This is a genomic window from Arthrobacter sp. 9V (assembly GCF_902506065.1).
Taxonomy (GTDB): domain Bacteria; phylum Actinomycetota; class Actinomycetes; order Actinomycetales; family Micrococcaceae; genus Arthrobacter.
This window is the reverse complement of record NZ_LR732912.1, coordinates 718,807-776,203: the sequence shown is the minus strand read 5'-3', so window position 1 is coordinate 776,203 and position 57,397 is coordinate 718,807. Positions and strand designations below refer to the sequence as shown.

General features: G+C 62.5%; 51 protein-coding genes, 1 tRNA gene and 2 pseudogenes (2 of these 54 running past the window's edge). 25 read left to right on the top strand and 29 right to left on the bottom strand.

Annotation, left to right across the window (positions count from 1 at the left end; all coding sequences use genetic code 11):
• Positions 1–798, bottom strand: the 5' portion of a protein-coding gene (locus BACI9J_RS03690) for an acetoin utilization protein AcuC (protein ID WP_236558384.1). Its footprint begins 351 nt before the window's first position; the window shows 798 of its 1,149 coding nt (coding positions 1–798); it begins with the start codon at positions 796–798; its stop codon lies off the left edge, out of view.
• Between BACI9J_RS03690 and BACI9J_RS24260 the strand changes: the two genes are divergently transcribed.
• The 3 genes from BACI9J_RS24260 to BACI9J_RS03680 are packed head-to-tail and all read left to right on the top strand — an operon-like array spanning position 797 to position 3,091.
• On the top strand, positions 797–934 hold the full coding sequence (locus tag BACI9J_RS24260) for a hypothetical protein (RefSeq protein WP_236558382.1): 138 nt from the start codon (positions 797–799) through the stop codon (positions 932–934). The genes BACI9J_RS03690 and BACI9J_RS24260 overlap by 2 nt on opposite strands.
• Positions 935–978: 44 nt before the next feature.
• Positions 979–2,412: a TrkH family potassium uptake protein gene (locus tag BACI9J_RS03685; protein ID WP_159733217.1), complete on the top strand. Its 1,434-nt coding sequence runs from the start codon at positions 979–981 to the stop codon at positions 2,410–2,412.
• 40 nt (positions 2,413–2,452) lie between these two features.
• Positions 2,453–3,091 (top strand): potassium channel family protein, encoded by a 639-nt coding sequence (locus tag BACI9J_RS03680; RefSeq protein WP_011775951.1) that lies wholly within the window; start codon positions 2,453–2,455, stop codon positions 3,089–3,091.
• A 74-nt stretch (positions 3,092–3,165) separates the two neighbouring features.
• Here BACI9J_RS03680 and proC read toward each other — a convergent pair whose 3' ends face one another.
• The 7 genes from proC to BACI9J_RS03645 form a co-directional block, all read right to left on the bottom strand.
• Positions 3,166–3,996, bottom strand: a complete 831-nt coding sequence (proC, locus tag BACI9J_RS03675) for a pyrroline-5-carboxylate reductase (RefSeq protein WP_159733216.1) — start codon at positions 3,994–3,996, stop codon at positions 3,166–3,168.
• 326 nt (positions 3,997–4,322) lie between these two features.
• On the bottom strand, positions 4,323–5,156 hold the full coding sequence (locus BACI9J_RS03670; protein WP_159733215.1) for a sugar phosphate isomerase/epimerase family protein: 834 nt from the start codon (positions 5,154–5,156) through the stop codon (positions 4,323–4,325).
• A 1-nt stretch (position 5,157) separates the two neighbouring features.
• Positions 5,158–6,318: a Ppx/GppA phosphatase family protein gene (locus BACI9J_RS03665; RefSeq protein ID WP_159733214.1), complete on the bottom strand. Its 1,161-nt coding sequence runs from the start codon at positions 6,316–6,318 to the stop codon at positions 5,158–5,160.
• A gap of 89 nt (positions 6,319–6,407) precedes the next feature.
• Entirely contained in the window at positions 6,408–6,842 is a 435-nt protein-coding gene (locus BACI9J_RS03660; protein ID WP_159733213.1) for an SseB family protein, read from the bottom strand.
• Between the two features lie 66 nt (positions 6,843–6,908).
• Positions 6,909–9,635: a type I DNA topoisomerase gene (gene topA / locus BACI9J_RS03655; protein WP_159733212.1), complete on the bottom strand. Its 2,727-nt coding sequence runs from the start codon at positions 9,633–9,635 to the stop codon at positions 6,909–6,911.
• Positions 9,636–9,760: 125 nt separating this feature from the next.
• Positions 9,761–10,468, bottom strand: a complete 708-nt coding sequence (locus BACI9J_RS03650) for an ArsR/SmtB family transcription factor (protein WP_159733211.1) — start codon at positions 10,466–10,468, stop codon at positions 9,761–9,763.
• Entirely contained in the window at positions 10,465–12,114 is a 1,650-nt protein-coding gene (locus BACI9J_RS03645; protein ID WP_159733210.1) for a DUF7059 domain-containing protein, read from the bottom strand. Before BACI9J_RS03645 ends, BACI9J_RS03650 begins: the two co-directional genes overlap by 4 nt.
• Before the next feature lie 94 nt (positions 12,115–12,208).
• Between BACI9J_RS03645 and BACI9J_RS03640 the strand changes: the two genes are divergently transcribed.
• The gene (locus BACI9J_RS03640) at positions 12,209–12,652 is read left to right on the top strand and encodes a hypothetical protein (protein ID WP_236558378.1); all 444 of its coding nucleotides are present in this window, start codon (positions 12,209–12,211) and stop codon (positions 12,650–12,652) included.
• Between the two features lie 64 nt (positions 12,653–12,716).
• Entirely contained in the window at positions 12,717–13,247 is a 531-nt protein-coding gene (locus BACI9J_RS03635; RefSeq protein WP_159733209.1) for a hypothetical protein, read from the top strand.
• 8 nt (positions 13,248–13,255) lie between these two features.
• Here the strand turns inward: BACI9J_RS03635 and trhO are convergent, their stop codons facing one another.
• Complete coding sequence (trhO, locus tag BACI9J_RS03630; protein WP_159733208.1) at positions 13,256–14,152, bottom strand: oxygen-dependent tRNA uridine(34) hydroxylase TrhO; 897 nt, start codon at positions 14,150–14,152, stop codon at positions 13,256–13,258.
• 161 nt (positions 14,153–14,313) lie between these two features.
• Here trhO and BACI9J_RS03625 point away from each other — a divergent pair, with 161 nt between their 5' ends.
• Positions 14,314–15,006, top strand: coding sequence for a GNAT family N-acetyltransferase (locus BACI9J_RS03625; RefSeq protein WP_201296498.1), 693 nt, complete (start codon positions 14,314–14,316; stop codon positions 15,004–15,006).
• An 83-nt stretch (positions 15,007–15,089) separates the two neighbouring features.
• Positions 15,090–17,432: a DEAD/DEAH box helicase gene (locus BACI9J_RS03620; protein WP_159733206.1), complete on the top strand. Its 2,343-nt coding sequence runs from the start codon at positions 15,090–15,092 to the stop codon at positions 17,430–17,432.
• A 48-nt stretch (positions 17,433–17,480) separates the two neighbouring features.
• Here BACI9J_RS03620 and BACI9J_RS03615 read toward each other — a convergent pair whose 3' ends face one another.
• The 7 genes from BACI9J_RS03615 to ssd form a co-directional block, all read right to left on the bottom strand.
• On the bottom strand, positions 17,481–17,843 hold the full coding sequence (locus tag BACI9J_RS03615; RefSeq protein ID WP_159733205.1) for an Rv3654c family TadE-like protein: 363 nt from the start codon (positions 17,841–17,843) through the stop codon (positions 17,481–17,483).
• A complete protein-coding gene (locus BACI9J_RS03610) occupies positions 17,840–18,226 on the bottom strand; it encodes a TadE family type IV pilus minor pilin (RefSeq protein WP_159733204.1) in 387 nt (128 codons plus the stop codon). Before BACI9J_RS03610 ends, BACI9J_RS03615 begins: the two co-directional genes overlap by 4 nt.
• Positions 18,223–18,666 carry a DUF4244 domain-containing protein gene (locus BACI9J_RS03605; RefSeq protein WP_159733203.1) on the bottom strand — a complete coding sequence of 148 codons (444 nt, stop codon included), beginning with the start codon at positions 18,664–18,666 and terminating at the stop codon, positions 18,223–18,225. The genes BACI9J_RS03610 and BACI9J_RS03605 overlap by 4 nt, the downstream gene beginning before the upstream one ends.
• 159 nt (positions 18,667–18,825) lie before the next feature.
• Positions 18,826–19,422 carry a type II secretion system F family protein gene (locus tag BACI9J_RS03600; protein ID WP_159733202.1) on the bottom strand — a complete coding sequence of 199 codons (597 nt, stop codon included), beginning with the start codon at positions 19,420–19,422 and terminating at the stop codon, positions 18,826–18,828.
• A complete protein-coding gene (locus tag BACI9J_RS03595; protein WP_201296497.1) occupies positions 19,422–20,219 on the bottom strand; it encodes a type II secretion system F family protein in 798 nt (265 codons plus the stop codon). The genes BACI9J_RS03600 and BACI9J_RS03595 overlap by 1 nt, the downstream gene beginning before the upstream one ends.
• A complete protein-coding gene (locus tag BACI9J_RS03590; protein ID WP_236558377.1) occupies positions 20,216–21,541 on the bottom strand; it encodes a TadA family conjugal transfer-associated ATPase in 1,326 nt (441 codons plus the stop codon). Before BACI9J_RS03590 ends, BACI9J_RS03595 begins: the two co-directional genes overlap by 4 nt.
• Positions 21,538–22,683 carry a septum site-determining protein Ssd gene (gene ssd, locus BACI9J_RS03585; RefSeq protein WP_201296496.1) on the bottom strand — a complete coding sequence of 382 codons (1,146 nt, stop codon included), beginning with the start codon at positions 22,681–22,683 and terminating at the stop codon, positions 21,538–21,540. Before ssd ends, BACI9J_RS03590 begins: the two co-directional genes overlap by 4 nt.
• A gap of 154 nt (positions 22,684–22,837) precedes the next feature.
• Here ssd and BACI9J_RS03580 point away from each other — a divergent pair, with 154 nt between their 5' ends.
• Both BACI9J_RS03580 and BACI9J_RS03575 read left to right on the top strand, forming a co-directional pair.
• Entirely contained in the window at positions 22,838–24,529 is a 1,692-nt protein-coding gene (locus tag BACI9J_RS03580; protein WP_159733201.1) for a bifunctional 3'-5' exonuclease/DNA polymerase, read from the top strand.
• Between the two features lie 185 nt (positions 24,530–24,714).
• Positions 24,715–24,915, top strand: coding sequence for a YegP family protein (locus BACI9J_RS03575; RefSeq protein WP_159733200.1), 201 nt, complete (start codon positions 24,715–24,717; stop codon positions 24,913–24,915).
• A 66-nt stretch (positions 24,916–24,981) separates the two neighbouring features.
• Here BACI9J_RS03575 and BACI9J_RS03570 read toward each other — a convergent pair whose 3' ends face one another.
• Genes BACI9J_RS03570 through BACI9J_RS03560 form a run of 3 tightly spaced genes read right to left on the bottom strand, consistent with a single transcriptional unit; the run spans position 24,982 to position 28,081 of the window.
• Positions 24,982–25,659 (bottom strand): NUDIX hydrolase, encoded by a 678-nt coding sequence (locus BACI9J_RS03570; protein WP_159733199.1) that lies wholly within the window; start codon positions 25,657–25,659, stop codon positions 24,982–24,984.
• Positions 25,656–26,450 (bottom strand): endonuclease III, encoded by a 795-nt coding sequence (gene nth / locus BACI9J_RS03565; protein WP_159733198.1) that lies wholly within the window; start codon positions 26,448–26,450, stop codon positions 25,656–25,658. Before nth ends, BACI9J_RS03570 begins: the two co-directional genes overlap by 4 nt.
• 11 nt (positions 26,451–26,461) lie before the next feature.
• On the bottom strand, positions 26,462–28,081 hold the full coding sequence (locus BACI9J_RS03560) for a hypothetical protein (RefSeq protein ID WP_159733197.1): 1,620 nt from the start codon (positions 28,079–28,081) through the stop codon (positions 26,462–26,464).
• Positions 28,082–28,803: 722 nt separating this feature from the next.
• Between BACI9J_RS03560 and acs the strand changes: the two are divergent.
• A pseudogene (gene acs, locus BACI9J_RS03550) lies at positions 28,804–30,537 on the top strand (acetate--CoA ligase); the annotation flags it as partial.
• Here the strand turns inward: acs and BACI9J_RS03545 are convergent.
• Positions 30,534–31,173, bottom strand: a pseudogene (locus BACI9J_RS03545) (gfo/Idh/MocA family oxidoreductase); the annotation flags it as partial. The pseudogenes acs and BACI9J_RS03545 sit on opposite strands and share 4 nt — an antisense overlap.
• Positions 31,174–31,538: 365 nt before the next feature.
• Here BACI9J_RS03545 and BACI9J_RS03540 point away from each other — a divergent pair.
• The 3 genes from BACI9J_RS03540 (at position 31,539) to BACI9J_RS03530 (ending at position 34,615) form a co-directional block, all read left to right on the top strand.
• Positions 31,539–32,327 carry a DeoR/GlpR family DNA-binding transcription regulator gene (locus BACI9J_RS03540; RefSeq protein WP_159733195.1) on the top strand — a complete coding sequence of 263 codons (789 nt, stop codon included), beginning with the start codon at positions 31,539–31,541 and terminating at the stop codon, positions 32,325–32,327.
• A 151-nt stretch (positions 32,328–32,478) separates the two neighbouring features.
• Entirely contained in the window at positions 32,479–33,252 is a 774-nt protein-coding gene (locus tag BACI9J_RS03535) for an ABC transporter ATP-binding protein (protein WP_159733194.1), read from the top strand.
• On the top strand, positions 33,245–34,615 hold the full coding sequence (locus tag BACI9J_RS03530) for an FtsX-like permease family protein (protein ID WP_236558375.1): 1,371 nt from the start codon (positions 33,245–33,247) through the stop codon (positions 34,613–34,615). The genes BACI9J_RS03535 and BACI9J_RS03530 overlap by 8 nt, the downstream gene beginning before the upstream one ends.
• 90 nt (positions 34,616–34,705) lie before the next feature.
• Here the strand turns inward: BACI9J_RS03530 and BACI9J_RS03525 are convergent, their stop codons facing one another.
• The gene (locus BACI9J_RS03525; protein ID WP_159733193.1) at positions 34,706–35,725 is read right to left on the bottom strand and encodes a LacI family DNA-binding transcriptional regulator; all 1,020 of its coding nucleotides are present in this window, start codon (positions 35,723–35,725) and stop codon (positions 34,706–34,708) included.
• Between the two features lie 14 nt (positions 35,726–35,739).
• Positions 35,740–36,939: a Gfo/Idh/MocA family protein gene (locus tag BACI9J_RS03520; protein WP_159733192.1), complete on the bottom strand. Its 1,200-nt coding sequence runs from the start codon at positions 36,937–36,939 to the stop codon at positions 35,740–35,742.
• A gap of 213 nt (positions 36,940–37,152) precedes the next feature.
• Between BACI9J_RS03520 and BACI9J_RS03515 the strand changes: the two genes are divergently transcribed.
• From BACI9J_RS03515 to BACI9J_RS03500, 4 genes are all read left to right on the top strand, one after another.
• Positions 37,153–38,115 (top strand): carbohydrate ABC transporter permease, encoded by a 963-nt coding sequence (locus tag BACI9J_RS03515; RefSeq protein WP_201296495.1) that lies wholly within the window; start codon positions 37,153–37,155, stop codon positions 38,113–38,115.
• Between the two features lie 9 nt (positions 38,116–38,124).
• Positions 38,125–39,051 (top strand): carbohydrate ABC transporter permease, encoded by a 927-nt coding sequence (locus BACI9J_RS03510; protein WP_159733191.1) that lies wholly within the window; start codon positions 38,125–38,127, stop codon positions 39,049–39,051.
• A 71-nt stretch (positions 39,052–39,122) separates the two neighbouring features.
• Positions 39,123–40,475: an ABC transporter substrate-binding protein gene (locus BACI9J_RS03505; RefSeq protein WP_159733190.1), complete on the top strand. Its 1,353-nt coding sequence runs from the start codon at positions 39,123–39,125 to the stop codon at positions 40,473–40,475.
• Positions 40,476–40,580: 105 nt separating this feature from the next.
• Positions 40,581–42,752, top strand: a complete 2,172-nt coding sequence (locus BACI9J_RS03500) for an alpha-galactosidase (protein WP_159736341.1) — start codon at positions 40,581–40,583, stop codon at positions 42,750–42,752.
• Positions 42,753–42,859: 107 nt separating this feature from the next.
• On the opposite strand, the gene BACI9J_RS03495 is transcribed toward BACI9J_RS03500, so the two are convergent.
• A complete protein-coding gene (locus tag BACI9J_RS03495) occupies positions 42,860–43,537 on the bottom strand; it encodes a Crp/Fnr family transcriptional regulator (RefSeq protein ID WP_011775987.1) in 678 nt (225 codons plus the stop codon).
• A 234-nt stretch (positions 43,538–43,771) separates the two neighbouring features.
• Between BACI9J_RS03495 and BACI9J_RS03490 the strand changes: the two genes are divergently transcribed.
• Positions 43,772–44,956 carry a MarP family serine protease gene (locus BACI9J_RS03490; protein WP_159733189.1) on the top strand — a complete coding sequence of 395 codons (1,185 nt, stop codon included), beginning with the start codon at positions 43,772–43,774 and terminating at the stop codon, positions 44,954–44,956.
• A 94-nt stretch (positions 44,957–45,050) separates the two neighbouring features.
• Positions 45,051–45,515 (top strand): type II 3-dehydroquinate dehydratase, encoded by a 465-nt coding sequence (gene aroQ / locus BACI9J_RS03485; protein ID WP_159733188.1) that lies wholly within the window; start codon positions 45,051–45,053, stop codon positions 45,513–45,515.
• Between the two features lie 120 nt (positions 45,516–45,635).
• Here the strand turns inward: aroQ and BACI9J_RS03480 are convergent, their stop codons facing one another.
• The 3 genes from BACI9J_RS03480 to BACI9J_RS03470 are packed head-to-tail and all read right to left on the bottom strand — an operon-like array spanning position 45,636 to position 47,259.
• Positions 45,636–46,547 (bottom strand): NUDIX hydrolase, encoded by a 912-nt coding sequence (locus tag BACI9J_RS03480; protein ID WP_159733187.1) that lies wholly within the window; start codon positions 46,545–46,547, stop codon positions 45,636–45,638.
• Between the two features lie 17 nt (positions 46,548–46,564).
• Entirely contained in the window at positions 46,565–47,101 is a 537-nt protein-coding gene (locus BACI9J_RS03475; RefSeq protein ID WP_159733186.1) for a RidA family protein, read from the bottom strand.
• 2 nt (positions 47,102–47,103) lie between these two features.
• Positions 47,104–47,259, bottom strand: coding sequence for a DUF4177 domain-containing protein (locus BACI9J_RS03470; protein WP_011775990.1), 156 nt, complete (start codon positions 47,257–47,259; stop codon positions 47,104–47,106).
• On the opposite strand from BACI9J_RS03470, the gene BACI9J_RS03465 reads away from it, so the two are divergent.
• The 5 genes from BACI9J_RS03465 to BACI9J_RS03445 all read left to right on the top strand — a co-directional run bounded on the left by BACI9J_RS03465 (position 47,258) and on the right by BACI9J_RS03445 (position 54,485).
• Entirely contained in the window at positions 47,258–49,579 is a 2,322-nt protein-coding gene (locus BACI9J_RS03465) for a transglycosylase domain-containing protein (RefSeq protein ID WP_159733185.1), read from the top strand. The genes BACI9J_RS03470 and BACI9J_RS03465 overlap by 2 nt on opposite strands.
• A gap of 2 nt (positions 49,580–49,581) precedes the next feature.
• On the top strand, positions 49,582–50,529 hold the full coding sequence (locus tag BACI9J_RS03460) for a metallophosphoesterase (RefSeq protein ID WP_159733184.1): 948 nt from the start codon (positions 49,582–49,584) through the stop codon (positions 50,527–50,529).
• 152 nt (positions 50,530–50,681) lie between these two features.
• Complete coding sequence (locus tag BACI9J_RS03455) at positions 50,682–52,481, top strand: ABC transporter ATP-binding protein (protein ID WP_159733183.1); 1,800 nt, start codon at positions 50,682–50,684, stop codon at positions 52,479–52,481.
• Entirely contained in the window at positions 52,478–54,310 is a 1,833-nt protein-coding gene (locus BACI9J_RS03450) for an ABC transporter ATP-binding protein (protein ID WP_159733182.1), read from the top strand. The genes BACI9J_RS03455 and BACI9J_RS03450 overlap by 4 nt, the downstream gene beginning before the upstream one ends.
• Before the next feature lie 98 nt (positions 54,311–54,408).
• Positions 54,409–54,485 (top strand) — tRNA-Pro (locus tag BACI9J_RS03445).
• Positions 54,486–54,686: 201 nt separating this feature from the next.
• Here BACI9J_RS03445 and BACI9J_RS03440 read toward each other — a convergent pair.
• A complete protein-coding gene (locus BACI9J_RS03440; RefSeq protein ID WP_159733181.1) occupies positions 54,687–54,911 on the bottom strand; it encodes a hypothetical protein in 225 nt (74 codons plus the stop codon).
• 127 nt (positions 54,912–55,038) lie between these two features.
• Here BACI9J_RS03440 and BACI9J_RS03435 point away from each other — a divergent pair, with 127 nt between their 5' ends.
• A complete protein-coding gene (locus BACI9J_RS03435; protein WP_159733180.1) occupies positions 55,039–56,304 on the top strand; it encodes a helix-turn-helix domain-containing protein in 1,266 nt (421 codons plus the stop codon).
• A 91-nt stretch (positions 56,305–56,395) separates the two neighbouring features.
• Here the strand turns inward: BACI9J_RS03435 and BACI9J_RS03430 are convergent, their stop codons facing one another.
• A complete protein-coding gene (locus tag BACI9J_RS03430; protein WP_159733179.1) occupies positions 56,396–57,334 on the bottom strand; it encodes a phosphoribosylaminoimidazolesuccinocarboxamide synthase in 939 nt (312 codons plus the stop codon).
• Positions 57,335–57,336: 2 nt separating this feature from the next.
• Positions 57,337–57,397, bottom strand: partial view of a phosphoribosylamine--glycine ligase gene (gene purD, locus BACI9J_RS03425; protein ID WP_201296494.1) — the 3' portion only. The gene runs 1,298 nt beyond the window's last position; 61 of the gene's 1,359 nt are visible here — the last part of the coding sequence; the start codon falls outside the window, past its right edge; the stop codon is at positions 57,337–57,339.

Here is a 57,397-nt window from a genome sequence, read left to right as displayed (position 1 = left end):
CTCACGCTGTCCGTCCACGCTGAGGTTCAGGTGCGTCAGGGGGTCATCCCGGTGGGAGTCGCATCCGTGCTGGCTAACAATGACTTCGGGTTGGAACGCCCCCACGAGCTGCGGGACCACTGCGTGGAAAGCCCGCAACCAGGCCGCATCCCCTGTGTAAGCAGGGAGCGCAACGTTGACCACCGTTCCAAGCGCACTGGGACCGCCGGTTTCATTGGCAAAACCGGTCCCGGGAAAGAGGGTGAGGCCGGTCTCGTGCAGGCTGATGGTCATGACGCGGGGGTCGTTCCAGAAAATGCTCTGCGTGCCATCGCCGTGATGGGCGTCGACGTCGATGCTCACCACACGTTTCACGCCGCCGTCGAGAAGCCGTTGGATGGCCAAGGCGACGTCGTTATAAACACAAAAACCGCTGGCACGCTCACGCGCTGCGTGGTGCATTCCGCCGCTGAAGTTCACAGCGCGGACTGCCTGGCCGCTCAGGATGGTCTCCGCAGCCAGCAGCGAACCGCCGGCCAGACGGGCACTGGCCTCGTGCATGCCGGCGAACGCAGGATCATCCTCGGTACCCAGCCCGCGGTCCGCCTCCGGTGCGGAAGGGTCAGCACTGACCCGGCGTACGGCCTGAACATATTCACGGCTGTGTACGGAAAAAAGTTCGACGTCGGTGGCTACCGTCGGCGCTTGGACCGCCACATGGTTGTGGTTGAAAAGGCCCAGGGATTCGGCAAGCCGCGCTGTCAGCTCAAGCCGCTGCGGCGCCATGGGATGTCCCGGGCCAAAGTTGTAAGCAGTCATGGCTGGATCCCACACCACCGTCGTTGGCAGTGCGGACCGCGTAATGCTGGAAGCTGTTGTTCCAAGCCGTGAGTTCATCCAGAACAGGCTACCTGAGCCCGGAGTACCCGTCCGCCCGGTTACGTCGCGGGAATAGTGGTTTACTACTCAGGAAAGCTTGTTCAACCGAGGAAGAGCGCCATGTCTCAAAGCCAGTCGCGGTCCACCAGCCCGACCAACTGGCAACCCAACCAGCAGGAGCGGGAAGGTCTATGGATCTTCACGCGCGTGCGTGACTTCGTCGACAACATCGCCAACACTTCACCCGCGCGTTTGGCGTTGACCGTCTTTGCCGTGGTGATCCTGGTTTTCACAGGGTTGCTATCCCTGCCCGCCGCTTCCACGGCCGGCACGGCCACTCCCCTGCACCAGTCCATGTTCACAGCGGTCTCCGCCGTCTGCGTCACGGGACTGACAGTAGTTTCCACCGCCACGCACTGGACCTTCTTTGGTCAGCTGGTCATCCTGATCGGCATCTTCGTTGGCGGCCTCGGCACGCTGACACTGGCTTCCCTGCTGGCACTCATGGTCAGCAAAAGGCTGGGCGTTCGCGGCAAACTCATCGCCCAGGAAGCCATGAACAACGCGGGCAGGCTTGGTGAAGTTGGTACCTTGCTCCGGATCGTGATCGTAACCTCAGTGGTCATCGAAGGGGCCTTGGCCATTGTGCTGATTCCCCGTTTCATGGTGCTCGGTGAGAGCTTCTGGCAGTCCGTGTGGCATGGCGTTTTCTATTCGATCTCCGCGTTCAACAACGCCGGATTCACCCCGCACTCGGATGGCATCGTCCCCTACGAGACCGATCTTTGGATCCTTATTCCGCTGATGCTGGGCGTCTTCCTCGGCAGCCTTGGATTCCCCGTGGTGATGGTGCTGCAGCAGAACGGGCTCAACTGGAAAAAGTGGAACCTGCACACCAAGCTCACCATTCAGGTCTCCTTCATCCTGCTCGCTGCGGGCACGGTCCTGTGGGCGTCCATGGAGTGGGACAACGTGCGGACAATCGCCCACATGAACCTTGGCGACAAGATCACCCATTCCCTGTTTGCTTCCGTCATGACCCGATCAGGCGGCTTCAACCTGGTGGACCAGAACCATATGGAATCCACCACCATGCTCCTCACCGATGCCCTGATGTTTGCCGGTGGCGGCTCTGCCTCCACCGCCGGCGGCATCAAAGTGACCACCATCGCCGTCATGTTCCTGGCCATCATGGCCGAGGCCCGCGGCGACGCCGATGTGAAGGTTTACGGACGCACCATTCCCCAAGGGACCATGCGGGTGGCCATCTCCGTGATCGTAGCCGGAGCCACCTTGGTGTCGGTGGCGGCATTCCTGTTGCTCTCCATCAGCGGCGCCTCACTGGACAGGGTGCTTTTCGAATCCATTTCTGCCTTCGCCACCGTTGGACTCAGCACCAACCTCAGTGCCGAGCTGCCGCCGTCGGGCGTTTACGTCCTGACAGCCCTGATGTTCGCCGGCCGCGTGGGCACCGTAACCCTGGCGGCCGGGTTGGCCTTGCGCCAACGCAGTCAGCTGTACCACTACCCGGAAGAGAGGCCAATCATTGGCTAGTAGCACAGGGGCCGCAAACCGCCCCGCCCACAACTCACCAGTGCTGGTCATTGGACTTGGCCGGTTTGGATCCGCCACCGCTGAGCAGCTGGTCAAGCAAGGCCGCGAGGTCCTGGCCATTGAGCGCGACCGCACCCTCGTCCAGAAGTGGGCACCTGTGCTCACCCACGTGGTGGAAGCCGATGCCACCAATATTGATGCGCTGCGCCAGCTGGGCGCCCAGGAATTCAGCTCAGCGGTGGTGGGTGTTGGTACCTCCATCGAGTCCTCCGTGCTCATTACCGTGAACCTGGTGGACTTGGGCATCCAACACCTCTGGGTCAAGGCAATCACCCCGTCCCACGGCAAGATCCTCACCCGGATCGGCGCCAACCACGTGATCTACCCGGAAGCCGACGCCGGGGTGCGGGCAGCCCACCTGGTGTCCGGACGAATGCTGGACTTCATTGAGTTCGACGACGACTACGCGATCGTCAAAATGTACCCGCCCAAGGAAACGGTGGGCTTCACGCTGGAGGAATCCAAGGTCCGCTCGAAGTATGGCGTGACGATCGTTGGCGTGAAGACGCCCGGCGAGGACTTCACCTACGCGCGGCCGGAAACCAAGGTGTCCGGCCACGACATGTTGATCGTGTCCGGACACGTGGACTTGCTGGAGCGCTTCGCAGCGCGGCCGTAGTCCAACTGGAGTTTTTGTACAGCCAACGCCCTTTAGATGCCCCCTTAAGGGCATTAGCTGTACAAAAACCCGGGTCAGCCGAGCTGCTTGGTGATTTCTGCTGCCCGGGCTGCCGCCGCGCGCGCGCCGTCGGCAATGATCTTGGGGATGCCGCCGTCGTCGAAGGCCATGATGGCCCGCTCCGTGGTGCCGTTGGGGCTTGTGACGGCGATGCGCAGGGCTGAGGGGTCCGCGCCTGGTTCGGCCAGCATGAAGCCGGCGCCTGCAACAGTTTCACGGGCAAGCATCACGGACAATTCCTGGTCCAGACCAAGCTCGACGCCGGCAGCCGCCATGGCCTCGGCAAGGTAGAACGCGTAGGCCGGACCGGAACCGCTGATGGCGGAGAGCGCATCAACCTGCTCTTCAGGAATCTCCACCACCGTGCCTGCCCCCGCCAACGCCTTCTTGGCCGTTTCGAGCTGCTCGGGCGTGCAATGGGTACCCGGGGAGACTGAAATGACGCCGCGGCCCAACCGCGCAGGGGTGTTGGGCATGGTGCGGATCACCGGCTGCCCGTCCGGCAGCGCCGCTTCGAGTTGGGCGATGGAGACTGCCGCCGCGACGCTGACAACAATGGTTTCCTTCGACAGCGCAGGGCTGATCTCGCGGGCCAAATCCAGGATGCCTACCGGCTTGACGCCCAGTATGACCATTCCCGAGCCTTTGGTGGCCAGCTTGTTGTTGTCCGGCTCTTCCTCGCCTGCAATGGCCATGACGCCGTGGCGCTGGGCCAGTTCGTCGGCGCGTTCTGCACGGCGGACGGTAGCGACAATGTCCGACGGGTCTGTCCCGGCCGCTACAAGTCCTCCCAGAATTGCCTCGTTCATGGATCCACAGCCAAGGAATGCGATTCGGTTGCTCATGGCTCCATCATTGCAGTTGGCCATGGACGGGGTCTAACAGGTTTCGGATTCCCAGCTTGCTCCCAAGGTTATTGCAGGCAGCACTCATTCTTGGTCCGTAGCTTGGTAGTTACCTCATTGAGGGTGCGAGTGATGAAGGCGGGCATGGGGATGTCCGCCAGCAGCACCGGTGGCCGGGCGGGTTTTCCCCCATTTCCCGATTCGGCCGCCGGTGCTTTCGCTTTTTAAGCCTTCCGATTGGCTTGGCCCGCCCGAATCCCGCACTTGTTGGCCCGACTCGCCCTTGCAGGGCGGGTCAGACGAACAAGCGCGGGAAAGAGTGGGCGCTAGTTATCTACAGAGCGCAGCGATGGGACGCTGAGGTGCTTTCGGGCAAAACGCAGGGTTTCAGCCAGCATTTCCTCACGCTCGCCTGCAACCTTGGCCTTGCGCGTTGAAATCTCAGCCACTACGACGCCGTCAAAACCAGTGGCGGCCAGGTGCTGCAGGGCGTCGGCGCACTGTTGCGTACCAGTGCCAGGCACCAAGTGCTCGTCCTTGCCGGAGCCCGAACCGTCGGTGAGGTGCACGTGACGGAGCTTGCTTCCGAGCGCCTTGATGGCTTCCAGACTGTTGGCCCCGGCTGTGGCGGCGTGCGAGAAGTCCCACGTGACGTCGTCGTAATCCTGGCCCAGCGGGTCCCAGTGCGGCAGGTACGCCACAGCCTCGCGCCCACGGACCCGCCACGGGTACATGTTCTCCACGGCGATCCGCACCCGGTAACGCGCCGCGATTTCGCGGACGCCTTCCACAAAGTTCTCCGCGTAATTGGACTGCCAGCGGAACGGCGGGTGAACCACCACGGTGTCGCATCCGACGTCCGCGGCCATTTGGCAGGACTTCTCAATCTTGTTCCACGCCGTGCCCCACACCTGCTGCGTCAACAACAAGGTGGGCGCGTGGATGGAGACAATCTCCTGGTGGTAGCGGTGGCTCAGCTGGATCAGGGCATCAGGGTTCTGGCTCACCGCGTTGTTGGTGACCATCACCTCAACGCCCTCATACCCCAGGTCCTGCGCCACAGCGAAGGCGTCATGGACGCTCAGGGGGTATACGGACGCGCTGGACAGCGCCACGGGAATCTGGCGGTCATTCACTTCAGGTTCGACGTCGTTGCTCATCTCAGGAGGCCATCCCGCCTGCCACAGGGGCCGGGATGGGTAAGGGGGACGGTGTGTTGACAGGGACCGGGAATTCTTTAAACCCGGGGCGGGCATCTTCGTCTTTTTCGGAAGCCGCGGCTTTTTCAGGAGCCGTGCCTTCTTCTTGAGCCTTGGCGGCTTCCTTGGCCGCCTTCTTCTTGGACTTGTCCTTCTTTCGCTTTCCGACGTGGGGTGCCGGATCCAGGGCTTCCTCGAAGACCAGCTGGTCCAGCCGGCGCAGGATCAGGCCTTCGCGGAGGGCCCAGGGACAAATCTCCATCTTGGGGAATTCGAAGAGTTCCAGTGCCGCTTCAGCAACCAGGGCCCCTGCCAGCAATTGGCGGGCGCGGGCGTCGGAGACGCCGGGAAGGTACAACCGGTCTTCCACGGTCATGGCCGAAATCCGCTGTGCCCACAGACCCAGGTCTGCTGCGTGGAGCTCGCGCTTCACGTACGGTCCTGCTGCGCTGGGGGCCGCACCGGCGATCCGGGCCAAGGACCGGAAGGTCTTGGACGTGCCGGCCACCAGGTTGGCCCGGCCCAAGTCGTGGAAGTCCCGGACCACGGGTTTCAGCGTGGACCGGATGTAGCGGCGCAGTTCCTTCACGCTCTTGGCGCTGGGCGGATCGTCGTGAAGCCAGTCCCGTGTCAACCGGCTTGCGCCCAAGGGAACCGAGGTGGCGTACTCAGGAAGTTCATCCGTTCCGTACGCCATTTCAAACGAGCCGCCCCCTATGTCCAGGTCAAGAATGGGCCCCGCGCCCCATCCGTACCAACGGCGTACAGCGAAGAACGTCATGGAGGCTTCTTCACTGCCCGTGAGTTCTTGGAGGGTCACAGTGGTCTCATGCTTGACCCGGGCCAAAACGTCCGCACCGTTGGTTGCCTCACGAATAGCCGAGGTACAGAACGCCAGCAAGTCCTCGGCCTTATGGCTGGCCGCGAACTCCCAGGCTTCCAGGACGAATTCGATCAGCTCGTGCTGGCCGGCATCGTTGATGTTTCCATCGCCGTCCAAGTACTGCACCAACGAAAGGGGGCGCTTATGGGAAGCAAAAGCTACCGGACGCGCGCCGGGGTGAGCGTCCACCAGCAGTAGGTGGACGGTGTTGGACCCGATGTCGAGAACGCCAAGACGCATTCTGCCATTATTCACCGATTCGAAGCCTGCGAAGCAACTTGGCCACGACGTTTCGCTGACGGAATGGTTGTCAACAGCTGGGGCAAGCCCTATTCGGCGGACTCCCCGGCCTGGTCGGCGCGTTTGAAGTCGCGGCGGATGTTCGCAATGCCCTCAGGGTCGATTTCGAATCCGAATTCACTTCCGGGGTTGATGACCATGCCCAGTTCGTCGCCGATGTTTCCCAGGATCGCTGACCCCATGGTGCCCAGGACGTGCGGGGCTGCTTCGAGGAAGCGCTCATCGACGCGGCTCGGGTGGCTGAAGACGGCCAGCACGGGCTGTCCATCAGCGTTGGAGAGCACCAAAGGCTCCACTGAGGAGTCCGGGCCGTCCACGGCTTCCGAGCTGACGAGGTAGACCTCGTTGTTCAGGAAAGCGAGGATGACGTCCACCGGGTTCGCGTCCGGCTGTTCGGCCGAGGCGAGCTTGGCCTCGAGGTCGTTCAAGGGTTCGTTGTCCGGTGAAACGGTCTGTTCAGTCATGGTTCTACTCGACCACGATGCCGGCCGGGACGCAATTCGCGAGTGCTGCCCCGGCCGTCATACCACCTACTTTTTGGCTGTGGCCTTCTTCTTGGCCGGTGCCTTGCGTGTGGCGGTCCGTTTGACCGGCCCCTTCGCACGCTTCTCCGCCAAGAGCTCCACAGCTTGTTCGCGGGTCAACTCCTCCAGGGAGGTTGACCGCGGGACGGTGATGTTGGTGATGCCATCGGTGATGTAAGGACCGAAGCGGCCTTCCTTCACCACAATGTTCTTCTCGGAAACCGGGTCAGGACCGAACTCAGCCAGCGGCGGCACGGCCGCGCGGGCGCCACGTTGCTTGGGCTGCGAGTAGATCTCCAGAGCCTGCTCCAGGGTGATCGTAAAGATTTCCTCTTCAGAACCGATGGAGCGGGAGTCCGTCCCCTTTTTCAGGTATGGACCGAATCGGCCGTTCTGCACCGTGATGGGGTTGCCGTCCGCGTCCTCGCCGAGTACCCGCGGCAAACTCATGAGCGCAAGGGCTTCATCCAAGGTGACCGAATCCACGGTCATGGACTTGAACAGTGAACCCGTACGCGGCTTGGCCTTCACCGGCTTCTTAGGCGGCTTGGGCTTGCCGTTCTTGTAATACTCCACCGGCTGGTTGGCCAGTTGTTCCTCGGTCATCTCGGGGATGATCTCGGTGACGTAGGCACCATAGCGGCCATTCTTGGCAACTATTGTGTGACCGGTGTGTGGGTCGGTTCCCAGAACGCGTTCCTCGGGGGCCGCGGTCTCCATGAGCTCTTTGGCCTTGTCCGCCGTCAGTTCATCCGGAGCAAGTTCCTCCGGCACGTTCGCACGTGCGGATTCGACAACCTCACCGGTCTTCGCATCAAGGGTAGGAATGGAGCTTTCCAAGTAGGGGCCAAACTTGCCCACTCGCAAGGTGATGCCTTCGGCGATCGGCACGGAATTGATCTCCCGCGCATCGATTTCGCCAAGGTTGTTGACGATGCTCAGAAGGCCGGGATCTGCGTCTTCACCGTAGTAGAAGTGCTTGAGCCAGGCAGCGCCCACGGCTTGGCCGTTGGCGATCTTGTCCAGATCGCCTTCCATGTCTGCCGTGAACTCGTAGTCCACGTAGTCCGTGAAGTGCTGTTCCAACAAGCGGATCACGGAGAACGCGATCCAGCTGGGAACCAAAGCGGAGCCCTGCTTACGGACGTAGCCGCGGTCCTGGATGGTGGAAATGGTGGAGGCGTAGGTGGACGGGCGGCCGATGCCCCTCTTTTCCAGCTCAGCGGTCAGCGAAGCTTCCGTATAACGCGGCGGCGGCGATGTCTCATGCCCTACAGCCACAATGTCCGAGGCCGTGAGGGAATCATCCTTGGCAACGTTCGGCAGGCGACGGGCTTCATCCGATTCGTCGTCCCCGCGGCTCTCGTCCTTGCCCTCTTCATAGGCTGCAAGGAAACCGGGGAAGGTGATGACGGTACCGGAGGCCGAGAATTCGGCGTCGCGTCCGTCAGCGGCCACTGCACCGAGGCGGATGGTGGCAGTAGAACCCTTGGCATCAGCCATCTGGGAGGCAACGGTGCGCTTCCAGATCAGCTCGTACAGCCGGAACTCATCACCGCTCAACTGCTTGGCAACCTGCGCCGGTGTGCGGAAGGAGTCTCCGGCCGGACGGATGGCCTCGTGAGCTTCCTGGGCGTTGGCAGCCTTGTTGGCATAAACGCGGGGGCTCTGGGGCACGTACTCGGGGCCGTAAAGTTCGGAAGCCTGACGGCGGGCTGCCGTAAGTGCTTCATCGCTCAAGGCAGACGAGTCTGTACGCATATAAGTGATGTAGCCGTTTTCATACAGGCGCTGGGCAACCTGCATGGTGCTCTTGGAGGAGAAACGGAGCTTACGGCCGGCCTCCTGCTGCAGCGTGGACGTGGTGAACGGCGCGGCAGGGCGGCGGGTGTACGGCTTGGTATCTACGGAGCGAACGCGGAAATCAGCGTTTTCCAGGCCGGCAGCCAAGGACGTGGCAAGTTCCTCGTTCAGGTGCACCACGTTGGAGGACGTCAGCTGCCCGTTGTCATTGAAGTCCCGGCCGCTGGCTACCTTTGAGCCGTCCACGGCGGCAAGCTTTGCTTTGAACGAACCGGAGTCTGAACCGAACTGGCCGGTGAGGTCCCAGTAGGACGCCGCCCGGAACGCCATGCGTTCGCGTTCGCGGTCCACCACCATGCGGGTCACCACGGACTGGACACGGCCGGCGGAGAGCCCGCGGGCCACTTTGCGCCACAACACCGGGGAGATCTCGTACCCGTAAAGGCGGTCAAGAATACGGCGTGTCTCCTGGGCATCCACCAAAGCGGTGTCCACGTCCCGGAGGTTATCCATGGCGCGGTGGATGGCTTCCTTGGTGATTTCACCGAAAGTCATGCGGTAAACGGGAACCTTGGGTTTCAGGACCTCCAAGAGGTGCCATGCGATGGCTTCGCCTTCGCGGTCCCCATCGGTTGCGAGGTAGAGCGCGTCAGCGTCTTTCAGCTGGGCCTTGAGCTCGGCAACCTTTTTCTTCTTGTCCGGGGAAACAACGTAGTACGGCTTGAAGTCGTTTTCCACGTCAACTGCGAACTTGCCCAGCGAGGTCTTCTTCAGTTCGGCAGGGAGGTCCGAGGGCTGCGGGAGATCCCGGATGTGGCCGATCGAAGCCTCGACGATGAAGCCCTCGCCAAGATACTTGGCGATGGTCTTGCTCTTGGCCGGAGACTCCACGATCACGAGTTTCTTGCCGGTTTTTGCCTTGCTGGGCACGATGCTCCTACAGAAAAAATGTGTAATTGGGCTGGTGCCCATATTGGCCTAGTTCACCATAGTTTGCAGAATCCTGCGTTTTGGTGCGGAAACCAGGACGGACAATCGACGCCCCGGCCGGGCTGTTACTGACCGGGCGCTACGCGGTCATCCGGGATCATTGACCACAAGGTTGCCACACGTTCGGCACCTTCGGGTATCTGAGTGGGATCATCAAGTTCGTACTCCCGCAGAACCGCGCGGATTCTGTCCAAAAGTTCCCGGCGCTGCGGGTTGGTCAGATACAACAAGTTGCTGGAGAGGACAACCGCTGCAGGCTCTTCGGCGGTTTCCCCGCGCTGCCGACGTTCGCCTCGGGCCTTCGCGAAAGCAGAAGCCCTGCGTCGGAAAGCATCAAGCTCAAGATCCACCACGGCTATCTCAGGACTGGCGACGCTGCCTCCCGAAATGGTGAAGTCTGTTCCGGCTGCCTTCCAGCGGCGTTCCCGGGCATCGCCGGCGTTTTCAGCGGGCGCCACGATTCCCCACTTTTGAAGCGCGCGCAGGTGGTAGCTCATTGCGCTGGGCGTCAGACCTGTCCTGGCAGCGAGCTCGGTGGCTGTGTGGCTGACCTGCGTGGCGTAGAGCTCAGAGATGACCTCGAGCCGGGCCGCATGTGCCAAAGCACGGATCGCTTTGGGATCGGTGATCTCAACCGTCTTCTCGGCACGTTTCCGCCGGGGAACGGCTCCAGACGCTTGGGATGTTTCGTTGTTCGCAGTCACTTCATCAGTGTAGTCAGGGTCACTTCCCGGGGGTCCGGCAGTTGATGAGCGCGCCGTGTCCCGGATCATGAACTGACCTGCGCCGGGTCCGGAAGAAGGAAACCGTCCAGGACCAGGTTGGTGACATCCCGGAAGAGCCCTTTACGGAAAGCCTCCTCATCGAAGTCCTCACCCCCGCCCAGAAGCGACACCAGGGCCGAGACGATCTGCCGTACCGACAATTGGCCATCGCAGGCTGAGACGAAACCAGCGAGTTCCGTGCTGAGCAGATTGGTCCGGCGAAGGCCCGCACCTTGCCTGAGGAGAATCACTCCGGGATGAGCGGCTCCCGGACGCTGGTGCCGTTCCTCCGTGACGTCATCGGCAACCACCAAGTGCGCCATCTCAATCGAGTGGGCCGCCACCCAGTCTGCCCGCTCTACAGCAGCACCCACATGCGGTCCGATAGGTTGTTCGATCGGATAAGTAATTTCCTCGAACCGGTTGATGACAGTTCCTTGCGGAGCCACCGAACGGCGCAGCCAAATCATGCCGAAGCCAATACCTTCAACATTTCTGGAAGCGAAATCATCCAAATAGGCGGCGTACGCTGCCTGATATTGCCCGTCCTCGCGGTTCTGCGAAGCGTCCTGAAGCCAGGTCTCCGCGTACTGCTCCGGGCCAACCTGCTCCCGCTGTATGAACCAGACATCCAAGCCTGATTCGCGGAGCCATGCCCGGGGCCGGTCCTTCCAGTCCGAACCAGAGGTTATCTCCCAATTGCCCAGCATTTGAGCTGTTCCGCCGGGCTCCAGGACCTCCGCCAGGGACTGTACAAGCGAAGAAACAATGTCATCGCCGGGAAGGCCGCCGTCGCGGTACGTGAACTGGTCCGACGACGATTCTCCGCCCGTTCGCGGAGTGATCACGAAGGGCGGGTTGGAGACCACCAAGCCGAATTGCTCGCCTGCCACGGGTTCGAGGAGCGACCCCAGCCGCAAGCTCACCCTGTCCTCGAGGTTCCTGGGGTCCACTCCCAGTTCCGCGGCGTTCAAGAGAAGGTTGAAGCGGGTGAAGGCAAGCGCCCTCTCTGAAATGTCCGTTGCTGTCACGTGCTCACAATGATGGAGCAAGTGGAACGTTTGGATACCGCAGCCTGTGCCAACATCAAGGGCTCGTTTGCTGTGCTTCCTGAACGTGGTTTGTACCAAGGTTGTGGAGGCCTGCCCGATTCCCAGGACATGGTCATGCCTCAATACACCCGGCTGCTGGTGGGCGGCGAGGTCGCTGGCCACCCAGAGCTCCGCGCCACCAGTGCCGTCCGTGTTGGGGTCCCAGCCGTAAGGGCGCAGGTCCACTTTGGCCTTGACCATGCCGGAATCCACGGTAACCAGCCCCAACTCTACGAGCCCTTCCGAACGGGTACCGGGAATTGCGGAATCGATGTCCGCCACGGCCTGCGGGACGGCGAGCAGCCAAAGGCGAACAAGCGCCGCCAAAGGCCGGAGGGTGCGGTCCCCTGATTTCATGACCCGTTCACTGGCCAGGAGTGCGGGGATGAGTTGGTCCCTGCCCAGTGCCTCCGAGGCGGATGCGCCCAAAAGCTCAGCAACGCCGTCCACCGTGTAGGAGAGAGCACGAAGATCTGCGGCGAGAGCCGATAGCAGTTGGGGGAGGTCACTGCGGGGAGCGTCGTCGGTGTTGCCGGAAGTAAAGGAGGAAGCTGTGTCAGTCACCTTGCAAGTGTAGGGGCGGCACGCTGTGACCCGGGATGCCGAACGTGCCCTATGTGGACAATGACCCCCGCTTGAACCCGGTAGCGTTGGATGCATGCTCAACTCTTCCTCCACAAGGCGCCGCGCGGGCCTTGTTGCCATAACCGCTGCAGCCCTGCTGGGAGTCTGCGGCTGCCAGGCACCGGTCAACATCGAAAACGCGGACGTTCCTGCCTGGAAGGAAAAGGTTCTCCCTGGGGCGGGCGGCGTGGTGTTGGAGGATTCCGGAAAAATCCTCAACCGGGACCCGTTGGTCAAGGAGTCCCCCGCCATACCTGCCGGAAGCTACACGTTGACCATGGCCTGCGATGGTGGCGGCAAGGCTTACTTCGCCGTTTCTTCGGGCGGCAACAAGATCGCGGATGCGGCCGCAGCGTGCAATGGCAGCCTTGACGTGGTGAAGGTCAAAGTACCCGTTACCGGCACTCTCAGTATTTCCACGAGCAGCGTCGATGCCCCGCTGATCTTTGCCTACCAGGTAGTCTCTGCAGCAGCCTAGTCCTGGGGCATACCCACCCCTGACAGGCCTTTGGCCAGCCGCTGTACGGGCGTAAAGTCAGTCCATGGGCAGCAAGGCAGCTCGCTCGGTGATGCCGCGACGGTCGGCAAGGACCGCCGTCGTGATTCTTGTTGCCCTGAGCTGCAGTCTGGCGGCCTGCGAATACACCTATGACGAGACCGGAAGGCCGGAAGCGGGCCCCACCTCCACTGCCGGCAATGTGGTTCTTCCTCCCGATCCGGCGCTGGAGGAAACAGTCACCGGCGAGGCGCTCGAAGAGTGGACCAAACTGGCATTGCCCGAGTCCCAAGGGCAGTCTTTCTATTCAAGTTCCGGCTACCTCAACCCTGGCGAGTCGAAGTCTGAGCAGACGGTGCAGTTGCCGGGTGGAACCTACGCGGTGACGCTGGCCTGCCGAGGCACGCGGCGGGTGACGTTCAGCGTCGCATTGGGCGAGGCCAAGCTCGTGGACCTGACCCTGGGGTGCGCCAACGCCCGGGTGAGCGTAGTCCAGTTGGAAAAGGACGCCATACTTTCCATCACGGTGGGGTCCAGATCGGACGCAAACTTCGCGTACCGGGTGAGCCGGCTCTGACCAAGGCCTCAGGCGGCTTCGCAGCCTCCGGGGCATCGGAGCGTTTCAGGGCTGGAGGCACATTCCGCGCAGTACAGGGTCAACGTACGGCAGCTGAGGTTTGAGCAGTTCTCGAACTTGTTGGTGGGCGCAGCGCAGCGGACGCATTCACCGATCGTTTTGGCTTCCTCACTGAATTCGACGTGCATGCGTTTGTCGAAGACGTACAGCGAGCCTTCCCACAGGCCCTTATCCTTGAAGGTTTCGCCGTAGCGGACAATGCCGCCGTCAAGCTGGTACACCTCTTTAAAACCCCTGTTGACCATCAGGCTGGACAACACTTCGCAACGGATGCCGCCCGTGCAGTAGGTCACGATGGGCTTGTCTTTGAGGTCGTCGTACTTGCCGGACTCGAGTTCCTTGATGAAGTCGTGCGTGGTGTCCACGTCCGGGACGATTGCGTCCTTGAACTTGCCGATTTGTGCTTCGAACGCATTGCGGCCATCGAAGAACACTACGTCTTCGCCAGTGGTCTTTTTGGCATCCACCAGCGCGTGAAGTTCTTCGGGTTGCAGGTGCTTCCCGCCGCCCACCACGCCGTTGGCATCCACTTTCAACTCACCGGGCGCTCCGAATGACACAATCTCATCGCGGACCTTGACGCTGAGGCGCGGGAAGTCGGCGGCGCTACCTTCCGACCATTTGAAGTCGATGTCGTGGAAACCCCTGTATTCACGGGTGGTCTTCACGTACTGCTTCATGTTGTTCAGCTCGCCGCCCACCGTGGCGTTGATGCCGTCCTTTGATATCAGGATCCTGCCGGTCAGCCCCAGCTTTTCGCACAGGGCGCGCTGCCACAGACGCACGGCATCGGGGTCCGCGATCGGGGTAAAGCCATAGAAGAGCACAATTCGGTTCAAAGCCACTATTAAAGGGTACTTGGTGCAGTAAAATCCTTGCGTTTCGCGCGACTTTCCGGGCCGGCATGGCTGCGGGCCGGCAGGCGGGAAGTCACAATTCCATAAGCAACCATCGCCGGGCTGACGTGGCTCTGTTGCTTCATGGTGCGCTGGCATACTCTCTCTACATGAGTCCAGACGCCTTGGTTGAAGACATTGCGCACCTCTTGGAAGTCTGGGTGGCCGGCTGGTCCGGCTGCCGCGGCTATGAACTACGCCAAGAGGGCCGCTTCCCTGCCGCACTTCGCGCCGACAAAACCGGTGACTGGGAGTATTTCGCCCATGATCCATCCGATGATGAGTTCGCTGCCTTGGCCGACAAGACGGCAGAGGCCCCCACCCGGATCCTGACGGTCCTCACCAACGATGTGCAGCGGTACAAATACCTTGCTGAACAGCGCGGACTGACCGTGACTTCGGCATCCCAGACCATGATGATCGTGGACATGGAAACCCAGGATGCCGAGGATCCCTGGCTCCCGGACGACGATTTGGAACTCGCCACCTCAGAATCAAACGGCGTCCATTACGCAGTGGTCCACTCCGGTGAGCAAGTAGCTGCCAGCGGCCGGGTTTACGTGGTCAATGGCACGGCCATCTTCGACAAGATCGTCACCGAACCTGATTTTCAACGCCGTGGCCTGGGCAGCTTCATTATGAAGGCCCTGGCGGCGCAAGCCTTCGCGCACGATGTGGAGAACGGCCTGCTCCTGGCATCGCTGGACGGCCAAAAGCTCTACTCCCATCTGGGATGGGACGTGGTGTGCCACGTCCTCATGATGTCCGGCGGGACCGAAGGATCGGACCTGTCAGGAGCATAGAAAGCTGCGAATAACAGCAATGCTCGACGGCGGCGCCCCCGGGTGCCGCTGTTGGTGTGCCAGCTCAGTGACAGAATGATTCGGTGGCTGCACCAAATTCATTGATCTCCCTGCTGGGCCGGACACCGGACCCTGAGCAGCTGCGCCATGTCCACACCATCCCCGCCCGCAAAGCAGTCAACGAGCCCTGGCCAGGCTGGGTTCACCCGGATGTTGTGGCAGCCTACGGCAGTCTGGGCATCCACGAACCGTACCGGCACCAGATCCAAGCGGCAGACCTCGCCCACTCCGGACAACATGTTGTGATCGCCACGGGAACTGCCTCCGGGAAGTCGCTCGCCTACCAGTTGCCCGCGCTGGATGCGATCCACCGTTCCGAGCTCCGGGTCCTCTCAGACCCCGGGAAGATCCACGACGACGGTGCGGTCACCCTGTACTTGTCCCCCACCAAGGCCTTGGCAGCAGACCAGCTCGCAGCGATCCGCTCGCTGAAGTTGCCCACGGTCCGGGCTGAAACCTATGACGGCGATACTGATGTCTCGGCCCGACGTTGGATCCGCGATCACGCTAACTTCATCCTGGCCAACCCGGACATGCTGCACTTCGGGATCCTTCCCAACCACACTTGGTGGGCCCGGTTCTTCCGCCGGCTGCGCTACGTCATCGTGGACGAAGCCCATAGTTACCGTGGTGTGTTCGGTTCGCACGTGGCCAATCTGATGCGACGCCTCCGCCGGATCTGCGCGTACTACGGCGCGGGGACCTCCTTCCCTGAGCCGGTGTTCATTGCCGCTTCCGCCACAGCCTCGGACCCCGGGGTTTCGTTTGGGCGGCTCATTGGTGCCCCCGTCCGGGAAGTTTCTGAAGACTGCTCACCGCATGGTTCCACCACGGTGGCCTTCTGGGAACCGGCCCTCACAGACGTCAAAGGTGAGAACGGCGCCAAGCAGCGGCGAACAGCAGTTGCTGAGACTGCGGATATCCTGGCGAACCTCGTATCGTCGCGGGTCAGGACCATCGCGTTTATTAAGTCCCGTCGCGGTGCCGAATCCATAGCTTCCATCACCAAGCGGCTGCTGGATGAGGTGGATCCCAGCCTTCCCGGGCGAGTGGCCGCCTACCGGTCCGGGTACCTGCCCGAGGAACGGCGGGCCTTGGAACAGGCGTTGAGATCCGGCCAACTCCTGGGAGTATCCAGCACATCCGCTTTGGAACTCGGCATCGACATCTCCGGTCTTGATGCCGTGCTGGTGGCAGGATGGCCTGGCACGCGGGCTTCCCTCTTTCAGCAGATCGGCCGGGCAGGGCGCGCGGGGCAGGATGCCATTGCCGCCTTCGTGGCAAGCGATGATCCGCTTGATACGTACCTGGTGAACCACCCGGAAGCAATCTTTGATGTTTCCGTGGAGGCCACCGTCTTCGATCCCGGTAATCCTTATGTCCTTGGGCCACACCTGTGCGCGGCCGCGGCCGAGTTGCCGATCGGACCAGCGGAGCTCGGTTTGTTCGGTCCCACCGCTGAAGGGCTCCTTGATCGTTTGGTGGTTCAGGGCTACCTGCGCAAGCGGCCCGCGGGATGGTTCTGGACGCACCCTGAGAGCGCTGCCGGAATGGTGAACCTCCGGGCCGACGGGGGTGGACCCGTGAGCATCGTGGACGCCGAAACGGGGTCCCTCCTGGGAACCATGGATTCGCCGCAAACCCACTATCAAGCCCACACGGGTGCCATCTATGTCCACCAGGGTGACAGCTATCTGGTGGAGGACCTCAACGAAGCCGATCACTGTGTCATGGTGCGCAGGGTCAACCCCGATTTTTACACCACGGCCCGCGATGTAACCCAAATCGAAGTCCTCGAAACCTCCCGCTCGGTTCAATGGGGGGACATCACCGTGCACTTTGGTGACGTCAAAGTGACTACCCAAGTGGTCTCCTTCCAACGCAAAGCCTTGATTTCCAACGAGATCCTCGGCGAAGAACCCCTGGATTTGGGAGCCAGGGACCTCTTTACCAAGGCCGTCTGGTTCGTGGTGGACAACCGTTCCCTGCACGGAGCCGGGCTGGTTGAAGCGGAATTCCCGGGAGCGCTGCATGCGGCTGAACATGCTGCAATCGGGCTCCTCCCCTTGGTAGCCTCCAGCGACCGTTGGGACATTGGTGGCGTCTCCACAGCCCTGCATGCCGACACCGGGGTACCGACGATTTTCGTTTACGACGGCCACCCCGGTGGTGCCGGCTTCGCTGAACGTGGCTTTGAAAAGGCCAAGATATGGCTGACGGCCACCCGGGAAGCCATCAAGGCCTGTGAGTGTGATGCCGGCTGCCCCTCCTGCGTTCAGTCCCCAAAATGCGGCAACAAGAACAACCCGTTAGACAAGGCAGCCGCCATAACTCTTCTTGACGTCTTGTTGAAGGACGCCAGCTGACGTGGGTTCGTGTCACAGGATGCCAGCCAGCGAAGGCGCCTGATCCAGCTAGGGAGGAGGCCCGGCCCGTGCGCGGCCGGTGGCTACGCCCCACTGGAAGGGATGGGCCAGCTCCGTTTCAACATCCACCACGTCCCCGCCGGTCACCGTGCAGGACGTGATCTTTGCGTCCTGTTTTCCCGCCACTTCTGCTGCCACGGAGCAAGGTTCCCCGGAGCTTAGCCCCCGGGCAGCATCTGCGGCGGCCAGCGCTGCAAGATCAGCCGCAGACGCTGCCCGGGATGCCATCACTCCGGCCTCAGCCAGGAGAAGCAGTCCCAGCAGCAGAGCGATGACCACCGCCACCAAGGCAAGGGCGAGCACGGTTCCAGCACCGCGTTCATGCTGACTGTTTGGCCGGAGCGTTTTCACGGGGTGCCCGCTTCTGCCCGTGCGGTTGCCGATGCCTTCAGCGTCCAGGGGATGAGCGGTCCCAAGGCCCCTCCCACCGGCGAGGAAGCAGTCACCGTAACCCACTCGCCGTCGTCAATCGTTGACGATGCAACGCTCTCGCCGGCAAGGCGCTTGACGATCCCGTCCACGGACCCGGAGGCCTCACCCCGGGCCGAGGCGCGCGCTCCCGCCCTTGCCGCATCCTCCAGCCGGAGCTGGGTGATACCTGCGGCGCCACCTGCCAGCAAGAATGCCAGGAGCAACACAACAGCGGGCAAGGCGACGGCGAACTCCGCAGTGACGGCACCCCCTTCCTGCGCATTCCGGGAGGCTCCCCCGCTGGCAGGCAGCACACGTGTCATGGCAGGGACAACGCAGTACGGATCAGGTTCAGCAGGAAGCCGCGGACTTCCTCGCTGCGAAGAATGACCACCAGCAAGCCTGCGAGGCCTACAGCGGCAAGTGTGGCAATGGCGTACTCGGCGGTTGCCATGCCCACTTCCGAACCCATAAGCCTTGTCTGTGTGCTTGCCCTTGTCCACGTTCTTGTCCAGAAGCCATCGTCCTCAAGACGCCCGTCGCCGGGCTCCCCAACGTCCTCCAGGCCAAGGCCCAACTGCGGGAGTTCGTCTTCAGGATCGAAGGGCTCAAGATCGTTAGGTTCGAGATCGTACTCGAAGAGTTCGTCATCCTGGGTTGTCGCCGGTTTCCCGGAGAGATCACCAGGGACTTTTCCGGTAGCCGGCCGATCCCGGCGCATTTCACTGAGGGGGCCAGGAAGGGTGGTGGATAGAGTTCTCACGGTGGGTTTCCTTTCAAGAAGCGCCAGCTCTTTGCCGACAAAACCGACTCTTCCGTGGTCCGGAGAAGCCCGAAAGAAGGCGGTCTCTGCAAGTGGATAACCCGTCAGGTCCGGCGGGTTGTGGAGGAATGGTTGCGCCTGGGAGGCCCTCATCACGTTTCAACCTGAAGGAAGCATGGCGATCAGGACCGGGACGATGCCAAGGCAGATAAAAGCGGGCAGTGAACACAGACCCAGAGGAACTACCAGCCTCACGCCCAGAGCAGCTGCGCGCTTCTCCGCGGCCCGAAACTGCTCACGCCGTTCCCTGGCCGCTTGTGCGTAGAGGATGGACGCAGACGGCGCGCCGGTCAAGGCTGCGAAGGCCAACGCATCCTTAAGCCGGACTACTTCAGGGGCGTGCTTGCCGGGCGTCCTCCAGGCAGTCTCCCAGTCGGCACCTATGGCAAGCGCAGCAACAACGGGCTGCAGCGATTGCCTAATGGGAGGTGAGGCACACTTTGCGATGAGTTCCAGTGCCCGCCCGATTCCAGCTCCGGCGTCGAGCATTGAAGCCACCAACTCCAGCATCATGGCCGTATCGCGGAGCCCGTCCCCACCCGTGTGGGCATGGGTAGATGCCGATGACTCCTGGGCTGTTGCAGTTCCCCTTCCCCCGGAGAGTAACTGCAACCTCGTCCGTTTGGGTGCGGCGAAGATCAGGAATGCGGCCAACGCCATGACCGCGATCATCACCAACACCGGGGTCCTGTACATCAGTGGCCCCCGGCGGCAGAGGCGACCAGTCGCGAGGACCAGACACGGCCGGCAGCCGTGAGGAGGAGTCCAGCCGCGAACGTGGCAACTCCCAGGAAGTTGTTCAACAAGATTCCCAAGGGATCCACACCCAATGCCATCCCCAGTCCAAGCCCGAACACCGGCAGCCAGGACAACAGCCGAACGGTAGCCTTGGGCCCTGCGAGCGCCGTTTGACGGGCTGCTTCGGAGTCTTCTTCGGCCTCCAGCTGGGCTGCAAAGCGGGTGAGGAGGTCAGCCAGGGGACAGCCGCTGGTCTCCGCGATGTCCAGGCAGGCTGCCAATTCCATCCACACCCGGCGCTCAGAACTTCCTCGCCGCGGATACGTCTTTGCTGCAGCACTTCGGATGGATTCGGCCGGAGAGTTACCTACCGTGGAGGCTGCCCGCGCTGCTGCGAGAACTTTCAGTGATTCGTTGGATAGCCCGGCGCTCCCTTTCTGTGCTGTGGGACCGCTGCCGCCGACCATGGTCTGCCGTGATCCATGGACGATCCATAGCTCTTCCCAGAGCCGGAAGGCCCCCCGGCCGCCACGCAGGAGGGCTGCGAGCTGTTGCACCATCACCACAAGCGACAACGGCTCGGGACGCTTTCGCCGCCCTGGACGTAAAAGCCACGATCGTTGCCGGGGGTGGTAGCGCCTGCTCCGGCCCGCCGGTACCCCCAGTCTCATGAGGAGACGCCGGGTACCTGCCCGGCGCCCGCCGAACTGCAGCCAAGCCGCGAGCGCCGTCATCAGAACGAGGGCGCCGATCATGAACCGTCACCGAAACTGAGTGTCCGCAAAGGCCGTGACTCTGCTGAGATCCGGTGGGTCGTCCGTGCCCTGCGTCCAGGCAGATCGGGTTGTGGTGGCAGGGGGTCCTGATGCGGCAGCACACTGTCCACCTGCAACGTCGCCAGCGAAAGCCGGGCTGCGAGTTCAGGCCACGCCGGCCCCGGCGCCATTCCTGTGCGGGTCCAGCTGAGGGCCGGGATCACCTTTTGACCCTCCACGGTATCTGTCACCACCCCGATGGAGGCCACCTTCCGTCCCGACGATGTCCGGTCCACGTGGATCACCACATCAAGGGCGCTGGAGACCTGCAACCGTACGGCTTCGGCGTTCAATCCTGCCAAGGCGCCGAGTGCCACCAACCTAGCCGGCACGGCTTCGGCAGTGTTGGCGTGAATGGTCCCGCCGCCGCCGGTGTGACCGGTGTTGAGGGCGGTCAGCAATTCACGGACCTCGGCACCACGGCATTCTCCTACGATCAACCTGTCCGGGCGCATGCGCAGTGCTTGGCGGACCAGTTCACCGAGGTCCAGGGCACCCCCGCCCTCGAGGTTTCCGTGGCGCGATTCCAGCGTCACAACATGCGGGTGCACGGGGTTGAGCTCTGCAGCGTCCTCTATCAGGACCAAACGTTCAGCCGGATGGCTCAACCCGAGCATGGTGGAGAGCAGGGTTGTCTTCCCTGAGCCTGTGGCACCGCTGATGAGAAAGCTGAGTTTGTGCGCCATGACAGCCCTGAGGACCGACTCGACGTGCTCTGAAAACATGCCGCGTTCCCTGAGCTCGGTCAGGGTAAACACTTCATCCCGACGAATGCGAATGGACAGCAGCGTCCCTGCCGTTGATATCGGGGCGAGGACCGCGTGCACCCGGTATCCGCCGTTGAGCCGGACGTCCACACAGGGAGAACCGTCATCCAATCGCCTTCCTCCGGCTGAAACCAGGCGGATGGCAAGCGATTTGATCTGTTGCTCGGCATCGAAGTGAACAGATGAACGTTCCAGACCGTTCCCTCTGTCCAACCAGACGGAATCCGGGCCGTTGACGAAGATGTCCGTGACGGCAGGATCCTGTGCCAGCGGCTGGAGAGGACCCAATCCGTTGAGTTCGGCACTGATGGATTCAGCCGCCTCCAACGCTCCTGCGGTTCCCAGTATTCTGCCGCTTGCCTGTACTGCTGCCGCAACAGTAGATGGTGTTACCGGTCCGCTCCCCGCAAGCACTGATTCCCGTACCGTTTCAAGGAGAACCGAGTCCAGCCTTCGGCCCTGCCGGCGGCGGGTGCCCTCGGCAAAGAGGCTCATTGACTGGTGCCGTTCAATTCCAAGACAGAACCGGCGAATCGGCTGACTGATTTCCGGCGCCCGAGTTCCAGGAGTCGCCCCAGCTCAGTTCCGGCAGCAACACCACGGATCTCCGGCAGGACCCCTAGGAGCGGCAGTCCCAGTGACTCCGCGATCAGTGGAGCATCCACCGAACTGGTGCCGCTTCCACGGACCAGCAGTCCGGCATCAACGGGAGGAAGTTCATTGAGGACACGCGTAGCCGCCACTGCAGATTTGAGGTGGGCCTTGGTCAGCACCAGGATCCTGTCGCAATCCCATGCCAGTGTGCCCAGCCCCTCCCCGGTACGGCCAATATCCACGAGGATGAGTTCGAAGCTCCGGCGTGCGGCGTCAACAACAGCAGCCACGGCACCGGCCGCAGGGACCTGGACCGGTTCCCGCGTCCCGGGCCAGGACAGGTAAGCGAAGCCTCCGGCAACGGGCAGTGAATCCCGGAACTGGGAAGGATCAATGCTGCCCCGGGTTTCGGCGAAATCCGGCCACCGGAGGCCCGGAATTTCTTCGGCCGTCACTGCCAGCTCAAGGCCACCACCCCAGCGGTCACCATCGATGAGCACGGTGCTGATGCCATGCCCGGCCGCAGCCTGGGCAAGCCAGATTGCAGTGGTGGTAGCTCCTGCCCCGCCACTTCCAGCGATGATGCCCATAACGATGCCCCCGGGGTCCGGGGAGCCGGACATGCTCAGGTGTTCAGCCAGCCAAGCGGCTGCCTCGGGAAGGACGGCTACCCGTTCAGCTCCCAGTGAGGCGGCCAAACGCCATAACTGGTCACCTTCAGAGCCTTTGCCGAGCAGCACAGTGGGAGCCCTTCGTCTGGGAGGCAACTCGCGAATATCGCTGCCCACCAACACGACGTCCGCGTTGTCCCAGCCGTGGACAGCTTCCGTCACATCCACAGCCGTTCTGAGACTTCCGCCTGCGGCAGCGACTATCCGTTTGGCCTCTTCCTGAAGGTAAGGGTCTCCGGAAACCAGCAGGATGCCTACGGCTTCGTGTGGCACCCAGGACCCGTCCGCATCCACTTGCACATTTTGCCCGTAACTCCGGGTGGTCTGTTGGGGGTGTCCGGGTTGCCTATGCCGACGATCTCGCTTGCTCATGGCCTCCACACTGCGTGAATCGGCAGATCAAGATAAGGCTCAAATGCCCCTATGTGCACAACCTTGCCGGGCCGGCGCTGTGGAGGAACAGTCACCTCCGGGCAAAAGCACACAAGCACCACAGCACACCCCCGTACAAGGCAGAATGGAGACCATGTATTTGCTGCTCGCCGCCCACCAGGAAGGCGCAGCCATACAAAGGATCTCCCCCACCGGAAAGGCGACTGCTGACCCCCGCGTGGTCAACCGCGGTGAGTTGCCCGGCGTCGTGCGTGAACTGGAAGCCCAGCGGCCCCGCTGGGTGTGGCATCGCGCCCAGGACTGGTATCCGGACCTGCTGACCCACGGGATAGAGCTGGAGCGTTGCCACGACCTCTCGCTCTGCGGAGCCATTCTTGCCCACTCGGAGTTCACGGCCCACACGGATTATGCCGAGCATGCGGTCAAGCTCACGCAGGATGATGACTCAATGCCGCCGCGCGCCCTTCAGCCACCACCCCCGCCCGCGGATCAAGGCGCGCTCTTCGAGGATCTGTCCCCGACCAGCCCCAAGGCCGGGCTGGTTGAGCTGAAGGAGGAGTTCGCGGCGCAGCAGCACGCAATTTCCCAGGTCTCCGAGGACCATCAGCAAAGACAACGCCTACAACTACTGCTCGCTGCTGAGTCGGCGTGCGCGATCATTGCCGTTGAGATGCAGCACTCCGGTGTCCCTTGGCGCGAAGAGCTGCATCAGCAGATCCTTGCCGACGTTCTGGGTCCCCGGCCGCCGCTTGGCCACAGACCCCCTGCCCTGGAGGCTCTTTGCGCCGAACTCAGAAGCATCCTCAACTCCCCCAGCCTCAACCCGGACTCCCCGCAGGACCTGATGCGCGCCCTGCACCGGAACGGGATCGAAGTGAAAAGCACCCGCCAGTGGGAGCTGCAGGAATCGAAACATCCGGCCATCCAGCCCCTTCTCGCCTATAAGAAGCTTTCCCGGTTACACACCGCCAACGGCTGGTCCTGGCTGGACTCGTGGGTGCGTGACGGGCGGTTCCATCCCGAATATGTGGTGGGTGGAGTCGTGTCGGGTCGCTGGGCTTCCCGGGGCGGCGGGGCCCTCCAGATCCCGCGGAACATCCGGGCTGCTGTCCACGCGGATCCGGGCCACAAGCTTATAGTCGCCGACGCCTCCCAACTGGAGCCGCGCGTCCTCGTGGCGCTGGCCCAGGACACCAAAATGGCGGAGGCAGCCAGGGATAAAGACCTCTACGCAGGCATTGCAGCCCAAGGCTTTGGTGGCGACCGTGCCAAGGCGAAAATTGCCCTGCTGGGGGCCATTTACGGTGCCACCACGGGCGAGTCGGGCAGGCTCATGCCGCAGCTCACGCGAACCTATCCACGCGCCGTCGGCTTTGTAGAGCAGGCAGCTCGTGAAGGCGAGGCAGGCCGGACAGTCACTACGCGGCTAGGCAGAAGCAGCCCGCCTCCGTCAGCCGGCTGGTTGCGGAGCCAGCAATCCACCACGGCCGAGGAACAGCGCCGCGCCGACAATCTGGCCCGGTCCCGGGGCCGGTTCACACGCAACTTCGTGGTGCAGGGCTCTGCTGCTGAGTGGGCTGCCTGCTGGTTGGCGGAATTACGACGGCGGCTGCGCACCTTACGCGCTGAGGGATCCCCCAGCGGGGAACTGGTGTTCTTCCTCCACGACGAAGTGATGATTCATGCCCCCGAGGACGCCGTTGACGCGTGCATCCGCGCGATCGAAGAAGCGGCAGCGTCAGCGAAGGAACTAATGTTCGGGCGGATCCCCGTGGAATTTCCGGTGAGCCTGGCTGTGGTGGATTCCTACGACAAAGCGAAGTAGCCGGACCATAGCCGGAAGCCCCGGCACTATCCAGTCACATCTCGCCATATGAGCCGGGATGACCTGTCATTGACCGGTACTGCCAAGTAACTTTAGTTCGGCCCCGGTTCTGGATACTTTCACTATGTGGATAGTTTTGCTGGTCCACATTTGTGCAGGGAAGCATCACAAGGGGGAAGCATTCGATGGCTGGCAGGTTTGAAATTCTCAAGGACAACGCCGATGGTTACAGGTTCCGCCTCACCGCGGCCGACGGAACCGTGGTGGCTGAATCACCCACGTTCAAGCACCTCGAGGGAGTGGTGGCAGGCATCAATGCCGTACGGGAAAACGCCGCAACCGGTCTGATCGTGGACCGCTCCGCCACAGCCCGCAAAGCGGCCTGAATAAGGCCGCCCAAACAAGGCCGTCCAAACAGGGCAGCCTGAACAGGGCAGCCTGGATACGGCTGCCTACAGGTCGATATCCTGCAGCTTGTCCTTATCCCAGGGAACGGTCCAGCCCAGTTCGTCGAAGAGGCCGCTGAGGACCATCCCCGTGAAGCCCCATACCAACACGCCGTTTACGGTGAAGCCGGGGCTGGTGTACGTGCGGCCGAACCGGGAGATGGTGGCAGTGACACGGTTGACTGGATCCAGGAGATCGCGCACGGGCACCCTGAAGACCTGCGCGGATTCGGCGTAGTCCACCACGCGAACGGGCGATGGCGCATCCCACCAGCCCAGCACAGGTGTTACCCGGAAGTTGCTACGGATAAGACCGAGTTCCGGGATGACGCCGAGCACCCGGACACCGCTTGCATCCAGCCCGGTCTCTTCCACGGCCTCGCGAAGCGCTGCAGCCACCACCGATTCGTCTTCCGCATCCACGCTGCCGCCCGGGAACGCCACTTGTCCGGGGTGGTCGTCGAGGGTGTGGGCCCTTTCGAGCAAAAGGACATCAAGGTCCGCCGGCGCGATGGGGCGATCCGACTCTGCAGGGATGTTGTCCAGCACACCGAAAAGCATCAGGACTGCCGCGGCACGGTTGGTCTCCGGCGTGACGGGTAGCTTCTCCCAAAGTGCCGAGTGCTGTTGCTGGCCCTCTTCAAAGCGGGTAACCAGTGCGGACAGTTCCTCAAGCGCGGTCACCCGGGCCTCCTTTGCGATTCCATGCGGATCTCCGCGGCCCTGTGCGTTTCAGCCAAGAGTTTTCCGAGCAGGGCTTCGTTGCCGGGCGCGAGCTCGTACTTCAGCAGCTTGGCGGCCTTAACGGGATCCGTTTCGCCCTCGCCGTAGCTCGGGCAGAGGCTCGCCACCGGGCAGGCACCACAGGCCGGCTTCCTGGAATGGCAGACCCTGCGCCCGTGGAACACCACCCGATGCGAGAGCATGGTCCAGTCGCGCGGTTCAAATAATTCGGCGACGTCGAACTCGATCTTCACCGGGTCATCCGAGGCCGTCCATCCAAAGCGGCGGGCCAGCCTGCCAAAGTGCGTGTCAACCGTGATCCCGGGAACCCCGAAAGCATTGCCCAAAACCACGTTGGCGGTTTTGCGCCCGACCCCCGGGAGTGTCACCAGATCTTCCAGACGTCCCGGGACCACGCCGTCGTACTCATCAACCAACCGGGTGCTGAGCGCCAAAACGTTCCGCGCTTTGGCCCTGAAGAAACCCGTGGGCTGAAGTATGGTCTCCAGCTCAACGGGATCCGCCTCGGCCATGGCGCGGGCGTCGGGGTACCGGGCAAACAGGATCTTGGTGACCTGGTTAACCATCACATCAGTGGTTTGCGCAGAGAGAACCGTGGCCACCACCAGCTCAAACGGGTTCTTGAAATCCAACTCCGCGTGCGCGTAGGGATACTTTTCAGCGAGAACCCTGTTGATCTTGCGTGCCCGGCGTTTGAGCGCGAGCAGCGAACCAGCTTCAGCGATGGCCACGGGATCCCTGCTTAGCCGCGTTCGATGTTGCTGAGCTCCCGCAGAACCCCAACTTTTCCGTCGGTGTCCTGGACCAGGAATTCATGGCCCCGGTCCTCCAACGCCAGAACCCATCCACCGGGCTCGATGGTGAAGGCCGGGGCGCCGCTGTGTTCGTCATAGGCAGTCCGGGGCTGGGCCACAGCGAACCAGAACGCCTCATACTGGGGCCCATCGGATTCTTCAGGGCGGCTGGCCGGGTCCACGGTGGCCCCAATGGAGTCGCTTACCTTACGGGTGTCACCGGAGACGATGGGCGTTGCCATGGTGGCAGCCCACGGCTGTTGCGCCGCTGGCTGGTTCGGCTGCTGGGCGGCGGGCTGGCCCGCCTGTTGGGCGGCGTGCTGAGTGGCAGAAGGCTGCGCGGCATGCTGCGTGGTGGCGGGCTCGGCCGGCGCACCTGCAGCCGGGAACTGGGCACCCTTATCGCCGGACGCGCCAGCCGGTTCGGCCTTCTCAACCGATGACGTAGCGGGGGAAGCGCCGGATCCTGACGGCGAGGGCGCGCCTGCAGAGCCGAACGTTGCCTGCCGGGCAGCGGGCTCAGTGACGGCGGCGCCACCGGTGGCAGGGCTGCTGCTTGCATATCCGCTGCCATCCGCGGGTTTTGCGTCAGCCGAATGCACGACGGCGGAGGCTTCGGTTGCCGGCGATGACGTAGTTCCGTAACCAGCCGGCGGAGCGAAGGGGCTGGCACCCGTGGCAGCACCGGCACTCGGAGCGCCCGCGCCGGCAACACCGGAGGAAGCAGCCGCAGCACCCGGAGCACGGGAAACAGGAGTCTGGTAGCCGGGGGCTGATCCCTGCAATCCCGGGTTTGAACCTTGGTAGCCCGGTGTTGAACTCTGGAATCCGGGAGTCGAACCGGTGGAGTCGGAAGGCTTCGGCGTCTTGGGAGTTTTCGGCGCTTTGGGAGCAGCAGGCTTACGGCTGGGTACTGCTGCCTCGCGGGCAACAACGTGCGCCGGCGTTTCGGCACGGCCCTTGAAGTCGGCGGAAAGCCAAGGAAGATGCGGGGCCAGGACCGTCGCGGCCAGCAGGCCTACAGAACCAACGAGCCCCAACAGCACGCTGCCGTTGAACGAGTTGGCAATGGTCAAGAAGAACAAGGGGAACGCAAACGAGGCAGTCACGGACGCGAATTGGTCAACGGACAGCGAGCCAATGCGGACGATTGTTCCGGGCTGCAACCTGCGGGCTACGAAGAGTGCCACCACAACCAGCGGCAGGATGATGCCCAGCAGCAGGAAGAACAAGTTGCTCAGGTTCCAGAGGTTGTAGCGCTCCCCGAACATGGGCAGCAACGAGGCTACGAACATCAGGAGCGTGGAGCCGAAGACAGTAAGGTCCCGGATGGTGAACGGCCCGGCGACGGCCTCATACTTGCCGGAGTCACCCTGAGCCGCGGCGTTCTTTGAGGCGTCGTTCTTAACAGCCTCGTCCTTAATTGCAGTGTCCTTCTTCAGAGGAGCTCCGGAGATACCCCTCGCAGGATTCCCGGCAGCGTTGCCATCTGCAGCGGTGGCCGTTCCAGCCGCGGTGTCCGGTCCGTTCGGGTGTGAGTCGTGCGGGCCTGGGCTCAGCTGGTTCATCTATTTCTCCTTCGTACGGCGGCGCCTTGGACAGTCCGGCCCGGCTACCTCCGCGAAATTCCGCGAAGAACCGGACACGCCAGAAGTGCGTCCCAAGACTTATTCAGCCTATGCCACCCCACTGACAGGGTTCTAGCTGAAAACGGCCATACAGCTTCGCCCACAGCAAACTCCAAGGTTCCTTACAGATGGAGGCACGCAGTTACCACGCCGGCAGCGGCAACCGAGGTCCGCCGTCGTGCGTCATGTAAACGGTTCCCCACCGCACAATCCACCACTCGTCGCTAAATCGGCGCCGCTCACGGCCGTATTTGTGACGGCGCACACGCAGCACTTCGCTAAGCGATAGTGTTGATGGCGGACAGCACTTTGCGGACCCTTGAGGGACGCGCCCGACGCCGACGACGGCCCGGGCGGGAACCTCACGCCAGGATCCGCGCAGCAAAGATCGATGAATGATGAGGTTCACCATGTCCCAGGACACCACCGGATCCACGGCCACCGCTGCAGCGTCAACTGCTCAGAACGGTCCGGCCGCACACGTTGAGGCGCTTGAAAACCTCCTCCACGAGAACCGCAAGTTCGCGCCGTCTGCGGAGTTCGCCGCGAACGCCGTGACCAGCGCTGACGCCTACGCAGAGGCAGAGGCGGACCGTCCCGCGTTCTGGGCGAAGCAGGCCCGCGAGTTGTTGACCTNCTGAAGGAAAACGAAGGGTTTATACATGTCAACGGATATTGCCGCGATGTCAGCGGAAAACTATGTTCAGCAGGGTGAGGCGCTTGAAAACCTCCTCCATGAGAACCGCAAGTTCGCGCCGTCTGCGGAGTTCGCCGCGAACGCCGTGACCAGCGCTGACGCCTACGCAGAGGCAGAGGCGGACCGTCCCGCGTTCTGGGCGAAGCAGGCCCGCGAGTTGTTGACCTGGGACAAGGACTTCACCGAGGCCCTGGATTGGTCCAACCCGCCGTTCGCCAAGTGGTTTGTCGGCGGCGAGGTCAACGCGGCGTACAACGCTCTGGACCGCCACGTTGAGAACGGCCTGGGCGACCGCGTGGCCATCTACTTTGAAGGTGAGCCCGGGGACACCCGCACCTACACGTATGCGCAGCTGACCGAAGAAGTGAAGAAGGCCGCCAACGCTTTCGAGTCCCTCGGCGTGGCCAAGGGCGACCGCGTTGCCGTGTACCTGCCCATGATCCCCGAGGCCGTCATCACGCTCCTTGCCTGCGCCAGGATCGGGGCCGTGCACTCGGTAGTGTTCGGCGGCTTCTCCGCGGACGCCCTGCGTTCCCGGATCGAGGACGCCGAAGCCAAGCTCGTGGTCACCGCCGATGGCACCTACCGCCGCGGCAAGCCCAGTGCGCTGAAGCCGGCAGTGGACGAAGCCCTGTCCAAAGAGGGCCACACTGTCCAGAACGTGGTGGTGGTCAAGCGCAACGGCGAGGACGTCAACTGGGTGGAAGGCCGCGACCTCTGGTGGAGCGAAACCGTTGATAAGGCAGCAACCGAGCACACCGCCGTCGGGCACGACTCCGAGCACCCGCTGTTCATCCTCTACACCTCCGGCACCACGGGCAAGCCCAAGGGCATCCTGCACACCACCGGCGGCTACCTCACCCAGGGTGCCTACACGCACAAGGCCGTGTTCGATCTCCACCCCGAAACGGACGTGTACTGGTGCACCGCCGACGTCGGCTGGGTCACCGGCCACTCCTACGTCGCCTACGCTCCGCTCATCAACGGCGCCACCCAGGTCATGTACGAAGGCACCCCGGACTCCCCGCACCAGGGCCGTTGGTGGGAAATCGTGGAGAAGTACAAGGTCTCCATCCTGTACACCGCGCCCACTGCCATCCGGACATTCATGAAGTGGGGCCGGGACATCCCGGACAAGTACGATCTCTCCTCCATCCGCGTCCTGGGCTCGGTGGGCGAATCCATCAACCCCGAAGCGTGGATGTGGTACCGGAACGTCATCGGTGCCAACGCCGGCAAGAACGGTGAGAAGAAGGAACACCCAGCCCCGATCGTGGACACCTGGTGGCAGACCGAAACCGGCGCCCAGATGATCGCCCCGCTTCCCGGTGTCACCGCCACCAAACCCGGCTCTGCCCAGGTCCCGCTGCCCGGCATCGCCGTGGACGTCGTGGATGAAAACGGCCAGTCCGTGGCCAACGGCGAAGGCGGCTACCTGGTGGTCCGCGAACCGTGGCCCTCCATGCTCCGCGGCATCTGGGGAGACCCCGAGCGTTTCAAAGACACCTATTGGTCCCGCTTCGAGGCCATGTACTTTGCAGGCGACGGCGCCAAGAAGGACGAAGACGGCGACGTCTGGCTCCTGGGCCGCGTGGACGACGTCATGAACGTCTCCGGCCACCGTCTCTCCACCACGGAGATCGAATCCGCCCTGGTCAGCCACCCGTCCGTTGCCGAGGCAGCCGTGGTGGGTGCGTCGTGCACCTCGGCGTAGCCGGACACGAACGCGTCACGCAGGGACGGGTCGACGTCGGCCAGGCGCGGGTCGTCGAGGGACATCGTCGCCTGGGTGTCGATCTTGTCGCTGATGTCGTACGAGTCCTCCTTGTCCTGCCACACGCTCGTCTTCGCGAGCTGCTCGAAGCTGGCCTCGGTGCCGAAGTAGCGGAAGCGCGACTCGCGGATGTGCGACGGGTAGCCGACGCGACGCATCTCGTTGATGCGCATGACCCCGCCGTTGTCGAGCTCGAACAGGGCGGTGGCGTTCGAGAAGTCGTTGTCGAACTGGCTGACGTCCTTGTCGAAGACGCCGTCGCCGCGGTCGTCCTTCACGCCGATGCAGCTGACGCTGACCGCGTGCCCGGGGATCGCGCCGAGGACCCCGCCGACGGAGTGCGTCGGGTAGAGCATGGGCGGGTAGCTGGCGGTGCGCTTCCACTCGTCGCCGCCGCTGTACTGGTACGCGGCGTAGAAGCCGAGGTCCATGTCGTGCACGTAGTCGCCCTCGGCGTAGAAGACCCGACCGAAGGCGCCGGCGGCCACCTGCTTGCGGGCGAACACCGTCGCGGGGTTGTAATAGCTCGTCTCGCCCATCATGTAGGTCAGGCCGGTCTCGNAATCCAGCCTTGCGAACCCACTGATAGCAGGTGTTCCGGTTCAATCCGAGCCTAGCGGCGGCCTCTGTCACACTCGCTAATCGATCAAAAGCCCTGAAGAAAGCCTCCCTCTGCTCAGGGGTAGATCTCGCAAACTTCCGGGACTCCGAGGAAACATCGCTTAAATGCGGCACGGTCGTTGCAACTCCCAAAAATCTAGGGTGTTGCAACGACCGCTAGAACCCAAGCAGGCGAGCGGCGCCGTCGTGCGTTTAATCAGTTGCGTGACGCCGCCGCGACCACCGTCCCCCGCTGTTGGCACCCCGCATCCTAGACTGAAGCAGACTCAGCCCCACGTTTGACGAAGTTTCCCAGAAAGGCCCTGATGCTTCAGGCAGCACGCCACTCCGCCATCATCGACGCCGTGCAGCGCGAACGCGTGGTGCGGGTCTCTGACCTCGCTCAAATGCTGGGGGTCTCCCCCATGACCGTGCGCCGCGACATCGAAGCCCTCGAGGAAGCCGGCCGCGTTGAGCGCATCCACGGCGGAGCCAAACTTCCAGGCGATGCAAGCACCCACGAGCCCGGCTTCGAGCTCAAATCCACGCAACTGCCCGGCGAGAAGCACGCCATCGCGGTGGAGGCCGCGGCCCTGGTCCAGGAAGGCATGGCCATTGGCCTCGGTGCCGGCACTACCACATGGGCCTTGGCAAAGGAACTCGTCAACGGGCCCCGCATCACCGTGGTCACCAACTCGGTGCGGATCGCAGATCTCTTCCACCACGGCTCTTCCTCCGGACCGGCCCGCTTCGGGTCCACTGTGATATTGATCGGTGGCGAGCGGACGCCGTCGGATGCTTTGGTAGGCCCCATAGCCACGTCCTCGCTGAAGCAGCTCCACCTGGACGTCCTGTTCCTGGGAGTCCACGGCATGGACGCGCACGCCGGTTTCACCACGCCCAACCTGTTGGAAGCCGAAACCAACCGTGCTTTCATGTCGTCTGCCCGGAGCACCGTTATCCTGGCCGATCACAGCAAGTGGGGCGTGGTGGGCATAGCCTCGATCGCCCGGTTGGAAGAAGCCGACGAGCTGATTACGGACTCGCACCTTGGTGAGGACGCTCGGCGTGTACTGGCCGAAAATGTGGCCAAGCTGCGGATCGCCGAAGCCTGACCCAAGTAGGTGACAGATGACGTCGTTATGAGAGCTCATAACGACGTTATCTGTCACTTAGTTGGGTCTCATACCGCGGGTGGAGGCCGGCCCGCAGAGTTCAGCCGCGGGACTGACGCCGCGAGGTAGGGCCCGCAGGGATGCTGGATATATGAACGCCATCCTCCACGCCCAGCAACTCACCAAGTACTACCCCGGCAGCATCGCTTTGGACAACGTCCACTTCACCGCCAACGCCGGCCAGTCCATTGCGATCATCGGCCCCTCAGGCTCGGGCAAGACCACCCTTTTGCACTGTCTCGCCGGAATTTTGAGGCCCGACGCCGGTGCGATCACCTTGAACACGCCGTCGTCCGCTTTGCGTCTGGACACCTTGGGAGACGCAGCGTTGTCCCGATTGCGTCGGGAGGAGTTCGGCTTCGTCTTCCAGCAAGGCATGCTCCTGCCGGAGCTCACTGCGTTGGAAAACGTTGCTTTGGCCCTCATGCTCAACGGCACGGACCGCGCTACTTCCGAAAACCGAGCCGCCGAATGGTTGGCCGCACTTGGTCTGGCGGGGATGGAACAACGCCGTTTGGGTGAGCTCTCCGGCGGGCAGGTGCAGCGCGTGGCCATCGCCCGCGCGCAGGTCACCGGCGCCAGGGTGGTCTTCGCCGACGAGCCCACCGGTGCTCTGGACTCTGCCACCTCCAAGGAAGTCCTGGACGTACTCCTGCATTCAGTGGCCGCCAACGGCCGGACACTTCTGGTGGTCACGCACGATCCCAACGTCGCGTCCCGCTGCGAGCGCGTTGTGGAGTTGCGTGATGGCCGGATCGTGGCAGACAGCGCCGCCTCCGTTGCGGCTCCCGACTCTTCGGCGCCCGCCAGCCAGGCAACGCCGAACACACAGAACGCCAACCTCAAGGGTGCCTTCAATGTCTAGTCTCTCCATGGCCCTGCGTCTCACCCCATACATCGCCCGAAGCAATGCGAGCAGCTTCCGGGAATCGGGTCTTCGCGACGCCGGGCTTCCCGTCCTCGCTTTCGGGACCGTCACAGCCCTGCTGCTCATTGTGGCCGGAGGTTCACAGGTCTTCTGGTCCTGGTCCGATGACATTGCCGGTACGTACCAGGCCTTGGCCGTGGTGGCCATGGTGCTGCTCATCATTCCGTTGCTGACACTCGGTGCCTCAGCCGCCCGGCTGGCCGCCCGGCGTCGTGATGACCGGTTGGCCTCCCTGCGTTTGCTGGGCGCGAACAGCGCAACGGTGGTGTGGATGACCGTCATTGAATCCACCGTCCTGGCGGCAGTTGGCGCCTTGGCCGGCGCCGGACTCTACGCCTGTGTGGCGCCATTCCTGGGGCTGATCCAGTTCCGGGGCCAAGCAATCGGGAGTCATGCATGGTTGTCAGTTCCTTCAATTCTGGGCTGTGTTCTGGCCGTCTGCGTCCTCGCCGCGGCCAGCGCGGCGTTGGGGCTTCGGAAAGTTGTGGTGACGCCGTTGGGTGTACGGACCCGGCAAACGGCTGACGGCGCCCACTGGGTTCGCGGACTCATCGCAGCTGTGGTGGTGGTTGTTGGAGTGTTGGCGATGGGGATGCTCAGCAGTTTCGGTGCGTTCATTGTGATCATCGCCGTGATGGGCGGCTGCTTCGGGCTGGCTTTGCTGGCGTTGAACCTCATGGGACCGTGGATCCTGCGGCTGCGGGCGTCCTCGCAGCTCAAGCACGCCAAACGGCCCGAGAAATTGTTGGCTGCACGGACCGTCCTGGAGAGTCCCAAGGAATCGTGGCGGCAAGTTGGGGGCGTGGCGATGACCAGCTTTGTGGGGGTTTTTGTGGGTGTGGGCATGGCTGTGGCCGACTCCATGGGCACAGCCGGCGATACCGAGGCAACGCTGTTGGTGCGCGATATCAACACCGGGGTGATGATCACCCTGTTGGGCTCGTTCCTCATGGTTGCCTGTTCCGCAGGTGTGAACCAGGCTGCCGCAGTGCTGGACCGGGCCGCCACCTTGGTGGCCCTGGACCGGGTGGGCATGCCGCGGAAGCTCATGGTGGCCGCGCGGGTTAAGGCCGTGATGTCGCCGCTGTTCCTCGTGGCGGGCATTTCCGCTGCCGCCGCGGCCGTTCTGGTCCTGCCGCTGACCGGTGCTGCGCTGCTGACACAGCCCGTGGTGCTCCTGACCATCGGCGGAGTGTTTGCCGCCGGCTTCCTGCTGGTCAGGCTGGCCGTTGCAGCGGGAACGGCACAGATCAGCCAGGTCCTGGCCCGCCCCGAGCGCTACGCGAGCATGGACTCGTAACCCGGCCAGCCGCCGTCGTACCCTCCCGCGAGTTGGCAGTTCACACCCATGTTTTCCAAAAACATGGGTGTGAACTGCCAACTCGGCGGGCTATTTGCAGCCGCAGGACTGCCGGATGATCAGCTCGGTAGGGAGGATCTGGTGTTGCAGCTCGTCACCGCGGCCTTTGCCTACCAACGCCTGCACGGCGGCTTCGGCCATTGCTTTGACCGGCTGCGCAACTGTGGTCAGCGCGGGCCAGCTGTATTCGGAGTCCAAGGAGCCGTCGAAGGACACCAAAGCCAGGTCCTCCGGGACTCTGACTCCTGCCTCATGAAGTGCCCGCAGGATACCGATTGCCTGCATGTCGTTGCTGGCAAAGATGGCCGTGGGTCGGTTGGCCATGGAGAGGAAGCGCTTGCCTACCTCGTACCCGCCCGGACGGCTGAAGGGACCGTGCAGCATGGGCCCGTCCGGCAGTCCGGCGTCACGCAAAGTAGCCAGCCAGCCCACCTCGCGCCCGTCCAACTGATTGCCGGTATTGGTGCCGATTGCCAAACCGATGTTGGTGTGCCCGTGGCCAATCAGATGTTCCACGGCTGCACGCGCGCCTGCTGCCAGATCAACCCCTACGCTGTTGAGTCCCGGCGGTGAGCCTGCGTTATTCAACAAGACGGACGGGATTTCGGAGGCTTCCAGTTCCGTGACGTCGGGATCGAACACGCAGCTGGCCAGGAACACCCCGTCCACTTGCCGGGCAGCCAGGGTACGGATGTTCTTGCGTTCGCGCGTCAGGCTGCCGTCCGAGTTGGTAAGCACCATGCCGAAGCCGAGCTCCGCGGCGGCGTCCTCCACGGCATGGGCCAGCTGGGTGAAGAACGGGTTGGTGTTATCCGGAACCACCACGCCAATGGTCTCGCTGGACCCCAATTTCAGGGCACGGGCGGCAGCATTGGGCCGGTATCCGAGGACACGGATGGCATCGCGGACCTTGGCTTCGGTGGCCGGGGCCACGTTCTTGGGCCCACCGTTCACCACATAACTCACGACGGCGGTACTCACCCCGGCGTACCGGGCCACGTCTTTGCGTGTTACCGGGCTGCGCGAGGTTTGTACCGCCGAAGTTGTCATGGGGTAAATGCTAGCTACTCCACGGGAGCATCACCGAAGTCGCGGATGGGGAGTCGCTCCCCGCCGCGGAGCGCGGACTCATGGGCGATGATCCCGGGCAACGTGAAGCGGGCAGCAACCCAGGCATTGACGGGAGGAAGGGTGCGGTTGTTCACGGCCGTCACGAAGTCGTCCACCAGGAATTGATGGCTTCCTTCATGCCCGTTGGGTGCGCCCAGGAACTCTTGGGGAAGCCTGGACTGATCGTGCACCGGAGCCAACCCGGAAATGAAGGCATCCCGCAACTCCGGCGCCACGTCTGCCAAGGAAGGATCGTCCAGGGACATGGTGGGTTTGGTTTCCACTTGCTCGGATACATCTTCCACAGTGGATTTGTCCTGCCACACGGTAGTGGTGGCAAGTTGCTCAAAGCTGGCTTCGGTGCCGAAGAAACGGAATCGGGACTCTCGAATATGGGAGGGGTACCCCACCCGGCGCATCTCATTGGTGCGCATCGCACCGCCGTCGTTCATTTCAAACAACGCCGTGGCGTTGGAGAAGTCGTTGGCGAACATGCTCACGTCCCTATCAAAGACCCCATCACCACGCTGATCTTTCACACCGATGCAGCTCACGCTGACCGCATGCCCGGGGACGGCACCGAGCACGCCACCGATTGCGTGCGTGGGGTAGAGCATGGGCGGGTAGCTGGCCGTTTCCTTCCACCGCTCTCCCCCGCTGTACTGGTAGGCCTCGTAGAACCCCAGGTCCATGTCGTGGACGTAGTCGCCCTCGGTGTAGAAGATCCGACCAAACTTGCCGGCTGCATGCTGCTGCCGGGCGAAGACCGTGGCGGGGTTGTAGTAGCTGGTCTCGCCCATTGCGTAGACCAGCTTGGTCTCACGCACTGCCTGGATGATCCGTTCGATCTCCTCTTCGGAGATGGCCATGGGTACAGCTGAGTAGACGTGCTTGCCGGCACGCAGAGCCCGCTCAACCAGCGGCCCGTGAGTCCAGCGCTGCGTGAAGATGGCCACGGCATGGACGTCGGACTCCAACAACTCCTCAAAGCTGCCCATCACGCCATCCAGTCCCCAGCGCTCCTTCGCCGCAACGGCCCGCTCAGGGAGTTCATCTATGGCATAAACCGCGCTGACGCCCGGGTGGAGCTTGAACAAGTGGGCGAACTGGCTGCCGAACTGTCCGGCACCCACTACTCCGATCGAAAACGTCATTGTTTACCTTCCCTGGGCTGCCGAAGCAATCTCCGTTGGTGTCCATATTTGATGTGTTGTCGAGTCTGGCACCAGGATCTACTCGAGTCAACAGAAAGAACATAATTGAACATTTTTCACCAAAAGTTTAGTCCAGCTCTTGCTATGCTCGAATCTACTCGTGTAGATTTCCATCCAGTTGTTAGGCACATCACAGTCACGAAAGGGTCGACGATGACCACGCTTACCAAGCAGCCAGATCCTGGGCTCTCCTCCGCCAGGGCGCCACGGAAGTCACGGAGACGGGGAAGACCAGCCGACGGGTTCCGTGGCATCGGAGACCTCAAGGTTGCACTCTTCTTCATCGCCCCAGCGATGCTCGGACTGATCCTCTTCTACCTCGTCCCCACTATCCGGGGCATCTACCTCAGCTTCACCGAATACAGCATCCTGGGCGACCCGGAATGGATTGGCACGCGGAACTACGAACGCATAGCCAAGGATCCGCTGTTCTGGAACGCCTTGGGTGTCACCTCGGAATACGTGGTGATCAACATTGTTCTCCAGACCGCGTTGGCCCTGGGCCTTGCCATCCTGATGCACCGTGTAGCAAAGTCCACCCTCGTCCGTGGTGCACTCCTGATGCCCTACCTGATGGCAAACGTCATCGCCGCCCTGCTGTGGTTCTGGATGCTTGACTACCAGATCGGCATCATCAACCAGATCATCGAATGGACCGGTCTTCCCCGGGTGGCCTTCTTCGGCAGCGAGCAATGGGCCATCCCCACCCAGGCACTCATCAACACGTGGCGGCACATGGGGTACACAGCGCTCCTGATCTTCGCAGGGCTCCAGGCCATACCGAACAGTGTCTATGAGGCCGCCAGCATCGACGGTTCCAAGGCCGTGAGCACTTTCTGGCGGATCACCCTGCCGCTGCTCCGCCCAGTCCTGGTACTGGTCCTCGTAGTAACTGTGATCGGTTCCTTCCAGGTCTTTGACACCGTTGCCGTCACCACAGCCGGCGGACCCGTCAACGCCACCCGCGTCCTGCAGTTCTACATCTATCAACGCGCCTTCAATGAACAGGACTTCGGCTACGGATCCGCCCTGGCTGTCATCCTCTTCCTCATTCTCGCCATCGTCGCTTTCATCCAGATGAAGTTCCTCCGCGGCAACCAGTCGGACCTGGACTAAGGACTCGCCATGACCACTCTTGCCTCACCCAAGAACGGCGGCAGCCGTCGCCCGCTCAGCCGCCCCTTCAACTGGCGCCGCGCCATCGCCCTGACCCTCCTCGCCCTGGCTGTCGCCGTGAGCATCCTGCCTTTCTACTGGGTGCTGCGCACAGCCCTTTCCACCAACGGTTCACTCGCCGCGAACTCGGCCAACCTACTGCCGGCCGACTTCAACTTGGGCGCGTTCAAGCGTGTCTTCGGCCTCCAGAGCGCCTCCGAAGCCATCGCAGAAGGCGGCTCCGGCGCTTCGATCAATTTCTGGCAGTACCTGTGGAACTCGCTGCTCTTCTCCGGCATCACCACAGCATGCGCCGTGTTCTTCAGCTCAATGGCCGCCTATGCCTTCTCCCGGCTCCGGTGGAAAGGACGGGACGCAGTCTTCTCGCTGTTCCTTGCCACCATGCTCGTCCCGCCGATTTTCACCGCCCTGCCCAACTTCCTGCTCATCAAGAACCTGGGCCTGCTCAATTCCATGCTCGGACTCGTACTGCCTTACTTGTTCATGACCCCGTTCGCGATCTTCTTCATGCGCCAGTTCTTCCTGAACATGTCCAGGGAAGTAGAAGAAGCTGCAATGCTCGACGGCGCCAAGCACTGGCGGATCTTCTTCCAAATCATCATGCCCAACGCCGCTGCCCCGATTGCCACCTTGGCGCTGCTGACCTTCATGGGTCAGTGGAATGAGTACTTCTGGCCACTACTGGTAGGCACCTCCGAGGAATCCCGGGTGCTCACCGTGGGACTGGGAGTCTTCAAATCCCAGTCCCCGCAGGGCGCGCCGGACTGGTCCGGGCTCATGGCCGCAACGCTCGTGTCCGCCACACCTGTGCTGATCCTGTTCGCCATCTTCGGTAAACGAATCGTCAACTCCATCGGCTTCAACGGCACCAAATAGCTGCATTCCACCTCCCTCCCGAAGAACCGGCAGGTGTCGGTTCGCACCCCCCTGTCCTGAAAGGACCAATCATGATGAAAAAGAAGCCACTCGGCGCCGTCGCCGTCGCAGCAGCCGCCGTCCTCGCACTGTCCGCCTGCGCCGGCGGAAGTTCCGGAGGAGACGCTGCCAAGGGTGAGATCAGTTATTGGCTCTGGGACGCCAATCAGCTCCCTGCCTACCAGCAGTGCGCCACTGACTTCACCAAGGCCAACCCGGACATCACCGTCAAAATCACCCAGACCGGCTGGGACGACTACTGGTCCAAGATCACCAACGGCATGGCCTCCGGCACGGCACCGGACGTGTTTACGGACCACCTGTCCAAGTACCCGGAATTCCTCAAGACCAAGCAGCTGGTGGCCCTTGACGACGGCATCGCCAAGGACAAGGTGGAGCTTTCCCAGTACAACGAAGGCCTCGCGGACCTCTGGGTGGGCCAGGATGGCAAGCGCTACGGCCTGCCCAAAGACTGGGACACCATCGCCCTGTTCTACAACCAGAAGATGGCTACCGACGCCGGCATCACCCCTGAACAGATGGGCTCCCTGACCTGGAACCCGCAGGACGGCGGAACGTATGAGAAAGCAATCGCGCGTCTCACCGTGGACAAGAACGGCAAGCGCGGCGACGAAGCAGGCTTCGACAAGAACAATGTTGCCGTATACGGTTTGGGCCTGCCGGGCTCCGACGCCGAGAACGCCGGCCAGACGCAGTGGAGCTACCTGTCCGCCACCACTGGTTGGACCACCACGGATAAGAACCCTTGGGGCACCCACTTCAACTACGACGATAAGAGGCTCCAGGACACCATCGACTGGTGGGCCTCGCTCGCCGAGAAGGGCTACATGCCCAAGCTTGAAACCACCGTTGGTGCCAACGCCGCCGACAGCTTCGGTGCAGGCAAGGCCGCCATCAACAGCAATGGTTCCTGGATGATCGGCCAGTACACCGGCTACAAGGGCATCGACCTCGGCATCGCCCCCACACCTCAGGGCCCCGAAGGCAAGCGTGCCTCCATGTTCAATGGCCTGGCCGATTCCGTTTGGGCCGGTACAAAGAAGAAGGACGCCTCCATCAAGTGGGTCGAGTACCTGGGCTCCACCGCCTGCCAGGACGTCGTCGCCTCCAAGGCCGTGGTGTTCCCGGCCATCACCACCTCCTCCGAGAAGGCCGCAGAAGCCTTCAAGGCCAAGAACGTGGACGTCAGCGCCTTCACGCAGCACGTGAAGGACAAGACCACCTTCATGCTCCCCATCACGGACAATGCCTCCAAAGTTTCGGGAATCATGAAGCCCGCAATGGACGCGGTGATCGCCGGAAAGTCCCCGGCCAGCTCGCTGACGGCCGCGAACGAACAGGTCAACGCACTCTTCGCGAAGTAACAACCCACCCGTTGCGGGGCCCGCTCTGCGCGTTATTTCCTTCGCGAAGCGCGCAGAGCGGGCCCAACAACATCCCATAAGACCCTATTGAAAGTGACTTCATACATGCACCCGCTCCATCTCCGTTCCGCAGGTACCAGCCTGGTGATCAGCACCCACCGTGGAGAGGCTGAGATAACCCACTGGGGAGCCGACCTGGGAGAGACCCTGCCTGATCTGGCCATCCTTAGCGAGCCCATTCCGCCGTCGTCCATTGATGCCAACGTTCCCGCGGGGCTCCTCCCCCAGGCGTCGTCCTCGTGGCAGGGACGGCCGGGGCTCCGCGGCCATCGCATCACGGACGGCGTACCTGGCTTCGATTTCTCAGTACGCCTGCGGGTGGAGAGCGCGACTACGGACGGCAGCTCAGCGGTGATTGTCCAGTCAGATCCCGACGCCGGCATCACAGTAAGCAGCAACCTCACCTTGCATTCCGGCGGACTTCTGGAACTGCACCACACGGCAAGGAATCACGGCACGTCGCCTTTCCAGGTGGATGAGTTGGCGACGATGCTCCCGGTGGCGCCCGACGCCGTCGAACTTTTGGACCTGACGGGACGCTGGTGCCGTGAGCGGCACCCACAGCGCAGGGCCATCCAGCAGGGAACCTGGGTCCGCACGGGCCGCCACGGACGCACCGGACACGACTCCTCAATGCTGCTTGCAGCCGGCACTGCCGGATTCGGCAACCGACACGGCAAGGTCTGGGCCACCCATTTGGCCTGGAGCGGCAACCACGAGCAATTTGCGGACAGTGTTGCCGATGGGCGAACCATGGTGGGTGGCTCCGAGCTGCTGGGACCGGCCGAAGTAATCCTTCAGCCCGGTGAAAGCTACACAACCCCTGCACTGTTTGCTGCCTACTCGGACCGCGGTTTGGATGGGATTTCGGAGGCGTTCTACGCCTGGTTCCGCTCGCGACCGCATCACGTCGGCGTGCTTTCGGGCAAGCCGCGCCCAGTAGTCCTCAACACCTGGGAAGCGGTGTACTTCGACCACAACCTGGACACCCTGATGGAGCTCGCCGAGTCCGCTGCCGACCTTGGGGTTGAGCGTTTCGTGCTCGACGACGGCTGGTTCCGCGGGCGGCGCGGCGACCACGCAGGTTTGGGTGACTGGTTCGTTGACGAAACCCTCTGGCCGAACGGCCTGACGCCGTTGATTGATGCCGTGACCAGCCGCGGTATGGAGTTCGGTCTGTGGGTGGAGCCGGAAATGGTCAACCTGGACTCCGACGTCGCCAGGGCGCATCCCGAATGGATCGTGGGGCCCTCAGCAATTTCCCACAAGGACGGTGGCCGGCTGCCTCTCGGATGGCGGCAGCAGCACGTGATCGACCTCGTGAACCCGGACGCGTGGCAGTACATTTACCACCGCATGGACGCGCTGCTGAGTGAGAACAACATCAGCTACCTCAAGTGGGACCAGAACCGCGATCTCCTGGAACACGGGCACGCAGGCCGGGCCTCCGTTCATGAGCAGACCCTGGCGGCTTACCGGCTGTTCGATGCGCTCCATGCAGCCCATCCCGGGGTGGAAATCGAAAGCTGCTCTTCCGGTGGCGCCCGAGTGGACCTCGGGATCCTGGAACGTACCGACCGCATCTGGGCCTCGGACTGCAACGACGCTTTGGAACGGCAAACCATTCAGCGATGGACCGGAATGGTGGTCCCGCCGGAACTTGTGGGCGGGCACATCGGACCCACTACCTCGCACACTACCGGGCGCACGCACGACCTCTCCTTCCGTGCCATCACAGCGCTGTTCGGGCACTTCGGTATGGAGTGGGATGTCCGCTCCGTCACCGGCACGGAACGCGAAGAACTCAAGCGCTTCATTGGCCTCTACAAGGAACACCGAGGGCTTATCCACAGTGGCCGGATGGTTCGGGCCGACCTGCCGGACGAGTCGCTGATGGTGCATGGCGTGATTGCTGAGGATGAAGTACCCGGTGCCACGGCCGCACTATTCGCCGTGGTGAAGACCCGGACAGGCTTTGGCGAACTCACCGGACGGGTGGCCATCCCCGGCCTGGATCCTGTGCGTTCGTACCGGGTGGAGGCCATCTTCCCTGCGCCCGGTGACGCCGACTACGGGCACACCTTCACGGAGGCAAAACCGGCGCCATGGCTGGCATCCGGGGCTGAGGTGACTGGACGCTTCCTGGGCGAAGTGGGCCTCCCCATGCCGGTCCTGAACCCGGAGCACGCCATTCTGCTGCGGTTCACCGCCCTCTAACGCTCGCTCACATCCCTCGGGCTTCAACCCGACGCTCACTCACATCCCTCGGGCCTGAATGAAAAAGCCGCCCCGGTTCACAACCGGGGCGGCTTTTTCGTAGCTGTTTAGCGTGAACGCTGGCGGAGACGCTGCATGTCCAAAATCACCACAGCGCGGGCCTCCAAGCGGAGCCATCCACGCTGGACGAACTCGGCCAGTGCCTTGTTCACGGTTTCGCGGGAAGCGCCAACCAGCTGCGCCAGTTCTTCCTGTGTGAGCTCGTGGGCTACCAGAACGCCGTCGGTAGCGGGACGACCGAAGCGGTCTGCGAGGTCCAGGAGGGCCTTGGCTACACGGCCCGGGACGTCAGAGAAGACCAGATCGGAAAGGGAGTCGTTGGTCCGGCGAAGACGGCGGGCCAGAGCCTGGAGCAGCTGCGCGGAAACCTCGGGGCGCGTGCGGAGCAGTGCGTTGAGGCTCTCGTTCTTGAGCCCGGCCAGGCGGGTTTCCGAAACGGCGGTGGCCGTAGCGGTACGCGGGCTGGGGTCGAACAATGCCATCTCGCCGAAGAGCTCACCCGGGCCGAGGATGGCCAAGAGGGATTCGCGGCCATCAGGGGACGTACGGCCGAGCTTTACCTTGCCGGAAACGATGAAGTAGAGCTGGTCACCCTGGTCGCCTTCGCGGAACACCGAAGCTCCACGTGAAAGGTCCACCTCGGTGAGTTCGTCCGTCAGCAAGCGGAATGCGTCGTCGTCAAGGGTGGCGAAGAGGGGTGCGCGGCGCAATACCTCGATGTCCATGAAATCTCCTGAATATAAGTTTCGGTCGTGGCGCTCAGGCCATTGTTTCAGAATTTTTAAGCTTCTGTGACGTACTTGGCACGTGAAACGCTGAAATGGCGCGGTTTTCGGGCGATCCGACCCACACTGAAGCCTTTTAGAGCGGCATAAACGGCTCCTTACCGTGACCGGACTAACGGTTTGCTGTCAGGGTGGACATCTAGAATTGGCGCTACCCGGCTATGAGGAGCATTGGTGTTTGGCTTGACGATATTGGATTTGGCATTGATATTGATGCTCCTGTCCTACCTGATCTATGGCCTCCGCAATGGCTTCATGGTCACACTCGGTGGAATCGCAGGATTCGTCATCGGTGCCATTGCGGCCTTCATGGCTGTTCCGCTCGTCAGCGGTTGGGTGACCGACTCGGGGTGGAGGCTAACCGCCACGGTGGGCGCCGCCGTCGTGCTCATTGCTTTAGGGCACGGACTGGGCACCATGATCGGGCGAAAAATCCGCCACGCCGTGCGGATCAAGCCTTTGCATGCCGTGGACCGGCTGATCGGTGGTGTGGTGAGCGTGGTGGTGGCGGCGCTGGTGATGTCCATGCTCGCCTTCAGCATCAGTTCGCTGGGTGTGCCGTTCGTTTCGCAGCAACTGGCTGAGTCGCGCGTCATTCGCTACATAGACAACCTGACCCCCACGCCCGTCAAGAGCACCATGGCCCAGCTGCGTTCCACGGTGATCGGGGACGGTATTCCCAAGCTCATTGAGGGAATTGGACCCGTCACGCCGGTGCCTGTCCCCAATGAGTCAACAAACACCCCCGCCCTGAACCAGGCCGCCGAGTCCGTCCTTAAGATCGCGGGCACCGCCTTCGAATGCGGGCAGAACCAGACAGGTTCCGGGTTTGTTGTCTCGCCCGGGCGAGTCGTCACCAACGCGCACGTTGTGGCGGGCGTGTCGCAGCCGGTGGTGGAAGTGCCCGACGGCGGTGCGTTGCCGGGGCGGGTGGTGTACTTCGACTCCCAGCGGGACATTGCAGTTCTGGCCGTGGATGGACTGCAATCCACCCCGCTGCCCTTGAGCGGCGACCTCCCCGCGGGCAGCCCGGCCGCTTTTGCCGGGTATCCGCACGGCGGTCCGTTCCAATCCAAGCCGGCCAGTGTTCAGGGTATTTCGACCATTCTGGTTCCGGATATTTATGGCAACAATCCTTCGCCAGAGCAGGTGTACAGGCTGGCAGGCGATGTTCAGCCGGGCAACTCCGGTGGTCCGTTGCTGACCATGCAGGGACAGGTAGCTGGGTTGATCTTTGCGAAGACCACTACTGATGCCGCCTTGGGCTTCGCGCTCACCATGGAGGACCTGGAACCGGTGGCTGCACAGGCTCCGGGCCTCAGCAGCGCCGTCTCGGCCGGTCAGTGCACCCGTAAGTAACGGATCACCGCATCGTGGGTGTTTTCCGGCGCGGCGTGCTCACGGAGCGAGCACAATTCCCGCCCGCTCACGCACCGGCTATAGATTGGGAGCCATGACTGAAGCCACTCCTGCCACCGAAACCGGTCGCGGCACCATCCTTGTCATCAACGGGCCCAACCTGAACCTTTTGGGCACCCGCGAACCGGAGAAGTACGGCACGTCCACCTTGGCCGATGTGGAGCAACTCGCCATGAGTGCAGCGGCCGCCCATGGGTTCACTGTTGACTGCGTTCAGTCCAACCATGAGGGAGACCTCCTGGACGCCATCCACGCGGCCCGAGGCACCGCCGTCGGGATTGTGATCAACGCCGGCGCCTACACGCACACCTCCGTGGCCCTTCGCGACGCCCTGGCGGCTGTGCAGCTGCCCGCCGTCGAGGTCCACATCACCAACGTGCACCAGCGGGAGGAGTTCCGCCACCACTCGTACTTGTCGGGTGTGTGCACCGCGATCATCGTGGGCGCGGGTGTGCTGGGCTACAAGCTGGCCATCGATTACTTGGCTGACTCCGTCTAACGCTTCCCCGGGTGAGCGAGCGTGCGGCTCAAACCCGAGGGACGTGAGCGAGGGTTCGGTTTAAGCCCGAGGGACGTGAGCGAGGGTCCGGTTTAAGCCCGAGGATAGTGAGCGAGGGTCCTACCGTTCGCGCTGGGGCTCTCCGGCCACGGTGCGGGCGGCTTCGACCTCGAGCATCAGGATTCCGCCCTCGTCCACCAGTTTCGCCTGGTACACGTGGGATTTGCGCTTGTAGCTCAGGTAGGCGATGCAGCCGTTGGCATTGGCCATCTTTTCGAGCATGATTTCCGAGCCCGGCACCAGGAGCTCGCCCAGCTTAAGGCCCACGGTGTTCTCCTGGCCTATTTCATCACCAAGAGCCGGGGTGTCCCGCATGGCAATGGCTTGGGCGGCACACACCCAGCGGCCCCACACGCCCTTGCTGCCCAGGATGCTGGGCTGCTGGTTCACGGGGACGGTGGCCGCGAAGTACCGGGTGTTGAATCGCGCGTGCGCAAAGTCCGGGCTGAGCCAGTTCACCAGGGGTTTCAGGAGGTCGGTCCGGAGGGACAGTCCGCGTTTGGAAAGCATCTCCGTGAAGGACTTCTCCTGGGCTGCCACGGCTTCACGGGCCCGCATCCAGTCGACGGTGGAGTTCGCTTCCACGGTGGACGAAGCATCAGGGCCTGCGAGCAAGACACCCGTTTCTTCGAAGAGTTCACGGATGGCGCCCACCACGTGGCGGCGGGCGAGACCGACGTCGTCCGTCCCCATCTGCTCAGCCCAATGCTGCGGTGAGGGGCCCAACCAACCTACGGGGTCGTCGTCGGAGGGGTCCAAAGAACCACCTGGAAACGCTACGACGCCCAACGGCGAGGAACCAGGCCTGTATCCAAGCCAGGTTTCCAAGCCGGTGGGCGAATCGCGCAACAACACAACGGAGGAGGCGTAGCGTGCGGCCCTGGGGGTCCGTTCGCCAAGCTCAAGCCAGTTTCGTGCTGCCCCTTCGAGTTCGGGGGGCAGTACAAACAGACGGCGGGCAAGCTGCGGCAATTGGGTGAACCGGTTCCTTAGCTGAATTCAGCGATGAGCTCGACTTCAACAGGAGAGTCGAGCGGCAGGACAGAAACGCCGACGGCGGAGCGTGCGTGCTTGCCGGCGTCGCCGAATACCTGTCCGAGGAGCTCCGATGCACCATTGATGACACCGGGCTGGCCGGTGAAGGTGGACTCGGAGGATACGAAACCCACAACCTTGACGATGCGGGTGACGCGGTCGAGATCGCCGATGACGCTCTTGACCGCGGCGAGGGCGTTGATGGCGCAAATGGCTGCGTAGCGCTTGGCGTCTTCAGGGTCAACGGTGGGCTCGTCGGACGTGCCCAACTCGCCGAGGGAAACCTTGCCCGTAGCTTCGAGTTTGCCGTTAATAAACGGCAGCTGTCCGGAGGTGTAGACGTAGTTGCCGGAGACGATGGCGGGGACGTAGTCAGCAACGGGCGCGGCTACCTCGGGGAGGGTCAATCCGAGCTCGGCCAGACGCTGCTCAACAGCAGACGTGGGGGCACCGGATTCCGCGGCAGACGTGGTTTCTGCGGGGGTTGTCATGATTACTGCTTCTCCCTCTTCAGGTATGCAACGAGGCCTTTGCCATCGGGTCCACCGACAACCTGGACGAGCTCCCAGCCGTCCTCGCCCCACTGGTCCAGGATCTGCTTTGTAGCGTGAATAATGAGCGGAATCGTGGCGTACTCCCATTTGGTCATGACAGAAAGCCTAGCCCTTGCCGGTAAACTGGAAAACATGGTGACTCGCAAGAACCCACTATTCGACACTGCCACCACCCTCGGAAAGATTCTAGGCTTCCTTGGTGTGAGCGCGATTTGTGGCGTCCTCGTGGCGGGCCTTCTGGTCCCCGCAGCCGCCGTATCGGGCAGTGCCGCCAGTGGTTCAATTCAGTTCTTTGACACTCTGCCGGCAGAACTCCAGGTGGATCCGCCCAGCCAGAACACCACCATCCTGGCGAAGGACGGTACGCCGATCGCCTCGATCTACGCAGAGAACCGGACCAAGGTTCCGCTGGATCAAATGAGCCCGTTCATCAAGGACGCTGTCATCGCTATCGAGGACAGCCGTTTTTATGAGCACGGCGGCATTGACACCACAGGCATCATGCGAGCACTGGTGAGCACCGCCCGCGGCAACAAGCAGGGCGCATCCACCATCACGCAGCAGTACGTGAACAACGTCATCAACGAATCCCTCGTTGCAGCGGACAGGGAAGAAGACGTCAAGCTCAACGGCGGCGGCAAAGGCGTGGGCGACAAGCTCCGTGAAATGAAGCTTGCCATCGCGCTGGAGAAGAAGTTCTCCAAGGAGCAGATCCTTGAGGGTTACCTCAACATTGTCTTCTTCAACCGTGACGCCTACGGCATTGAAGCCGCTTCGAAGTTCTTCTTCAGCACAACGGCCAAGAACCTGACGCTTCCGCAGGCCGCCCTCCTGGCCGGCCTCGTGAACAGCCCGTCCGCCTTCGATCCCATTGCGAACCCGGATAACGCGAAGGTGCGTCGGGACCTGGTGCTCGCCGCCATGGTCAACCAAGGCAAGATCACCCAGGCGCAGTATGACGAAGCTGTTGCCACCCCGGTCACCACGCAGGTCACCCCGGCCCGTCAAGGCTGCGCTTACGCCACCATGGCCCCGTACTTCTGCGACTACGTGCTCCACCTGCTCTTCAACAACCCGGCCTACGGTGACACCACTGAAGAGCGCATCAAGCGCGTCCAGCGTGGCGGCCTGACTATCCAGACCACCCTCGATCCGACGGCGCAGAACGTCGCTCAGCAGCAGGTGGACGCTACTGCGGGCGCTAACCCGGACAAATGGGGCGCATCGATCGTCTCCGTTCAGCCGGGTACCGGCCAGATCGTGAGCATGGCCCAGAACACTGTTTGGCTTCCCCAAGAGGGCAAGTTCGATCAGACACAAAACTTCAACGTGGACGTCCTGGACGCCAACGGCAACGACCTCAACGGCATCGGCGGGTTCCAGCCCGGTTCAACCATGAAACCGTTCACGTTCGCCGAGTGGCTGAACGAGGGTAAGTCGATGAACCAAAACGTCAACGCGGCAGTTCGCAGGTACCCACAGAATTTCCCTTGGAAAAACACGTGCCCCACGCCGACAAATGGTTGGTATGACGCAAGCAATGGCACCATCGACCTTCAGAACTCTGATGACGGTTACTACCGCAACATGACGGTGCTTTATGGCCTCAAGAACTCCATCAACACGGCGACCTTTGCCTCAGCAGCTCAGGTGGATCTCTGCGGCATCCAGGGAATCGTCGATGCCACAGGCATCCACGGGGGCCTCCCTTCCCGGGACGAGACCGGCAAGATCACGGACCCGAACCCCAAGGTCCCCATGACCACGCTGGCCAACCTGATTGGGTCCACCCAGACTGCTCCGCTGACCATGGCTGCATCATTTGCAACCTTCGCAGCTGACGGCAAGTACTGCGAGCCCATTGCCATCACCTCGGTGAAAGACCAGTCCGGCGCCCAGCTTCCGGCCCAGTCCTCCAGCTGTAAGGATGCGGTGAAGCCTGAAGTGGCACGCGGCGTGGCCTACGCCATGGGCAAGGTGCTGGATGAAGGCTCGGGCTCGTTGATCCGTCCCGCCTTGAACTCCAAGAATTTCCCGGTGGCTGCGAAAACCGGAACCAACGACACCAACGGTTCCACGTGGGTTGTCGGCTACACCTCAGGTTTGGCAACGGCTTCCTGGTTCGGCGATCCCTTGGCCGATCAGTCGCGCTATGGCCGCAACCTCACAGTGAACGGCCAGTTCTACAAGGCCATCGACGGTTACATGATCGCCGGCCCGCAGTTCACCAACTACATGCTGGCGGTTGCGCCTGCGTACGGAACCAACCCGTTCCAGCAGCCGCCGTCCAACCTCCTCGGTACGGCTCCCGCACCCCAGCGGAACAACACTCCGTCCACGGCGCCGAACCCTGCCCCTTCCTCGGGCAACGGCAACAGCGGGAACGGTAACAACGGCAACGGTAATAAGAACTGACCATGACGTTTAGAGATTCCTTGGCAAACCGCGTCCGCACTGTCGGGCGCGGTTTCGCCGTCACTGCTTCAGTCGGCGCAGCAGTAGGAGCGGCGGCCGCCGCTTACGGTTGGTGGGAGAAGGACCAGTTCGAGGTCCGTCACGAAACCCTGCCCATTCTTCCGGAGGGCTCCAAGCCGCTCCGTGTCCTGCACCTAAGCGATATTCACTTCGTCCCCGGGCAAGACAAAAAGACACAGTGGCTGCAATCGCTGGCGGATCTGAAGCCTGACCTCGTGGTCAATACCGGCGATAACCTGAGCCACGCCAAGGCCATCGATCCCCTGGTCCAGGCCCTGCGGCCTCTGCTGGAGTTCCCGGGGGTTTTCGTTCCGGGCTCAAACGACTACTACGCTCCCCGGATCAAGAATCCGGCGGGTTACTTCCGCGGTCCTTCCCGAATGCGGACCGATCCCATCGCCTTGGACTGGCCAAAACTTCGCTCCGCGTTCGGTATGGGCGGCTGGATAGACCTCACCAACCGTGCCCAGTCAGTGGTGCTGAACGGTTTGCGATTCGATTTCTCCGGAGTTGATGATCCGCACTTGGGCCGCGAACGCTACGCTGGCTGGCCCCGCGGTACAGTCAACCAAGACGCCCGCCCTCACCTGAAGGTGGCCGTCATTCACGCTCCGTACCAACGCGTATTGGACCACTTCACCGAGGCCGGAGCAGACCTGATCCTGGCCGGTCACACGCACGGCGGCCAAATCTGCATCCCCGGCTATGGCGCGCTGGTAGCCAACTGCGATCTCCCCAATTGGCGTGCCAAGGGCCTCCACGATTGGGAAAGTGACAGCTTCACGACGCCGGTGAACGTCTCAGGCGGTATAGGCACCTCACGCTTCGCCCCGGTCCGCATCGCGTGCCGCCCCGAAGCAGTACTCCTGACGCTCACGCCTCGCAGCTAAACTCGCCGCAAGCATTACGATCCCCAATAACTGGGTCAAACATTTCACCGACGTTGCGTTGTCCTGTGAATCGAATCACGCCATGGCATAGGGTAGTTGCTACGGGAAACTACCTCCGCACCATCTGAAGATCCAGCTGTTGAGAAGCGGGCATGTCCAAGCAAACGTCATTTTTTACCTCCGTCGGCCGCCTGTATCCTCATGTGCGGCCCATCCTCCCCCGGCTCTTCATGGGCCTGATCTGCGCCCTGTTGGCCAGCATTGTTGCGCTGACCATCCCCCAGGTGCTGCGGGTCCTGGTCAACAACTCCCTTCAGCCCGGCGGTTCCGCCGACGCCGTCTGGATTGCCGCCGTCGTGATTCTTGGCCTGGGTATTGCCGAAGCCGGGCTGGTGGCCTTGCGCCGGCAGTTCGTCATCAACCCGGCCACCACGGTGGAAACCCGGATGCGTGTGACCCTGTATGGCCACTTGCAGCAGCTCACCGTGGCTTTTCACGATCGCTGGGGTTCGGGCCAACTTCTCTCGCGTGCCATGACGGACCTGAGCTTCCTGCGACGTTGGATGGCGTTCGGCGCCATCATGTTGGTGGTCACCACGCTGACGGTGATCATCGGCGTCGGCGTGATGTTCTCCATGAGCTGGCAGCTGGCGTTGATCTTCCTGGCCGCGGCCGTGCCGATCATGATCAACTCGTTCCGCTTCCGCCGCCGCTTCAGTTTGGTCACCCGCCTCAGCCAGGACCAAGCCGGCGATCTTGCCACCACCGTGGAGGAATCCGTCCACGGCATCCGCGTACTCAAGGCTTTCGGCCGGAGCCGCGAAGCACTGGAGAACTTCAACGGCCAGGCAGAAGAACTGCGCCAGACCGAGATCGCCAAGGCCAAGCAGCAGGCCGGTTTCACGCTGGTAGTGACGCTGCTGCCGGAGCTCGCACTGGGCGTCGGGCTGGTGGTGGGCATCATGCTCGCCGCGAGCGGACAACTCAGCATCGGCGCGTTGGTGGCGTTCTTCGCAACAGCTGCGGTGGTGGCCACCCCCGTGGAATTTTCCGGCATGCTCCTGGCCATGGCACTGACCGCCAAGACCGCTTTGGACCGTCACTTTGAGGTGATGGACACGGAAAACACCATCACCTCGCCGGAGCAGCCCGCAGTTCCGGCGAGCGTGAAGGGCGCCTTGCGCTTTGAGCACGCAGGTTTCGGATTCGACGACGGCGGCACCCTCCTCCACGACGTCACCCTGGACATCCGCCCCGGCGAGACCATGGCCCTGGTGGGCATCACGGGCAGCGGCAAGAGTGCGCTGCTGCAGCTGGTCCCCCGTCTCTATGACGTCACATCCGGCGCGGTGACCATTGACGGAGTGGACGTCCGCGATTACGAGATCGATGAACTCCGCAAGTTCGTGGCTGTGGCGTTCGAAGACACCACATTGTTCTCCAGCTCGGTGCGGGAGAACGTCCTCCTCGGCGCCCCGGATCCCAGCGATGCCGCCCTTGACGAAGCCTTGGACGTGGCACAGGCCCAGTTCGCCTACTCATTGCCGGACGGTGTGGACACCCTGATCGGCGAGGAAGGGTTGAGCCTGTCCGGCGGCCAGCGGCAACGCATCGCCCTGGCCCGTGCCATCGCCGCCAAGCCCAAGGTTCTGGTCCTTGACGATCCCCTCTCTGCGTTGGACGTGAATACCGAGGAGCGCGTGGAGGCGCGTTTGCGGGAGGTCCTGCACGAGACCACCACGCTCATCGTCGCGCACCGCCCCTCCACGGTGGCTTTGGCGGACCGCGTGGCCTTGCTCGAAACCGGAACCATCACCGCCGTCGGGACCCATACGGAACTGCTGGCCGAGAACGATCATTACCGCTACGTCATCGCCAGCCTGGACGCAGGTCCCAAGGACCTGGACACCGAGTTGGACGAGCTCGAAGAAGCAGAGGAGGCCCGCCGGTGAGTGCCGCAACGTTTGGAACCGCCAACGAGGACAACACACTCCTCACCAAAGCAGACAGCAAAGCCGTACGACGCCGGTCGCTCACCTTGCTTGCCTCACTCATCCGTCCCGTGCGGTTGCGTTTCTGGCTGACAATTGTGATGGTGGTGGTCTCGCAGCTCACCCGGGTTGCCGGGCCCGCACTGATTGCTTTTGGCATAGACGCCGCTCTTCCTGCACTGCAGGCCGGCGATAACGGGCCCTTGGTGCTGGCCGGATCCCTGTACCTGGCGGCTGCGATCGCCACGGCCGGAATGACCGCCCTGTACGTGACCTCCACTGCGCGCCTGAGCCAGGCCATGCTGCTGGATTTGCGCGTGCGGGTCTTCCGGCATACCCAGCGGTTGAGCTTGGAATTCCACGAGAAGTACACCTCGGGCCGCATCATTGCCCGGCAAACCTCGGACCTGGAAGCACTGCGCGAACTCTTGGATTCGGGTGTTAGTTCGCTGGCGTCAGGCATGTTGTTCATGGTGTTCACCGCTTTCACCATCTTCGCGCTGGACTGGCGCAGCGGATTGATCGTCCTCGCGGCCGGCGTGCCCATGTTTTTCCTTGCCCGCTGGTACCAGAAGCATTCACAGATCGCGTTCCGGGAATCACGAGTGGTCTCTGCGCGCCTGATCGTCCATTTCGTGGAAACAATGACCGGTATCCGTGCGGTGAAAGCGTTCCGCAAGGAGCGCGAGAACGCCTCCCGGTACGGTGAGTTGGCTGAGGACTACCGCAAGAATACTGTCCGCTCCATCAACTTGAACGGCATCTTCCAGCCGGGGCTGGTGTTGATCGGCAATGTTTGCGTGGCTGTTGTCCTGCTGTTTGGCGGCTTCAGGGTACTGAGTGGAGACCTGGCTGTTGGCGTGCTGCTGGCACTTATCCTGTCCACCAAGCGCTTCTTCCAGCCGGTGGACCAGATGGCCATGTTCTATAACTCGTTCCAGAGTGCACAGGCCGCCTTGGAGAAGGTGTCAGGCCTCCTCGAGGAGATTCCGACGGTCCGCCCGCCGAAGAACCCCGTGGCGTTGAAGAGCTCGCGCGGAGAGATCGACTTCAAGGGCGTGGAGTTTGGCTACAGCGACGGCAAGGTGGTTGTTCCGACGCTTGACCTGCACATACCGGCCGGGCAAACCGTTGCCTTGGTGGGCCAGACCGGTGCCGGCAAATCGACCTTGGCCAAACTCGTGGCACGTTTCTACGACGTCACGTCCGGGGCCATCACCCTGGACGGGATCGACCTCCGGGACCTCTCCACCACGGACCTCCGGCGCGCCGTGGTGATGGTGACGCAGGAGGCTTTCCTCTTCAGTGGCTCCGTAGCGGACAACATCGCTCTTGGTCGTCCCGAGGCTTCCCGCACTGAAATCGAGGCGGCCGCTGCAGCAGTGGGAGCCCACGAGTTCATCATGAGCCTCCCTGAGGGATACGACACGGACGTCAACAAGCGCGGCGGCCGGGTTTCTTCCGGTCAACGCCAGCTCATCGGCTTCGCCCGCGCCTTCCTGGCAGCACCGGCGGTTCTGATACTGGACGAGGCAACGTCCTCCTTGGACATCCCCTCTGAGCGCATGGTTCAGCAAGGGTTGTCCAACCTCTTGGAGGGTGTGGCCGGTGGCAGAGGAGCCAGAACGGCCATCATCATCGCCCACCGCCTCTCAACAGTGGAGACAGCCGACAGGGTTCTGGTGGTCCATGACGGACGAATTGTGGAGGATGGAAGTCCCGCGGAACTCATCAGCGGTGGTGGACGGTTTGCCCAGCTGCATGGGGCTTGGCGGGACTCGCTGGTGTAGCTCTTCTCTGCCGGTGCCTGTGATGAGCGACACCCACTCCTCGATTTCGCATCACGGTGGGATTCAGCTATTCTTGTACAGTTGCTTTCGCAGCGGATCGGGATGTAGCGCAGCTTGGTAGCGCGCTTCGTTCGGGACGAAGAGGTCGCAGGTTCAAATCCTGTCATCCCGACCAGACACGAAAATGGCGTCGAGAAATCGACGCCATTTTTGCTTTAAGCCGCTCAACCCGGCGGCACTTATCCACATGTACCATCGTGCCGGTTGGCCCACCTGTCGAGCCTCACTATGCTTTCAGTGGCTTACCTGGGGCAGGACATAAAAAACCCCGGAGCATTGCTCGTCACGCTCCGGGGTTTCTTTTACTACAATTGTTTTACATAGGATCAGGCCAGTTGCCAATGGACATCGTGGTGACTGTCGTTTCGGACTTGTCTTTCTTGGGCGTCGTGGTGGTGGACCGCATGGGGTCCGGCCAGTTACCAATGGCGCTGACTGTGCTGGAATCTGCTGCGGGCGCAGCAGAGACTACTCCGGGAGCGGCAACCGCGAACGTCAGTGCGCCCGCCACGGCCACTGAAGCAATGATTTTCTTGAACATGATGTTGTACCCCAATGCGAGTCGGATTCGTTACGGTAATTGCACGGTCCCTGTTGACATACATTGTAAAATGTTTTCCACAGAGACTGTCAAGGTTTTGGTCAAAAGACACCTGTAGGAGGGACCCGTGGGAAACGGATTCGGCGAGAAGCTACGTGCCGAACGGCTCGAACGTGGGTTGACCCAGGCAGAGCTCGGCAAAAACCTGTATTCACCAAGCTATATTTCGCTGCTCGAGACGGGCCGCCGCGAGCCCACCGCCGAGGTCATTGAGGAGCTCGCCCGAAGGCTTGAGCTTGCCCCCAAAGCACTTGAAGCGTGGAGCCAACCCGTTTCCGTGAGCGACGCCGAATACGTCCTGGCCGGCCTCTACGCCCGGCAAGCCTGGGATCTTCGCGACTACCAACTCGCCGCCAGCCACGCAGCAACCGCAGCGCAGATTGCCCTCGAAGCCAAGAACAACAGCGCCTGGTGGAACATGACGTACATGCAGGCCGAGTGCGTGATGAAGCAAGGCCAGTTGAAGGAATGCCAGCAGATTGTTGAGCATCTTCTGGAACACCCCATGGCCACGGAATCCGCCGGCTTGGGAGTGCGTGCCTGGCAGATGCTTGCCGCTGTGTGTCACGGCCAAGGTCAGCTGGCCACCGCCGTCGAGCATGCCAAGCAAGCGGTCAAGCTCAGCGAGCAGCTACCCAAGGGATCCACGCTGATCATCGGTGCGCACCGCGCACTGATCGGCGCGCTTGCCGAGAGCGGCAAGCTGGACGAGGCCTGGGAGTACTGCCTGGCAATGATCGAGCACATGGACGAGCACTCCATGTCGCAACTGGCGGGCGAAGTGGCCTGGGTTGTTGGCAACGTCGCCTTCATGCGCCACGACTACGTTGAGGGCATCAAGCACCACGAGCGCGCAGCCAAGCTCCTCTCCCCCGCCAACGATATTGAGCTGTGGGCCCGCTTCAACAAGGCGTCCGCCGCCGTTAGGCTTTCCTCCGGAATCGTTGAGCCGGAGACGTTATCCGCCATTGAACGCGCCGAACTCGCACTGTCCATTGTGGGCGGAAACAAGACGGACCAGCTCGAGGTGGCGTTCATCCGTGCCCGCTGGCTGTACCTGACCGGAGACATCCCTGCAGCTGTGGAGAAGCTCCGCGAAATCTACGCAGACCGCAAGGTACTGGCTAGGCACACCGCCGGTGAAGTGTCGCTGTTGCTGGGTAAGTCTTTGAAGGCAGCCGGGGAAGCAGCTGAGGCCCTGCAATTCCTGGAAGAGGCACAGCACGACTTCAGTGCTGCAGGAGCGTCCGATCGTGTCCAGCAGGCCATGGACGCAGTCCTGGAGATCCGCCTCGCCGAGCGCCGTGCCGCGAAAGAACACTCGGAAGCCTGATTAACCCAACTGGGGGACAGCACACGTCCCACTGAGCCTTCAGTGGAGCAGGTGCTGTCCCCCAGTTGGGTAGGTCCCCAGTTGGGTGCCTCTACGCGAAAGTGCGGCCCGTCAGTTTTTCGTACGCTTCCACGTAGCGGGCACGTGTGCGCTCCACAACTTCGGCGGGCAGTGCCGGCGGCGGGGTGTCCGAGGACTTGTCCCAGCCGGACTCGGCGGAGGTCAGCCAATCACGGACGTACTGCTTGTCATAGGAAGGCTGCGACTGACCCGGCGCATACGTGGACGCGTCCCAGAACCGTGAAGAGTCCGGAGTGAGGACTTCGTCGCCCAGGGTGATCACTCCAGTGGCAGCGTCAATCCCGAACTCCACCTTGGTGTCAGCCAGGATGATGCCGCGTTCACGGGCAATCTCCTCGGCGCGGGTGTAGATCTTCAGCGTCAGTTCGCTCAGGCGGGCAGCGATGTCGTCTCCCACCATGGCCACAACATCGTCATACGTGATGTTGATATCGTGCTCGCCCACTTCGGCCTTGGCAGAGGGCGTGAAGAGTGCCTTTTCCAGACGTGAGCCGTCAACCAGGCCCTCCGGCAGCGGGATGTTGCAGACCGTGCGGGATTCCTTGTACTCAGCCAGGCCGGAGCCGGTGAGGTAGCCGCGTGCGATGCACTCCACGGGGAACATATCCAGCTTCTTGCAGATCATGGCGCGGCCCTCGACGGCGGCAGGAACGCCACCCTCAACGGTGGAAGCGAGCACGTGGTGCTCAACGTCCAACTGATCGAACCACCACAGGCTCAGCTGCGTCAGGACGCGGCCCTTGTCCGGTATTTCGCTGCTCAGCACGTGGTCGTAGGCGCTGATACGGTCACTGGCCACAACCAGCACGCAGTCCTGGCCGATCTTTTCCGTGATGGCTTCATCAGCGGGGACATAAAGGTCGCGAACCTTGCCGGAGTAGACGTGCGTCCAGCCCGGAAGTTCCAGTGTTTCGGTTTCGAAGCCCCCGGTGGGGATGCCTTCAGTCATGCTCAGGCCTGCACTTTCGGGATGGTTCCGGTGGCCGTGTACGGCACGCGGATTTCGCCTCGG

Bases quoted from the DNA above. Each gene is read 5' to 3' on its own strand.
- BACI9J_RS03465 (WP_159733185.1), top strand. From the start codon at position 47,258: ATGACAGAAAGCCTAGCCCTTGCCGGTAAACTGGAAAACATGGTGACT.
- BACI9J_RS03520 (WP_159733192.1), bottom strand. From the start codon at position 36,939: ATGACGTTTTCGATCGGAGTAGTGGGTGCCGGACAGTTCGGCAGCCAG.
- BACI9J_RS03455 (WP_159733183.1), top strand. From the start codon at position 50,682: ATGTCCAAGCAAACGTCATTTTTTACCTCCGTCGGCCGCCTGTATCCT.
- BACI9J_RS03470 (WP_011775990.1), bottom strand. From the start codon at position 47,259: ATGACCAAATGGGAGTACGCCACGATTCCGCTCATTATTCACGCTACA.
- BACI9J_RS03640 (WP_236558378.1), top strand. From the start codon at position 12,209: ATGCTCAACTCTTCCTCCACAAGGCGCCGCGCGGGCCTTGTTGCCATA.
- BACI9J_RS03515 (WP_201296495.1), top strand. From the start codon at position 37,153: ATGACCACGCTTACCAAGCAGCCAGATCCTGGGCTCTCCTCCGCCAGG.
- proC (WP_159733216.1), bottom strand. From the start codon at position 3,996: ATGAGCAACCGAATCGCATTCCTTGGCTGTGGATCCATGAACGAGGCA.
- BACI9J_RS03575 (WP_159733200.1), top strand. From the start codon at position 24,715: ATGGCTGGCAGGTTTGAAATTCTCAAGGACAACGCCGATGGTTACAGG.
- BACI9J_RS03540 (WP_159733195.1), top strand. From the start codon at position 31,539: ATGCTTCAGGCAGCACGCCACTCCGCCATCATCGACGCCGTGCAGCGC.
- BACI9J_RS03500 (WP_159736341.1), top strand. From the start codon at position 40,581: ATGCACCCGCTCCATCTCCGTTCCGCAGGTACCAGCCTGGTGATCAGC.
- BACI9J_RS03650 (WP_159733211.1), bottom strand. From the start codon at position 10,468: ATGATCCGGGACACGGCGCGCTCATCAACTGCCGGACCCCCGGGAAGT.
- BACI9J_RS24260 (WP_236558382.1), top strand. From the start codon at position 797: ATGGCTGGATCCCACACCACCGTCGTTGGCAGTGCGGACCGCGTAATG.
- BACI9J_RS03685 (WP_159733217.1), top strand. From the start codon at position 979: ATGTCTCAAAGCCAGTCGCGGTCCACCAGCCCGACCAACTGGCAACCC.
- BACI9J_RS03535 (WP_159733194.1), top strand. From the start codon at position 32,479: ATGAACGCCATCCTCCACGCCCAGCAACTCACCAAGTACTACCCCGGC.
- BACI9J_RS03580 (WP_159733201.1), top strand. From the start codon at position 22,838: ATGTATTTGCTGCTCGCCGCCCACCAGGAAGGCGCAGCCATACAAAGG.
- BACI9J_RS03665 (WP_159733214.1), bottom strand. From the start codon at position 6,318: ATGCGTCTTGGCGTTCTCGACATCGGGTCCAACACCGTCCACCTACTG.
- BACI9J_RS03560 (WP_159733197.1), bottom strand. From the start codon at position 28,081: ATGAACCAGCTGAGCCCAGGCCCGCACGACTCACACCCGAACGGACCG.
- BACI9J_RS03670 (WP_159733215.1), bottom strand. From the start codon at position 5,156: ATGAGCAACGACGTCGAACCTGAAGTGAATGACCGCCAGATTCCCGTG.
- BACI9J_RS03590 (WP_236558377.1), bottom strand. From the start codon at position 21,541: ATGAGCCTCTTTGCCGAGGGCACCCGCCGCCGGCAGGGCCGAAGGCTG.
- BACI9J_RS03495 (WP_011775987.1), bottom strand. From the start codon at position 43,537: ATGGACATCGAGGTATTGCGCCGCGCACCCCTCTTCGCCACCCTTGAC.
- BACI9J_RS03440 (WP_159733181.1), bottom strand. From the start codon at position 54,911: ATGTTCAAGAAAATCATTGCTTCAGTGGCCGTGGCGGGCGCACTGACG.
- BACI9J_RS03505 (WP_159733190.1), top strand. From the start codon at position 39,123: ATGATGAAAAAGAAGCCACTCGGCGCCGTCGCCGTCGCAGCAGCCGCC.
- BACI9J_RS03600 (WP_159733202.1), bottom strand. From the start codon at position 19,422: ATGTACAGGACCCCGGTGTTGGTGATGATCGCGGTCATGGCGTTGGCC.
- ssd (WP_201296496.1), bottom strand. From the start codon at position 22,683: ATGAGCAAGCGAGATCGTCGGCATAGGCAACCCGGACACCCCCAACAG.
- BACI9J_RS03625 (WP_201296498.1), top strand. From the start codon at position 14,314: ATGAGTCCAGACGCCTTGGTTGAAGACATTGCGCACCTCTTGGAAGTC.
- BACI9J_RS03430 (WP_159733179.1), bottom strand. From the start codon at position 57,334: ATGACTGAAGGCATCCCCACCGGGGGCTTCGAAACCGAAACACTGGAA.
- BACI9J_RS03660 (WP_159733213.1), bottom strand. From the start codon at position 6,842: ATGACTGAACAGACCGTTTCACCGGACAACGAACCCTTGAACGACCTC.
- BACI9J_RS03530 (WP_236558375.1), top strand. From the start codon at position 33,245: ATGTCTAGTCTCTCCATGGCCCTGCGTCTCACCCCATACATCGCCCGA.
- BACI9J_RS03460 (WP_159733184.1), top strand. From the start codon at position 49,582: ATGACGTTTAGAGATTCCTTGGCAAACCGCGTCCGCACTGTCGGGCGC.
- BACI9J_RS03610 (WP_159733204.1), bottom strand. From the start codon at position 18,226: ATGACACGTGTGCTGCCTGCCAGCGGGGGAGCCTCCCGGAATGCGCAG.
- BACI9J_RS03510 (WP_159733191.1), top strand. From the start codon at position 38,125: ATGACCACTCTTGCCTCACCCAAGAACGGCGGCAGCCGTCGCCCGCTC.
- BACI9J_RS03475 (WP_159733186.1), bottom strand. From the start codon at position 47,101: ATGACAACCCCCGCAGAAACCACGTCTGCCGCGGAATCCGGTGCCCCC.
- aroQ (WP_159733188.1), top strand. From the start codon at position 45,051: ATGACTGAAGCCACTCCTGCCACCGAAACCGGTCGCGGCACCATCCTT.
- BACI9J_RS03525 (WP_159733193.1), bottom strand. From the start codon at position 35,725: ATGACAACTTCGGCGGTACAAACCTCGCGCAGCCCGGTAACACGCAAA.
- BACI9J_RS03635 (WP_159733209.1), top strand. From the start codon at position 12,717: ATGGGCAGCAAGGCAGCTCGCTCGGTGATGCCGCGACGGTCGGCAAGG.
- BACI9J_RS03595 (WP_201296497.1), bottom strand. From the start codon at position 20,219: ATGATCGGCGCCCTCGTTCTGATGACGGCGCTCGCGGCTTGGCTGCAG.